The 57,671-nt window shown below is 70.1% G+C and carries 48 protein-coding genes and 5 pseudogenes (2 of these 53 running past the window's edge); 29 read left to right on the top strand and 24 right to left on the bottom strand.

The features are described from left to right. The 3 genes and pseudogenes from QFZ76_RS22565 to QFZ76_RS22555 form a co-directional block, all read left to right on the top strand. Positions 1-326, top strand: a pseudogene (locus QFZ76_RS22565) (IS701 family transposase); its annotated part reaches 256 nt to the left of the window's first position; the annotation flags it as partial. A 634-nt stretch (positions 327-960) separates the two neighbouring features. Further along, on the top strand, positions 961-2,514 hold the full coding sequence (gene ltrA, locus QFZ76_RS22560; protein WP_307671996.1) for a group II intron reverse transcriptase/maturase: 1,554 nt from the start codon (positions 961-963) through the stop codon (positions 2,512-2,514). A gap of 74 nt (positions 2,515-2,588) precedes the next feature. After that, positions 2,589-2,783 (top strand): annotated as a pseudogene (locus QFZ76_RS22555) (IS701 family transposase); the annotation flags it as partial. 162 nt (positions 2,784-2,945) lie between these two features. Here QFZ76_RS22555 and QFZ76_RS22550 read toward each other — a convergent pair. Then, positions 2,946-4,458: pseudogene (locus QFZ76_RS22550) on the bottom strand (glycoside hydrolase family 43 protein). Positions 4,459-4,497: 39 nt separating this feature from the next. Beyond that, entirely contained in the window at positions 4,498-7,347 is a 2,850-nt protein-coding gene (locus QFZ76_RS22545) for a glycoside hydrolase family 3 protein (RefSeq protein WP_307675446.1), read from the bottom strand. 336 nt (positions 7,348-7,683) lie between these two features. Here QFZ76_RS22545 and QFZ76_RS22540 point away from each other — a divergent pair, with 336 nt between their 5' ends. The 11 genes and pseudogenes from QFZ76_RS22540 to QFZ76_RS22490 all read left to right on the top strand — a co-directional run bounded on the left by QFZ76_RS22540 (position 7,684) and on the right by QFZ76_RS22490 (position 22,070). After that, complete coding sequence (locus tag QFZ76_RS22540; RefSeq protein ID WP_307675445.1) at positions 7,684-9,357, top strand: Tat pathway signal sequence domain protein; 1,674 nt, start codon at positions 7,684-7,686, stop codon at positions 9,355-9,357. Positions 9,358-9,393: 36 nt separating this feature from the next. After that, a complete protein-coding gene (locus QFZ76_RS22535; protein ID WP_307675444.1) occupies positions 9,394-10,410 on the top strand; it encodes a sugar ABC transporter permease in 1,017 nt (338 codons plus the stop codon). Next, positions 10,407-11,363 (top strand): carbohydrate ABC transporter permease, encoded by a 957-nt coding sequence (locus QFZ76_RS22530; protein WP_307675443.1) that lies wholly within the window; start codon positions 10,407-10,409, stop codon positions 11,361-11,363. The genes QFZ76_RS22535 and QFZ76_RS22530 overlap by 4 nt, the downstream gene beginning before the upstream one ends. 5 nt (positions 11,364-11,368) lie before the next feature. Then, a pseudogene (locus QFZ76_RS22525) lies at positions 11,369-12,412 on the top strand (LacI family DNA-binding transcriptional regulator). Continuing rightward, on the top strand, positions 12,409-14,394 hold the full coding sequence (locus tag QFZ76_RS22520) for a beta-galactosidase (RefSeq protein ID WP_307675442.1): 1,986 nt from the start codon (positions 12,409-12,411) through the stop codon (positions 14,392-14,394). The pseudogene QFZ76_RS22525 and the gene QFZ76_RS22520 overlap by 4 nt, the downstream one beginning before the upstream one ends. A 53-nt stretch (positions 14,395-14,447) precedes the next feature. Next, entirely contained in the window at positions 14,448-15,452 is a 1,005-nt protein-coding gene (locus QFZ76_RS22515) for an acetylxylan esterase (RefSeq protein WP_307675441.1), read from the top strand. 47 nt (positions 15,453-15,499) lie between these two features. Further along, positions 15,500-17,557: an alpha-galactosidase gene (locus tag QFZ76_RS22510; RefSeq protein WP_307680102.1), complete on the top strand. Its 2,058-nt coding sequence runs from the start codon at positions 15,500-15,502 to the stop codon at positions 17,555-17,557. Between the two features lie 46 nt (positions 17,558-17,603). Beyond that, positions 17,604-19,361 carry a cellulase family glycosylhydrolase gene (locus QFZ76_RS22505; RefSeq protein ID WP_307675440.1) on the top strand — a complete coding sequence of 586 codons (1,758 nt, stop codon included), beginning with the start codon at positions 17,604-17,606 and terminating at the stop codon, positions 19,359-19,361. A gap of 119 nt (positions 19,362-19,480) precedes the next feature. Then, entirely contained in the window at positions 19,481-21,013 is a 1,533-nt protein-coding gene (locus QFZ76_RS22500; RefSeq protein ID WP_307675439.1) for an alpha-N-arabinofuranosidase, read from the top strand. Between the two features lie 88 nt (positions 21,014-21,101). After that, positions 21,102-21,497, top strand: coding sequence for a LacI family DNA-binding transcriptional regulator (locus QFZ76_RS22495; protein WP_373464530.1), 396 nt, complete (start codon positions 21,102-21,104; stop codon positions 21,495-21,497). Positions 21,498-21,515: 18 nt separating this feature from the next. Next, a complete protein-coding gene (locus tag QFZ76_RS22490) occupies positions 21,516-22,070 on the top strand; it encodes a LacI family DNA-binding transcriptional regulator (RefSeq protein ID WP_307675437.1) in 555 nt (184 codons plus the stop codon). A 74-nt stretch (positions 22,071-22,144) separates the two neighbouring features. Here the strand turns inward: QFZ76_RS22490 and QFZ76_RS22485 are convergent, their stop codons facing one another. The 3 genes from QFZ76_RS22485 to QFZ76_RS22475 all read right to left on the bottom strand — a co-directional run bounded on the left by QFZ76_RS22485 (position 22,145) and on the right by QFZ76_RS22475 (position 24,691). Then, a complete protein-coding gene (locus tag QFZ76_RS22485) occupies positions 22,145-23,158 on the bottom strand; it encodes a LacI family DNA-binding transcriptional regulator (protein WP_307675436.1) in 1,014 nt (337 codons plus the stop codon). Next, on the bottom strand, positions 23,155-24,210 hold the full coding sequence (locus QFZ76_RS22480; protein ID WP_307675435.1) for a substrate-binding domain-containing protein: 1,056 nt from the start codon (positions 24,208-24,210) through the stop codon (positions 23,155-23,157). The genes QFZ76_RS22485 and QFZ76_RS22480 overlap by 4 nt, the downstream gene beginning before the upstream one ends. Positions 24,211-24,451: 241 nt before the next feature. Further along, entirely contained in the window at positions 24,452-24,691 is a 240-nt protein-coding gene (locus QFZ76_RS22475) for a hypothetical protein (RefSeq protein WP_307675434.1), read from the bottom strand. 75 nt (positions 24,692-24,766) lie between these two features. Between QFZ76_RS22475 and QFZ76_RS22470 the strand changes: the two genes are divergently transcribed. Beyond that, positions 24,767-25,129, top strand: coding sequence for a hypothetical protein (locus tag QFZ76_RS22470; protein WP_307675433.1), 363 nt, complete (start codon positions 24,767-24,769; stop codon positions 25,127-25,129). A gap of 91 nt (positions 25,130-25,220) precedes the next feature. On the opposite strand, the gene QFZ76_RS22465 is transcribed toward QFZ76_RS22470, so the two are convergent. Continuing rightward, positions 25,221-25,961 (bottom strand): LPXTG cell wall anchor domain-containing protein, encoded by a 741-nt coding sequence (locus QFZ76_RS22465; protein ID WP_307675432.1) that lies wholly within the window; start codon positions 25,959-25,961, stop codon positions 25,221-25,223. A 64-nt stretch (positions 25,962-26,025) separates the two neighbouring features. Here QFZ76_RS22465 and QFZ76_RS22460 point away from each other — a divergent pair, with 64 nt between their 5' ends. Further along, positions 26,026-27,174: a transposase gene (locus QFZ76_RS22460; RefSeq protein ID WP_307675431.1), complete on the top strand. Its 1,149-nt coding sequence runs from the start codon at positions 26,026-26,028 to the stop codon at positions 27,172-27,174. A 133-nt stretch (positions 27,175-27,307) separates the two neighbouring features. Here the strand turns inward: QFZ76_RS22460 and QFZ76_RS51790 are convergent. The 3 genes and pseudogenes from QFZ76_RS51790 to QFZ76_RS22450 form a co-directional block, all read right to left on the bottom strand. After that, a pseudogene (locus QFZ76_RS51790) lies at positions 27,308-27,481 on the bottom strand (SLOG family protein); the annotation flags it as partial. After that, complete coding sequence (locus tag QFZ76_RS22455; RefSeq protein ID WP_307675430.1) at positions 27,468-28,190, bottom strand: hypothetical protein; 723 nt, start codon at positions 28,188-28,190, stop codon at positions 27,468-27,470. The pseudogene QFZ76_RS51790 and the gene QFZ76_RS22455, both read right to left, overlap by 14 nt. Positions 28,191-28,202: 12 nt before the next feature. Beyond that, positions 28,203-28,661 (bottom strand): hypothetical protein, encoded by a 459-nt coding sequence (locus tag QFZ76_RS22450; protein WP_307675429.1) that lies wholly within the window; start codon positions 28,659-28,661, stop codon positions 28,203-28,205. 417 nt (positions 28,662-29,078) lie between these two features. Between QFZ76_RS22450 and QFZ76_RS22445 the strand changes: the two genes are divergently transcribed. Continuing rightward, on the top strand, positions 29,079-29,696 hold the full coding sequence (locus QFZ76_RS22445) for an NADPH-dependent FMN reductase (RefSeq protein ID WP_307675428.1): 618 nt from the start codon (positions 29,079-29,081) through the stop codon (positions 29,694-29,696). Positions 29,697-29,726: 30 nt separating this feature from the next. Here the strand turns inward: QFZ76_RS22445 and QFZ76_RS22440 are convergent, their stop codons facing one another. Further along, on the bottom strand, positions 29,727-31,346 hold the full coding sequence (locus QFZ76_RS22440) for an IclR family transcriptional regulator C-terminal domain-containing protein (RefSeq protein WP_307675427.1): 1,620 nt from the start codon (positions 31,344-31,346) through the stop codon (positions 29,727-29,729). 95 nt (positions 31,347-31,441) lie between these two features. Next, positions 31,442-32,719, bottom strand: a complete 1,278-nt coding sequence (locus tag QFZ76_RS22435; protein WP_307675426.1) for a M6 family metalloprotease domain-containing protein — start codon at positions 32,717-32,719, stop codon at positions 31,442-31,444. A 263-nt stretch (positions 32,720-32,982) separates the two neighbouring features. On the opposite strand from QFZ76_RS22435, the gene QFZ76_RS22430 reads away from it, so the two are divergent. Then, positions 32,983-33,627 carry a TetR/AcrR family transcriptional regulator gene (locus QFZ76_RS22430; RefSeq protein ID WP_307675425.1) on the top strand — a complete coding sequence of 215 codons (645 nt, stop codon included), beginning with the start codon at positions 32,983-32,985 and terminating at the stop codon, positions 33,625-33,627. Between the two features lie 217 nt (positions 33,628-33,844). Next, positions 33,845-35,356, top strand: coding sequence for an MFS transporter (locus tag QFZ76_RS22425; protein WP_307675424.1), 1,512 nt, complete (start codon positions 33,845-33,847; stop codon positions 35,354-35,356). A 94-nt stretch (positions 35,357-35,450) separates the two neighbouring features. Here QFZ76_RS22425 and QFZ76_RS22420 read toward each other — a convergent pair whose 3' ends face one another. After that, the gene (locus QFZ76_RS22420) at positions 35,451-35,960 is read right to left on the bottom strand and encodes a MarR family winged helix-turn-helix transcriptional regulator (protein ID WP_307675423.1); all 510 of its coding nucleotides are present in this window, start codon (positions 35,958-35,960) and stop codon (positions 35,451-35,453) included. 142 nt (positions 35,961-36,102) lie between these two features. Between QFZ76_RS22420 and QFZ76_RS22415 the strand changes: the two genes are divergently transcribed. Beyond that, positions 36,103-36,894 (top strand): dioxygenase, encoded by a 792-nt coding sequence (locus QFZ76_RS22415; protein ID WP_307675422.1) that lies wholly within the window; start codon positions 36,103-36,105, stop codon positions 36,892-36,894. Between the two features lie 26 nt (positions 36,895-36,920). On the opposite strand, the gene QFZ76_RS22410 is transcribed toward QFZ76_RS22415, so the two are convergent. Next, entirely contained in the window at positions 36,921-37,439 is a 519-nt protein-coding gene (locus QFZ76_RS22410) for a GNAT family N-acetyltransferase (protein WP_307675421.1), read from the bottom strand. A 171-nt stretch (positions 37,440-37,610) separates the two neighbouring features. Between QFZ76_RS22410 and QFZ76_RS22405 the strand changes: the two genes are divergently transcribed. Next, positions 37,611-38,606 (top strand): RNA polymerase sigma factor RpoD/SigA, encoded by a 996-nt coding sequence (locus QFZ76_RS22405; RefSeq protein WP_307675420.1) that lies wholly within the window; start codon positions 37,611-37,613, stop codon positions 38,604-38,606. Positions 38,607-39,134: 528 nt separating this feature from the next. Further along, positions 39,135-39,731 (top strand): TetR/AcrR family transcriptional regulator, encoded by a 597-nt coding sequence (locus QFZ76_RS22400; RefSeq protein ID WP_373464529.1) that lies wholly within the window; start codon positions 39,135-39,137, stop codon positions 39,729-39,731. A gap of 24 nt (positions 39,732-39,755) precedes the next feature. On the opposite strand, the gene QFZ76_RS22395 is transcribed toward QFZ76_RS22400, so the two are convergent. Further along, the gene (locus QFZ76_RS22395) at positions 39,756-40,760 is read right to left on the bottom strand and encodes a YafY family protein (RefSeq protein ID WP_307680101.1); all 1,005 of its coding nucleotides are present in this window, start codon (positions 40,758-40,760) and stop codon (positions 39,756-39,758) included. A gap of 63 nt (positions 40,761-40,823) precedes the next feature. Between QFZ76_RS22395 and QFZ76_RS22390 the strand changes: the two genes are divergently transcribed. From QFZ76_RS22390 to QFZ76_RS22365, 6 genes are all read left to right on the top strand, one after another. Further along, positions 40,824-42,344 (top strand): MFS transporter, encoded by a 1,521-nt coding sequence (locus QFZ76_RS22390; RefSeq protein ID WP_307675418.1) that lies wholly within the window; start codon positions 40,824-40,826, stop codon positions 42,342-42,344. A gap of 257 nt (positions 42,345-42,601) precedes the next feature. Next, positions 42,602-43,363: a DeoR/GlpR family DNA-binding transcription regulator gene (locus QFZ76_RS22385; protein ID WP_307675417.1), complete on the top strand. Its 762-nt coding sequence runs from the start codon at positions 42,602-42,604 to the stop codon at positions 43,361-43,363. Further along, positions 43,360-44,307, top strand: coding sequence for a 1-phosphofructokinase (gene pfkB, locus QFZ76_RS22380; protein ID WP_307675416.1), 948 nt, complete (start codon positions 43,360-43,362; stop codon positions 44,305-44,307). Before QFZ76_RS22385 ends, pfkB begins: the two co-directional genes overlap by 4 nt. Further along, on the top strand, positions 44,304-44,579 hold the full coding sequence (locus QFZ76_RS22375) for a hypothetical protein (RefSeq protein WP_307675415.1): 276 nt from the start codon (positions 44,304-44,306) through the stop codon (positions 44,577-44,579). Before pfkB ends, QFZ76_RS22375 begins: the two co-directional genes overlap by 4 nt. Beyond that, a complete protein-coding gene (locus QFZ76_RS22370) occupies positions 44,576-46,630 on the top strand; it encodes a fructose-specific PTS transporter subunit EIIC (RefSeq protein WP_307675414.1) in 2,055 nt (684 codons plus the stop codon). Before QFZ76_RS22375 ends, QFZ76_RS22370 begins: the two co-directional genes overlap by 4 nt. A gap of 99 nt (positions 46,631-46,729) precedes the next feature. Then, on the top strand, positions 46,730-46,981 hold the full coding sequence (locus tag QFZ76_RS22365; protein WP_307675413.1) for a hypothetical protein: 252 nt from the start codon (positions 46,730-46,732) through the stop codon (positions 46,979-46,981). 63 nt (positions 46,982-47,044) lie between these two features. On the opposite strand, the gene QFZ76_RS22360 is transcribed toward QFZ76_RS22365, so the two are convergent. The 4 genes from QFZ76_RS22360 to QFZ76_RS22345 form a co-directional block, all read right to left on the bottom strand. After that, positions 47,045-47,791, bottom strand: coding sequence for a DUF6227 family protein (locus QFZ76_RS22360; protein WP_307675412.1), 747 nt, complete (start codon positions 47,789-47,791; stop codon positions 47,045-47,047). Positions 47,792-47,978: 187 nt separating this feature from the next. Further along, positions 47,979-49,199 carry an Ig-like domain-containing protein gene (locus tag QFZ76_RS22355; protein WP_307675411.1) on the bottom strand — a complete coding sequence of 407 codons (1,221 nt, stop codon included), beginning with the start codon at positions 49,197-49,199 and terminating at the stop codon, positions 47,979-47,981. A gap of 131 nt (positions 49,200-49,330) precedes the next feature. Next, positions 49,331-50,359: a P1 family peptidase gene (locus QFZ76_RS22350; RefSeq protein ID WP_307675410.1), complete on the bottom strand. Its 1,029-nt coding sequence runs from the start codon at positions 50,357-50,359 to the stop codon at positions 49,331-49,333. Positions 50,360-50,431: 72 nt separating this feature from the next. Next, positions 50,432-51,664, bottom strand: coding sequence for a low temperature requirement protein A (locus QFZ76_RS22345; RefSeq protein WP_307675409.1), 1,233 nt, complete (start codon positions 51,662-51,664; stop codon positions 50,432-50,434). A 93-nt stretch (positions 51,665-51,757) separates the two neighbouring features. On the opposite strand from QFZ76_RS22345, the gene QFZ76_RS22340 reads away from it, so the two are divergent. After that, positions 51,758-51,934 carry a hypothetical protein gene (locus QFZ76_RS22340; protein ID WP_307675408.1) on the top strand — a complete coding sequence of 59 codons (177 nt, stop codon included), beginning with the start codon at positions 51,758-51,760 and terminating at the stop codon, positions 51,932-51,934. Between the two features lie 35 nt (positions 51,935-51,969). Here QFZ76_RS22340 and mscL read toward each other — a convergent pair whose 3' ends face one another. The 6 genes from mscL to QFZ76_RS22310 all read right to left on the bottom strand — a co-directional run. Next, the gene (gene mscL, locus QFZ76_RS22335; RefSeq protein ID WP_266438148.1) at positions 51,970-52,434 is read right to left on the bottom strand and encodes a large conductance mechanosensitive channel protein MscL; all 465 of its coding nucleotides are present in this window, start codon (positions 52,432-52,434) and stop codon (positions 51,970-51,972) included. Between the two features lie 138 nt (positions 52,435-52,572). Continuing rightward, positions 52,573-53,181 (bottom strand): hypothetical protein, encoded by a 609-nt coding sequence (locus tag QFZ76_RS22330; protein ID WP_307675407.1) that lies wholly within the window; start codon positions 53,179-53,181, stop codon positions 52,573-52,575. Between the two features lie 156 nt (positions 53,182-53,337). Next, on the bottom strand, positions 53,338-54,171 hold the full coding sequence (locus tag QFZ76_RS22325; RefSeq protein ID WP_307675406.1) for an S-methyl-5'-thioadenosine phosphorylase: 834 nt from the start codon (positions 54,169-54,171) through the stop codon (positions 53,338-53,340). A 126-nt stretch (positions 54,172-54,297) separates the two neighbouring features. Continuing rightward, the gene (locus QFZ76_RS22320) at positions 54,298-54,633 is read right to left on the bottom strand and encodes an FmdB family zinc ribbon protein (RefSeq protein ID WP_307675405.1); all 336 of its coding nucleotides are present in this window, start codon (positions 54,631-54,633) and stop codon (positions 54,298-54,300) included. A gap of 67 nt (positions 54,634-54,700) precedes the next feature. Beyond that, complete coding sequence (locus QFZ76_RS22315) at positions 54,701-55,963, bottom strand: MFS transporter (protein WP_307675404.1); 1,263 nt, start codon at positions 55,961-55,963, stop codon at positions 54,701-54,703. A 274-nt stretch (positions 55,964-56,237) separates the two neighbouring features. Beyond that, positions 56,238-57,671, bottom strand: partial view of a potassium/proton antiporter gene (locus tag QFZ76_RS22310; RefSeq protein ID WP_307675403.1) — the 3' portion only. The gene runs 105 nt beyond the window's last position; only the last 1,434 of its 1,539 coding nucleotides appear in the window; its start codon lies off the right edge, out of view — the gene reads right to left on this strand; its stop codon occupies positions 56,238-56,240.

The raw sequence follows: 57,671 nt of genomic DNA, 5'->3' as shown, positions 1-57,671 counted from the left end.
ACGTCATGGCCACCACACGGCACGACACGGTCGTCACCCGCTGGTCCATCGACCACCCCGTCCACGACCTGTTCCCCGGCCTGCCCCGGCAGAAGTGGAAACGCCGCTCCTGCGGTGAAGGAGCCCACGGCCGGCGGATCTACGACTGGGCCCGCGTCGAGGTGAGGCCCTGGCACCGCGAGGACCGCCGGCACTGGGTCCTCGCCCGCCGCAGCGTCAGCAGGCCCGAGGAGATCTCCTACTACATCGCCTACTGTCCCGCCGACACGACGCTGGACGAGCTGATCCGCATCGCCGGCAGCCGATGGGCAGTCGAGGAATGCTTCGTGCGACACGAGGCTGCTTGAGCTGAGTGAACTCACTGAGAGGAGGTTCCGTTGAGGAACGTGTAGTTCCGGGCCAGTGTTCAGGGCCTGTCCCCGCCCCGGCGTGCGTTCCTGGTAACGGGAGGGTGCGAAGCCCGGGGGAAAAGCCCAAGGACTCCCGTTCCATCCGGGAGTTACAGGCAAGGGGAATGAGTGGACGGGTGAATGCGAATGAACCCTTGGCTATGCCTCGTAACTTCGACCCCCGCCGATGGGATGTCTAAGCGGGGTACAGGACTGGTCGTTGAGAAGCGGCAGGCGCCGGCTGGAGAGAAGCAGTCAGCCGGGAGAACACCGCCGTCCCGGGGTAGAGAGGGCACCCACCCCACTCGCATCTCGCTCATGCAGAACGTGGAAACCCCGCAAGGGTCCCATTACACGAGTGATGGGTAGGCCGACCGCAAGGAAGGCTCAAATCCCCGTCGGGAACAGGATGACCCAAGAAGCGAATGCCGGTGGCCGAAAGGCAGCAGGAAACCGGGACAGCTCAACTGGCCACTCCGGCCGGTTGTCCCGCATAACTGGCCGGATAAGGTCCAGGTGACCCGGCCCGAAAGGGTGCCGACGTGGGTCAGGTGAGCCTGCGAAGAGGACGATGAAAAGGACGACGGAACTGAAGGACACGTTAGACGCCGTGCCGCCGAGCGGCCCGGTGAACGGACCGGAAGACGAACTACTCGACTGGCATGCGATCGACTGGGATGCCGCCGAGGAGAACGTACGTCGTCTGCGCCAGCGCATCTTCGCGGCGTCGCAGGCAGGGGACCTGAAGAGGGTCCGCAACTTGCAGAAACTGATGCTCCGCAGCCGCAGTAACACGCTGATCAGCGTGCGACGAGTGACGGAGATCAACGCTGGCCGCCGGACGGCGGGCATCGACGGCAGAGTCGTGCTCACAAACCCGGGAAAAGCCGAACTGGCCGCCTGGGTCCAGCACAGCTCAACTCCGTGGAAGCCCAAGCCCGCCCGGCGCGTCTACATTCCGAAGAGCAACGGGAAGCGGCGTCCCCTCGGCATTCCAGTCATCATTGACAGAGTCCTGCAAGCCAAGACAGTCAACGCGCTGGAACCCGAATGGGAAGCCCGGTTCGAGCCGAAGTCCTATGGGTTCAGACCGGGCAGGGGATGTCAGGATGCGATCCAGGCGATATTCACGGTCGCGCACGGGAAGACCCCGAAGCGGAAGTGGGTACTGGATGCAGACCTGGCAGCGGCATTCGACCGCATCGATCACGGTCACCTCATCGAGATGCTGGGCACTTTTCCTGCGACGGGAATGGTCACCCGATGGCTGAAAGCCGGAGTCATCGAGAAGGAGTGCTTCACCGCGACCGAGGAAGGAACACCTCAAGGCGGCGTGATCAGCCCCCTCCTGCTCAACATTGCTCTTCATGGAATGGAAGAGGCTGCCGGAGTCCGCTATTTCACCGGCGGATCACACGCCGGTGAAACAAGACCGGGCTCACCGGTGCTGATCAGATACGCCGACGACCTGCTTGCCTTCGCTCATTCCAGAGCCGAGGCCGAGCAGATCCAGGCGCGACTGGCCACCTGGCTGAAACCCAGAGGTTTGGTCTTCAACGAGGACAAGACGAGCATCGTCCACCTCAACGAGGGCTGCGATTTCCTGGGCTTCAACATCCGCCGCTACCGCGGCGGGACGGTGCTTCTGATCAAGCCCAGCACGGCAGCCGTGCGACGCATCCGGAAACGGCTGGCCGTCGAGGTCAAGGCCCTGCGAGGGGCCAATGCCGAAGCGGTGATCCATAAGCTCAACCCGATCATCCGGGGCTGGGCTGCCTATTACCGGAGCGCGGTGTCCAGCCGCATCTTCCATGCCCTGGACGCCTACGTGTGGAAGCTCATCTACAAGTGGGCAACCCACACACACCCGAACAAGCCGAAGCACTGGGTCACCGCCCGCTACTTCGGCATGTTCAACAAGGCCAGGCGAGACCGGTGGGTCTTCGGCGACCGCAACAGCGGCCGCTACCTTGCCAAGTTCTCCTGGACGAAGATCGTCCGGCATCAGATGGTCAAGGGCACGTCGTCAGTGGACGACCCAGCCCTTGCCGACTACTGGGCCGAACGACGTCACAAGCACAAGCCAGCACCTGCATACGCCTGCGAGCCATCAGGGCTTGCTTGAGCCGTGTGCTCGGACAACGGGCCCGCACGGTTCTGAGGGGGGACCGCCGCAGCAATGCGGCGGTCCTACCCGACCAGACGGCCAAGCAGGAATGCGGCCTGGACGACTACCAGGTCCGCCGCTACCCCGGCTGGCACCGCCACATGACCCTGGCCATGGCCGCCCACGCCTGTCTCACCGTCCTGCGAGCCCGACAGCTGGACACCGGCAAAGCAGAAACGGATCCTCCCAGCTCATCCACCTCAGCCTCGCCGAAATCCGACGCCTGATCCACCGCCTCACCGACCGCCGGCCAACGCCGGTCGACCACATCCTGCACTGGTCAACCTGGCGCCGACGACGCCAGCAGCAAGCCCGCATCAGCCACTACAAACGACGCGGACACAGCCCCTGAAAACTGCCCAGCACTCAGAACAAGCACCGTTGCAGTACTAGCGAACCAGGGGTGCGTAGTCGAACCAGTCGAAGTGGGCGGTCCCGGTGGCGGCGTAGAGGCTGATGACGCGTCCGGTGAAGCCGCCGGCGACCTCGGTGGAGAGGTAGCGGCCGTCCAGGGTGGCCAGCTCAGTCGCCGTTCCGTCGGCGGACTCGAAGCCGAAGACCAGGGAGTCCGGGCCGGTGCGCGCGCCGTGCGGCTCGGGGGCGGGTCCGGTGCGGACGAAGAGGGTCACCGGGCCTGCCGGGAGGGTGTGTTCGGCGGTGACGGTGCGCAGCGAGCCGATCCTGGCGATGACCGAGAGCCGGCCCCCGGGGGCCGACTCGATGCTGTAGTGGTGGAACTCGTCCAGGCGCACGGCGAGCCCCCCGCTGCCCTCGGCCGTATCGATCAGGGTGCGGGCACGGAAGGCGAGGTGCTGCTGGCGGCGGCCCAGCAGGACCACGTCGGGCTCGTCCAGGGAGGCGCCGCGGGCGCGCAGGGTCAGCCAGCTGTCGCGCTCCTTGGTGCTGACCAGCTCGGTGGGCCGGTCGCGCAGGGAGATCCAGTGGTGTGCCAGGTCGCCGGGCTCGAAGTCGTCCCGCTCCGGCTCGGGGGTGGGGGCCGCCACCGGCCAGGGCAGCTCGGCGCGCTCCACGCCGACCTCGCCGATCACGGGCCAGCCGTCCTCCCAGTTGACCGGGGCCAGGAAGGTCTCGCGGCCGAGTACGTGCCAGCCGGGGGTGCCGCCCTGGGGCCGGACGGCCAGCAGCAGCATCCACCAGCTGCCGTCGGGCGCCTGCACCAGGTCGGCGTGGCCTGTGTTCTGGACCGGCTTGTCGGTGCCGCGGTGAGTGAGGATCGGGTTGGCCGGGCACGGCTCGAAGGGGCCGCTGGGGGAGGGGCCGCGGGCGATGGAGACGCTGTGGCCGCGTTCGGTGCCGCCCTCGGCGAGCATCAGGTACCAGTGGTCGCCGATGCGGTAGAGGTGCGGCGCCTCGGGCGCGATGGAGCCGGGGGTGCCGGACCAGACGGGGTAGGGCTCGCCGAGGATTTCACCGGTAGAGGGCTCGAGGCGGACCTGGGCGACCCCGGCGTAGGTGCACCAGCAGGTGCCGTCCTCGTCCCAGGCGAGGTCGGGGTCGATGCCGGGGACGCCGGGGACGCGGACGGGATCGGACCAGGGTCCTGCCGGGTCGGTCGCGGTGTAGACCATGTTGCCGCCGCGCGGAGGCGACATTGGTGACGATCAGCCAGAAGCGACCGTCGTGGTGGCGCAGGGTAGGGGCGTAGAGGCCGCCGGAGGAGGGGGTGTCCGGAGGGAGGTCGAGCTGGCTGGGGCGGTCCAGGGCATTGCCGATCTGGGTCCAGTTGACCAGGTCGCGGCTGTGGAAGACGGGCAGGCCGGGGAAGTACTCGAAGCTGGAGCAGACGAGGTAGTAGTCCTCGCCGACCCGGCAGACGCTGGGGTCGGGATGGAAGCCCGGGATCACCGGGCTGGTGGCGGAGGGGACGGCGGAAGCGGTCATCGGTGTGAAGTCCTTGGCGGCGTGGTGGGTGGGTGCTGTTCAGGGCGCGAACGTCAGCGTGGCGAGGCGCTGTTCACCAGTCAGTACGACCGTCAGCTCGCCGACCGTGCCGTGCTGGTGGCTCAGGGCGGCGCTGACGGTGGTCCAGGTGTACCGGTCGCCGGTCGAGTCCACCGGCAGTGCAGCGAGCAGCAGTCCGTCCGCGTAGACGTCCAGGTCGGCCGGGCCGGGCGCGGTGCGGGAGACCTCGGCGGTCAGCGTGGCCGCGCCGGTGAGGTCCACGTTGCGGAATACCAGCCGCGCGGCCTGGTTCGCGGCAGGCGTCACCGCGTCCCCGTCGGTGCGGCCGGCGTCGACGATGACGACGTCGCGGTAGTCGTCGAAGTCCACGGCACGCAGTGGCCGGCCGACGACCCGGCGGGGAGCGGGAGCCGGTCCGTCCACGGTGAACCGGGCGGTGAGCACGGGGTCGGCGGCGCTGCGGGCGACGAGCAGTTCGTAGCGGCCGGGGTCCACCGTGAAGGCGCCGGTGGCGACGTCCCAGTGGGCCAGTGCCTGCTCGACGGGCAGCCGAAACTCCAGCTCCGTCCACTCGCCGGCCGCCAGCCGGACCTTGCGGAAGTCGGCGAGGCGCAGCAGTGGCGCCTCGTAGCGTGCGTCCAGCGCGCGGACGTAGAGCTGGACGGTCTCCATTCCGGCCCGCTCGCCCCGGTTGCCCAGGGAGACCCGGGCCGTGACCGTTCCGTCCTGGGGCAGGCGGTCAGCGTCGAGGGCGAGTCGGGAGTAGCTGAAGTCGGCGTAGGAGAGCCCGTGGCCGAAGGGGTAGAGGGCGGGGGTGCGGTGGTACTGGTAGGTCCAGCCAGCCTTGATGATGTCGTAGTCGAGGCGCTCGGGCAGTTCGTCCTCGCCCTGGTACCAGGTCTGCGGGAGGCGGCCTGACGCGTCGGCATCCCCGCGCAGCACGCGGGCGAGGGCGCGGCCGGTCTCCTGGCCGGCGTGCGAGGTCCACAGGATGGCAGGGACGTGCCCGGCTGCCCAGTCCAGCGCGTAGGGGTAGCTGGACATGACGACCAGGACGGTGTCCGGCTGGGCGGCGAGGACCGCGCGCAGCAGGCGGTCCTGGTTCGGCGGGAGGTTCAGTCCGGCCCGGTCCTGGGTCTCCCGGCCGTTGATGTGCGGGTCGTTGCCCAGGACGACGACCGCGGTGTCCGCCGCGGCTGCGGCGGTGACGGCCTCGGCGACGCCGTCACGGACGACGGTGCGGGTGAGGACTGCCGCCACCGCCGGCGACTCTCCGGACATGGTGACGGCGCCGGTGGCGGCGTGGACCTGCGCGTACCGGCCGGTGAGGACGCTCCGCAGCAACTCGCCCCCGTCGCCGTCGGGTTCGAGCCGGAAGGTCTCGTGGACGTCCCACTCGCCGGGCTGGTCCCGGTCGGCGGCTACCCGGCGGTCGGCGTCGCGCAGGGAGGCGTAGCGGCCGGTGGCGGCCGAGCGCAGGGTGAGCACCCCGAGATCCCAGTCGAAGAGGTCGAACTGTGCGGACGGGTCGCTGTCCTGGGCTTCCGCCACGGTCAGCAGTCCGTCGGGGCCTGCGGCGGTCAGCGCCCGGCCGTCCGCGGTGCGCAGCACGATCCGGTCCACGCCCTCCACGCCCTGGACGCCGAGGCCGTCGGCGACGGTGATCCGGTAGGGGTGGCTGCCGCTGTACCAGTCCTCGAACAGGGTGCAGGCCAGTGGGCCGACGACGGCGACCCGGCGGTCGGCGGGCAGTGGGAGCAGCCCCTCGTTCTTCAGCAGCACCACGGATTCGGTGGCCGCGCGCAGAGCGAGCTCCTGGTGGGCGGGGGAGTTGACGACCTCCCAGCCGATGCCGGCGTAGGGGTCGTGCTCTGGGTCGAACTCGCCCAGGCGGAAGCGGATCGACAGCTGGCGGCGCACGGCCAGGTCCACGTCGTCCATGGTGAGCAGGCCGCGTTCGAGGGCTTCGGTGATGCGGCCCACGGTGACGGAGGAGTCCTCGCCGTGGTCGGTGAAGGAGTCGATGCCGGCCCTGAGGGCGGCAGCGTGCGACTCCGCGTGGTCCTCGTAGTAGTGCTCGGGGTCGACCAGGTTGGACGGGGCCTCGGCGTCGCTGACCACGAACAGCTCGTGCCCGGTGGGCTCGGCCCAGCGCCGCAGCTGCTGCCCGATCAGCGGACTGACGTGGCAGGGACGGCCGTTGACCAGGTTGTAGGCAGCCATGACGCCGGTGGCGGCCCCGGTGGCGATGGCGAGCCTGAAGGCGGCCAGGTCGTACTCGTGCAGCACCCGGGGGCGCAGCCCGGAGGAGGTGGTGCAGCGGTCGTCCTCGTTGTTGTAGCCGAGGAAGTGCTTGAGGACGGGGGCGGTGCGCAGATGCTCCGGGTCGTCGCCGGACATGCCCCGGCAGAACGCTTCGCCGAGCCGGGCGGAGTGCGCGGGGTCCTCGGAGTAGCCCTCCTCGTTGCGTCCCCAGCGGGGGTCGCGCAGCAGGTTCACCACGGGGGCCCAGCCCTGCAGGCTGTTGCGGCCGGTGCCGACGGCCGGCGGGCGGTGGTGGTGGAAGGCGCGCTGTTCGACCGAGACGGCCTCCGCGACCTCGCGGACCAGGTCCTCGTCCCAGCTCGCGCCGAGGCCCACGGCCTGCGGGAAGGTGGTGGCCTCGCCCAGCCAGGCGACGCCGTGCAGGGTCTCGGTGCCGGTGCGGAACTCGCCGACTCCCAGCCGGGGGATCGCCGGGGAGTACTGGTGCAGCATGGCGATCCGCTCCTCGTCCGTGAGCTGGGAGAGCAGCTCGTCGACGCGCTGGGCCAGAGGCAGCCCGGGATCGCGGAAATGGGGCGTGGCGGACACGGCGGCAGTGCTCACAGGTGAGGGTCCCTCGCTGAACGGGGCAGTTGGGCCGACAGGCGCGGTCGCGCGACCTTGCCGGTGGTGAAGCCCTTCGACGCTGGCAGGTGATCACAACAGAGTCAAGAGAAAGTTTCGTTGATAGATGCCAGAAACTTTAAGTTGTCGTTTCTCTGCGCATGCCTTGTCCTCCGGAGAAAGTGGCGCTTAACATCTCGGCAACTTTGAAGCGCTTCGAAGGCTTCCGGCGGATCGGCCGTCAGTTCCCCAAGGGTCCGGCTGCACTACAGCACATCTGCACAACGCTCAACTCCCCACCTCACCCTCGAAGGGCAGCCCAGCATGAGCATCGCCATGAGTCGTAGAACTTTCGTGAACGGCGCGGTCGCTGTGGCGGGAGCAGCCGCCCTGTCCCCGGTGCTCTCCGCCTGCGGCGGGGGCAAGTCCTCCAGCAGCAAGGGCGGCGCCAACAGCAAGACCGGTCTGGCTTCGGTGCTTCCCGCCTACGTGGCGAGCACTGCGGTCAAGCCGGACATCCCCACGGTGACCGGGGCCGCAGGTTCCTTCACCGACCCGGGCTACCTGACCTACCCGGCCCACCCGGTCGCCACCGTCTCCGGTATACCGGGCAAGGGCGGCAGCTACACCGCGGTGACCCCCATGTGGGACGCCCTCCCGCCGGCGGGCAACTCGTTCTACCAGGCCATGAACAAGGCGCTGGGCATCAACCTCACCATGAAGCCGGCGAACGGCAACGACTACCAGACCATCATCCCGACGATGACCGCGGCGAAGAAGCTGCCGGACTGGATCAACCTGCCCAGCTGGTGGAACAACAACTTCAACATGGGTGGGCTGGTCGGGACCCAGCTGGCGGACCTCACGCCCTACCTGGCCGGGGAGAAGATCAAGAAGTACCCCAACCTGGCGGCGATCCCGACCCTCGCCTGGCAGGTCAGCGCCTGGGAGGACAAGATCTACGGCATTCCCACCTTCGCCAGCGGGATGCCGCTGTCCGGATCGGTGTTCTACCGCCGGGACATCCTGGAGGCCAAGGGGATCACCGCCGACCAGGTCAAGTCCGCCGAGGACTACATGAACCTGGGCAAGGAGCTGACCGACGCCAAGGGCGGAGTCTGGGCGTTCGGCGAGGTCTGGACCTCCCTGTACCAGGCATGGGGGCTCCCGGACAAATACAAGGTGGTGGACGGCAAGCTGGTCCACTTCTACGAGATGCCCGAAATGCTGGAGGCCCTCGACTGGCACTACCGGCTGGCCAAGGCGGGATACGTGCACCCTGACGCGCTGGCCAACAACACCAACAACGCCAGCACCCGCTTCTACGCGGGCAAGGCCCTGATCCAGGGTGGCGGCACCGGGGACTGGAGCCTCAGTGACTACCAGTCCGGAACCGCCGCGAACAAGAACTACCGCCGGGACGCCTTCAACATCATCGCGGCCGACGGCAAGTCCGACCCGCAGATCTTCCTCGGGGCCTCCACCAGCATGCTGAGCTACTTCAACGCCAAGCTCTCCGGTGACCAGATCCAGGAACTGCTCGCGGTCGCCGACTACCTGTCCGCCCCCTTCGGCTCGGCCGAGTACACGATGGCCAACTACGGCGTCGAGGGCGTCCACTACACCCTGCAGAACGGTCTGCCCACGTACACCGCCGAGGGCAAGAAGACCGCTCTGCCGAAGACCTTCCCGTTCCTGGGCGCGGGTCCCTCGGTGGTGTTCAATCCGGGCGCCGAACAGGTCACCCGCGACTCCCTCGCCTGGTGCACTGCTGCGAGCAAGCACGCCTACAAGCCGGTCTTCTACGGCATGAACATCACCCTGCCGGCGCGCTTCAGCACCATCGCCAACGCCCAGTCCGTCCAGGACACCATCAAGGACGTCACCCACGGCCTGAAGAAGGTCTCCGACTACCAGGCAGTACTGGCCAGTTGGAAGAGCAGCGGCGGCGACCGGCTCAAGGCGTGGTACCAGACCGAGATCCTCGACAAGCTCGGCACGGGTCAGTAGTCCGCACCAGCAGGCGGCGCCACGCAAGGAGGAACCGTGACCGTGACATCCACCATCAAACCCAAGAAGACCCAGGGGAGCCGCAGAGCCGAGCGAGCGGCCGGCGCGCGGAGCGGCCGGGCGGACAAGAGCCTCCCGGGGACCAGGATGACCTGGCGGATCCGGCTGCGCCGGGACAAGTCACTGATCATCATGACCCTCCCGGTCGTGGCGCTGCTGCTGGTCTTCAACTACGCGCCGCTGTTCGGCCTGATCACCGCCTTCGAGTACTACGACCCGCTGGTCGGGGTGATGCACAGCGACTGGGCCGGTCTCGACCAGTTCCAGCAGCTGTTCAACGACCCGGTGTTCTGGGAGGCGCTGCGCAACACCGTGTGGCTGAGCTTCGTCCAGCTGGTCCTCTTCTTCCCGGTTCCGGTCGCCCTCGCACTGATGCTCAACTCGGTGATGAGCCCCCGGATCCGCAACTTCATCCAGTCCGTGGTCTATCTGCCGCACTTCTTCTCCTGGGTGCTGGCCATCACCGTCTTCCAGCAGATGCTCGGCGGGGCCGGCGTGCTCAACCACCTGCTCGCCCAGCACAATCTGGGCAGCTGGGACATCATGACCAACCCGCACACCTTCGCGCTGCTGATCTCCGGCCAGGCGGTGTGGAAGGAAGCGGGCTGGGGGATCATCGTCTTCCTCGCCGCGCTCGCCGCGGTGGACCAGAACCTCTACGAGGCCGCCGCGGTGGACGGCGCGGGCCGGTGGCGGCGGATGTGGCACATCACCCTGCCCGGCATGCGCGGCGTCATCGTGCTGATGCTGGTCCTGCGGCTCGGCAACGCGCTCAGCGTCGGCTTCGAGCAGTTCCTGATCCAGCGCAACGCCGTCGGTCACGACACCGCCGACGTCCTGGACACCTTCTCCTTCTACTACGGCATCGCCACCAACAACTACAGCTACGGCGCGGCGGCCGGACTGTTCAAGAGCGTGATCTCGCTCCTGCTGATCTGGGGAGCCAACCGGCTCGCACACGCCTTCGGTGAGGACGGGTTGTACCGCAAATGAGCCAGACACTCAGTGACACCCCGACCCCGGCTCTGACGCTCCGTCCTGACCGGCACCCCAACCGCCCGGTGTGGGAGGAACCGCCCACGGCCGTCGGGCAGGGCCTCAAGGGCGGCGTGCTGCTGCTGGTGCTCGCAGCGGTCCTGGTGCCGCTGTGGATCGTCGTGGTCACCAGCTTCTCCACCCCCGGTGCCATCAACCGGGCCGGCGGCCTGGTCATCTGGCCCGACGGGCTGACGGTGGCCGCCTACCACCAGATGCTCGTCGATGGGCCGGTCACCCGGGCCATCCTGGTCAGCCTGGGCATCACCGTCGTCGGCACCCTGCTCTCCATGGTGGTCTCGGTGCTGTGCGCCTACGGGCTGTCCCGCTCCCGTTCCTTCGGTCACCGCGCCATCCTGCTGGTGCTTGTCATCACCATGTTCGTCGGCGGCGGCCTCATCCCCACCTACCTGGTCGTCACCGCCCTCGGCGGCTACGGACAGTACTGGGCGCTTATCCTGCCCAGTTCGGTCTCCGTCTTCAACATCCTGGTGCTGCGCTCCTTCTATTCCGGGACCGCCTCCGACCTCATCGACGCCGCCCGCATGGACGGCTGCACCGAGTGGCGCATCCTGTGGTCGATCGTGCTGCCGACCTCCCGCGCGGTCACCGCGGTGGTGGCGCTCTTCTACGCGGTGGGCTACTGGAACTCCTTCTTCAACGTGATGCTCTACATGCCGACCGACAGCACCAAGTGGCCACTGCAGTACGTGCTGCTCCAGTACGTCAGCAACGGGATGACCATGCCGGGCGCCACCAACGGCGGCTTCGGCTCCCTGCACACCCAGACCGCGCCGCTCTCTCTGCAGATGGCGGTGGTGGTGCTGACCCTGGTGCCGATCCTGATGGTCTACCCCTTCATGCAGAAGCACTTCAAGACCGGCATGCTCACCGGCGCGATCAAGGGCTGACCGGCATGGTGACACTGGCCCAAGTGGCCGAGGCGGCAGGCGTCTCCCCGAGCACCGTGAGCTACGTCCTCAGTGGCAAGCGGGCGATCTCCGCACCGACGAGGACCAGAGTGGAGGCGACGATCGCCCGGCCTCGGCTACCACCCCAACGCCGGGGCCAGGGTGCTGGCCGGAAGACGCTCGCACATCCTCGCGCTGGTGGTGCCACTGCGCACGGACATCTACGTCCCGGTGATGATGGAGATCGCCATCGCGGTCACCACGGCGGCACGAGGCTTCGGCTACGACGTCCTGCTGCTGACCAGTGACGAGGGCTCGGCGGGGGTGCGCAGGGTGGCTGGCAGCGGGCTGGCCGACGGAGTGATCCTGATGGACGTTCAGCTCGACGACCCCCGCATCGACGTCCTGCGCGAGACCGGGGCGCCGGCGGCCCTGATCGGGCTGCCCGGCGACCCCAGCGGACTCGCCTGCGCGGACTACGACTTCGCGTACGCGGGTGCGCTCTGCGTCGAGCACCTGGCCGAGCTGGGGCATCGGGACGTCGCCTTCATCGGCTACGCGCCGGCGGTCCACCAGCGCCACTCCGGCTGTGCGGAACGGACACTGGGCGGCTTCCAGGCGGCGGCGGACCGGCTCGGCCTGCGGGTGCTGCACCGTCCCTGCGAGGGCACCTTCGAATCTGTGGCCGGGGTGGTCAGCCGGATCCTGGCCGACCGTCCCGACACCACCGGATTCGTCGTCCAGAACGAGGGCGCGATCCAGCCGCTGCTGTCACTGCTGCGGGCCTCCGGGCGGGTCGTCCCCGAGGACGTCTCCGTGGTGGCGCTATGCCCGGAGCCCCTGGCCGAGCAGTGCTCACCGCGGTCACCGGTCCGGCCGGGGAGCTCGGCGAACTCGCCGTGGAACCGATCGCCGACCGGCTGGCCGGGCGGCCCACGGAGGAGTTCACCCTGCTCGCGCCGGTCCTGACGCGCCGTGAGAGCACCGGTCCGGCGCCGCGCACGTATCCCGCGGCTGGCCTCGCCCCTACCCGAAAGAGTGTGAAGTGAGCACCAGCAGACTCACCGCCCGGCTGGGCGGCCTCGCCTTCGGCGGCGACTACAACCCGGAGCAGTGGGACCAGGAGACCTGGAAGGAGGACGACGCCCTGATGAGCCGGGCGCGGGTCAACCTCGCCACCCTCGGCGTCTTCTCCTGGGCGCTACTGGAACCCGAGGAGGGCCGGTACGAGTTCGCCTGGCTGGACCAGCAGCTCGACCGGCTGCACAGCTACGGCGTCGCCGTGGACCTGGCCACCCCCACTGCCTCCCCGCCGCCCTGGTTCACCCTGGCGCACCCGGATGCGATGCCGATCACCGCCGAGGGAGCCGGGCTCGTCCACGGCAGCCGGGACACCTACTGCCTGGCCGCTCCCGCCTACCGGCGGGCCGCGCGCGGGATCGCCACCGCCCTGGCCGCCCGCTACGGCGAGCACCCGGCGGTCGCCTTGTGGCATGTCCACAACGAGTACGCCGCGATCTGCTACTGCGACCACGCCGCCGCCGGCTTCCGGCGCTGGCTCCGCGAGCGCCACGGCAGCCTGGATGCCGTCAACGCGGCCTGGGGGACCGCCTTCTGGAGCCAGCGCTACGGCAGCTGGGAGGAGATCCTGCCGCCCCGGGCCACCCAGTGGCACCACAATCCGGGCCAGGTGCTCGACTTCCGCCGCTACTGGTCCGACGAGGCCCTCGCCGCCTACAGCGAGCAATGTGACGCCATTCGCGTCCACAGTGAACTGCCGGTCACCACCAATCTGATGCTGCCCGGCTACCAGAACCTGGACCTGTGGGCCTTCGGCCGTGAGCTGGACTTCGTCAGCATCGACCACTACCCGATCGCGCCGGGCGTGGACGCCGCCGCCGACACCGCCTTCGGCGGCGACCGGGCGCGTTCCTTCGGCGGCGGAAAGCCCTGGCTGCTGATGGAGCAGGGCACCTCCACGGTGTACGGGGAGAACGCCACCCTGCCCAAGGAGCCGGGCGAGATCCTGCGGCACTCGGTGCAGCACCTGGCCCACGGCGCTGACGGCGCGCTGTTCTTCCAGTGGCGCCAGTCCAGCTCGGGGGCCGAGATCTGGCACTCGGCGATGGTCCCGCACGCCGGGGCGGACTCGCGGATCTTCCGCGAGGTCTGCGAAACCGGGGAGGTGGTCGCGCGACTGGCCGAGCTGGCCGGCTCCAAGGTCGTCGCCGAGGCCGCCGTGCTGCACGACACCGACTCCTGGTGGGGGCTCGAGAGCCAGGGGCTGCCGTCGAAGGATCTCGATTACCCCGGCACTCTGCGCCGCGCCCACCGTGCTCTGTGGGACGCCGGCGTCACCGCGGACTTCGCCCACCCGGAGGCCGAGCTGTCGGCGTACCGGCTGGTCATGGCGCCCGCGCTGCACCTGCTCTCCGACGCCGCGGCCGAGAACCTGCGCGGCTACGTCGAGCAGGGCGGCACTCTGCTGGTGCAGTACTTCAGCGGCGTCGTCGACGAGAACTACCGGGCCAGGACCGGCGGTTACCCGGCCGAGCCGCTGGGCGAGGCGCTGGGCATCCGGGTCGAGGAGCACCGCCCGCTGGCGGCGGGGGCGGTGCTGAGGCTGTCCGACGGCATGGCGGCAGGCGCCTGGAGCGAGTACCTCCGCACCGAGGGCGCGGACACCGTCGCCGCCTACGCCGACGGACGCCCCGCACTGACCCGTGCCGCCTACGGCGAGGGCGCCGGCTGGTACCTCTCCACCCGGCTGGACGATGCCGGCTACTCCGCACTGGTGCGCCGCCTGCTATCCGAAGCCGAGGTCCGACCCCTCGTGCCCGGCCTGCCGCCCGGCGTGGAGGCGGTCCGCCGCAGCGCCGACGACGGCCGCTCCTGGCTCTTCCTGCTCAACCACGGCCGTGAGCCCTGGCATGTCCCGGTCGTCGGCTGGGAGCTGTTGACGGATCGTCAGGCAGCGGATGGGGGCGTGACATTGTCCCCCGGAGGCGTTGCCGTGCTCCGGCTGCCGTGAAGCGCAGCGGCTCACACCGGCCCACCCCCGATCCAGGACGTGAGGAACACGACATGCCCCTGACTGACCTCGGCCCCGAAGACCTGGTCGGCTACCGTCCGAAGTCGCCCGCCCCCGACGACTTCGACCCCTTCTGGCAGCGCACCCTCGCCGAGGCCCGCGCCCAGGGCGGCGCGGTGAAGACCGAGCGGGTCACCGAGCAGTACGGACTGCGCACCGTCGAGGTCGACGACGTGCGCTTCCCCGGCTGGAACGGTGAGCCGGTCGCCGCCTGGCTGCTGCGCCCGTGCGGGGTAGAGGGCCCGCTGCCCGTCGTCGTCACCTACCAGGGCTACAGCGGCGGCCGCGGACTGCCCACCGAGCACCTGTTCTGGTCGGCTGCCGGGTACGCCCAGCTGGTCGTCGACACCCGAGGTCAGGGCCACGACACCCCGGACCGGGGGATGGGCGACGGCACCCAGTGGTCCGAGGGCTTCATGACCAGGGGCATCGACTCGCCCGAGAACTACTACTACCGGCGGCTGATGACCGACTGTGTGCGCGCGGTGGACGCGGTCGCCGAGCTTCCCGGGATCGACGGCGGCCGGATCATCGTGGCCGGCGGCAGCCAGGGCGGCGGACTCTCCCTCGCCGTGGCCGGCCTGATGACTGATCACATCGCTGCTGTACTCCCTGACGTGCCCTTCCTGTGCCACTTCCGCCAGGGGGCCCGGATCGCCTTCGAGGGGCCCTACCAGGAGCTCGTCAAGTACCTGCGCTGGCACAGCCGGCACAAGGTGCAGCCGACCTTTGCCACCCTCGACTACTTCGACGGCGTGTATTTCGCCCAGCGGGCCACCGCCCCCGCGCTGTTCAGCGTCGGCCTGATGGACCCCATCTGCCCGCCGTCCACCGTCTACGCCGCCTTCAACCACTACGCAGGCGTGGACCGCACCATCACCGTCTGGCCGTTCGCCGACCACGGCGGCGGCTACGGCTCCACCCCCGGGATCCAACTGGCCTGGCTGCGCGAGCGCGGCCTGGCGCCCGGCACCACCCGAGAGGACGTACCCCAGTGACGCACGGCACAGCGCAGACGATCCGCTGGGGCCACCCGGCCCTGGCCATGGAGATCGCCCTGGACGAGGACGGCGCCGCCCGACTCGTCCACCTCGGGACACCCGGGGAGGCGGACGGCGCGAGGCGCCCCGGCGCACCGCTGCCGCTGGTCGAGGTGACGGTGGAGGGCCAGGGCCGGCACCTCATCGACACCAGCCTCGCCTCGCGGCTGCGGCACCGCTCCCACCGCGCGGGCCGTGACGGCGACTGGCACACGCTGAGCGTCGAACTCCACGACCCCGGCACCGGGCTCACCGCCGAGGTGCGCTTCCGCTCCCCGGACGGCCTGCCGGTGCTGCGCAGCGAGGTGGTCCTGCGCAACGAAGGGCCGGATGCGCTGCAACTGGAGTCGGTCAGCTCGCTGGTGACCGGCTGCCTCACCCAGGACGGACCGGCGGGCCTGGACTCCGCCGACCTGATGTGGGCGGAGAACGAGTGGTTCACCGAGCTCCGCTGGAAGCAGGAGCCGCTGCGGGAGTCCTCGCCTGCCCTCAACGGCCGGGTCATGACCGGCCGGGGCGTCCGGTCCAGCAGCCGGTTCCTCCCCATGGGCGGCCTGACCGACCGTCACTCGGGTCGCACCTGGCTGTGGCAGATCGAGCACAACGGCGGAGGCTGGCGCTGGGAGTGCGGCGTCCGCGATGAGACGGCCTACGTGGCGCTGTTCGGTCCCACCGACGCCAATCACGGCTGGCGGCACCTGCTGGAGCCGGGGGCCGAGTTCCGCACGGTGCCGGTGGCGCTCGCTTTCGCTGCGGACGGCGGCCCCGACGAGGCGTTCGCCGTGCTCACCCGATACCGCCGGATCACCCGCCGCCCGCACCGGGACCACCTCCACCTGCCGGTGGTCTTCAACGACTACATGAACTGCCTGATGGGCGACCCCACCACGGCCAAGCTGCTGCCGCTGGTCGATGCTGCGGCCGAGGCGGGGTCGGAGTACTTCGTCATCGACGCCGGCTGGTACGACGACGACAACGGCCACTGGTGGAGCACCGTCGGCACCTGGGAACCCGCCGCCACCCGCTTCCCCGGGCCGCGCGGGATCCACGAGGTCCTGGACCGCATCCGGGAGCGGGGGATGGTGCCCGGCATCTGGCTGGAGCCGGAGGGGGTCGGCGTGTCCAGCCCGGTCGCCAAGTCCCTGCCGGAGGAGGCGTTCTTCTGCCGCGACGGGCAGCGTGTGGAGGAGGGCAGTAGCCGGTACCACCTCGACCTGCGCCATCCCGCCGCCCGGGCCCACCTGGACCAGGTCGTGGACCGCCTGGTCGGCGAGTGGGGCGTCGGCTACCTCAAGCTCGACCACAACACCGACTTCGGCCCCGGCACCAGCAGCCACCCCGGAGAGGCCCCGGCCGACGGGCTGCTGGGCCACAACCGGGCCCTGCTCGACTGGCTGGACGGCGTCCTGGACCGCTACCCGGACCTGGTGATCGAGAACTGCGCCTCGGGCGGCATGCGCACCGACCACGCCATGCTCTCGCGGCTGCAGCTCCACTCCACCAGCGACCAGGAGGACCTGCTGCTCTATGCGCCGATCGCCGCCTCCGCGCCCACCGCCGTCACCCCCGAACAGGGTGCGGTCTGGGCCTACCCGCAGGCCAAGCACTCCCCCGACGAGGTCGCCTTCACCATGGCCAACGCCCTCCTGGGCCGTATCCACCTCTCGGGGAAGATCACCGAGCTCGGGGCCGGGGAACGAGCGCTGGTCCATGAGGGGGTGGCGGTGTACAAGTCCATCCGCGCCGACCTTCCGCAGGCCGTCCCCGCCTGGCCGCTCGGCCTGCCGGCCTGGGAGGACCCATGGATCGCCCTGGCCCTGCACACCCCGGCCACCACCTACCTCACGGTCTGGCGCCGCCCCGGAGCGGACGACACCGCAGTCCTGCGGCTGCCCCGGCTGCGGGGAGCCGATGTCAGCACCGATCTGCTCTACCCCAGCAGCGGGCGACCGCACTGCGCCTGGGATCCGGATGCGGCCGAGCTCACCGTGACCCTGCCGGCGGCACCGTCCGCCGTGCTGTTGCGCCTCCGGCAGTCGGCCCGCCCCACACAGACTTCCTGACCAGCACTCCGCCAGAGATCCACTCATCTCGAGAAAGGCACATGGCATGAACGACATCCAGCCACCCGCGCACCGGCGCGCCAGAGGCCGCGGCCTCGGCCGCCTGGCCGCCCTGCTGACGGCCCTGGCCGTCATGCTGGGCCTGTCCGGCGCCGCCGCCTTCGGCGCCGCCGACGTCCACGGCACGGCGCTGCACCCGGCCGTCAGCGTTCCGGCCAAGGCCATCGACGCCGTGGCGCAGATGCAGCCCAGCTGGAACCTGGGCAACTCCCTGGACGCCCCCAGCGAAACCGCCTGGGGCAACCCCCTGACCACCAAGGCGACCTTCGACACCATCGCCGCGGCGGGCTTCCGCAGTGTCCGCATCCCGGTGACCTGGAGCAACCACCAGTCCGCCACCGCGCCGTACACCATTGACGCCACCTTCGTGGCCCGGGTCAAGCAGATCGTGGACTGGGCGCAGGCCGACGGTCTGTACGTCGTGCTCAACGTCCACCACGACTCGATAGAATGGGTCTCGAACATAACCAAGGACCATGACAACGTCATGGCCCGCTTCGACTCCACCTGGTCGCAGATCTCCGAGGCCTTCAAGGCCGAGCCGCGCACCCTGCTCTTCGAGAGCGTCAACGAACCGCGGTTCAACGACGTCACGGACGCGCAGAAGACCGCGTACCTGAATGAGCTGAACGTCTCCTTCCACACCGTGGTCCGCGCCTCGGGCGGGGAGAACGCGACCAGGATGCTCGTCCTGCCCACCCTGGGCGGCGATGGCGCCCAGCCCCTCCTGGACGACCTGTCCACCACCATCAACTCCCTGCACGACAGCCAGCTGGTGGCGACCGTGCACTTCTACAGCTACTACCCGTTCAGCGCGAACCTCGCCGGCGGCACCCTGTACGGCGACATCGCCCAGAAGTACCTGGACGACTCCTTCGCCGATATGCACGACACCTTCGTCGCCAAGGGCATCCCGGTCTACCTCGGTGAGTACGGCCTGTTGACCAGCCCCAACTACTTCCACCCCGAAACAGTCGAGCGGGGCGAGCAGCTGAAGTACTACGAGCAGCTGGGATACGCGGCGCGCAAGAACGGCGTCACCACCGCGCTGTGGGACGCCTTCAACTACCTGAACCGTGAAACGCTCCAGTGGCGTGACCCGGACCTCTTCGCGGCGATCAAGTCGAGCTGGACCACCCGCTCGGGCACGGCCTCCTTCGACAAGGTCTTCGTCTCCAAGTCCGCCCCGATCACTGCCGAGTCGCTCACCCTGAACCTCAACGGCACCCACTTCCTGGGCGTGTGGCAGGGCAGCACCAGGCTGCTCCCGGGGCGGGACTACACCGTCTCCGGAACCACGCTGACCTTCACCGCCAGTGCGCTGACCCGCCTGGTCGGCGACCGCGCCTACGGCACCGACGCCACGGTCCAGGCCCGGTTCTCCACCGGGGTGCCGTGGAACATCGACATCGTCACCAACGACAACCCGACGGTGGCGGCGGCCACCGGCACCACCGACGGCCTGACCATCCCCACCGAGTACCGGGGCAACAACCTGGCGACCATGCACGCCACCTACGCCGACGGCACCAACGCCGGCCCGCTCGACTGGACCCCGTACCAGACGTTCAACGAGACGTTCTCGCCCGACTACCCCAACAGCACGATCGTGCTGACCCCCCTGTTCCTCGCCTCGCTGCGTGACGGCGACACGGCCACGCTGGTCTTCCACTTCTACAGCGGCCAGACCGCCACCTACAAGGTCACCAAGAACGGCAGCACGGTGACCGGCACCGTCGGCTGATCATCCGTCAACCACGCCCCGGCCGTCGGAGACCTCCGACGGCCGGGGTTTCCCAGGTCCCGAGGACCCCTCGTGGCCGCCCTTTTATCGATACCAATCCCACGCCCTGGAGCCACTCCGTGCCCACTGCCACCGCCACCGCGGTCATCAACCTCGACATCGAGGGCCCGACGATCAGCCGCCACCTCTACGGCCACTTCGCCGAACACCTCGGCCGCTGCATCTACGGCGGCTTCTGGGTCGGGGAGGACTCGCCGATACCCAACGAGGGGGGTATCCGCCTGGATGTCGTACGGGCTCTGCGCGCGCTGAATATTCCGAACCTGCGCTGGCCCGGTGGCTGTTTCGCCGACGAGTACCACTGGAAGGACGGCATCGGCCCCCGGGACCAGCGCCCCCGCATGGTCAACACCCACTGGGGCAACGTGGAGGAGAACAACCACTTCGGCACCCACGAGTTCATGGCCCTGTGCGAGCTGCTCGGTGCGGAGCCGTACATCAGCGGCAACGTCGGCTCCGGCACGGTGCAGGAGATGAGCGATTGGGTGGAGTACCTGACCCGTGACGGCGACAGCCCGATGGTGCGGCTGCGCAAGGCCAACGGCCAGGAGGAGCCGTGGCGGGTGAAGTTCTGGGGTATCGGCAACGAGACCTGGGGCTGCGGCGGCAACATGCGCGCGGAGTATTCCGCCGATCTGGCCCGCCAGTACGCCACGTACTGCCGTGACCACAGCGGCAACTCGCTGTACCGCATCGCCTCCGGCGCGAACGGCGACGACTACAAGTGGACCGAGACGCTGATGCAGCAGATCAGCTGTTTCGGCTGCGAGGCAACGCCCCGCAACTTCTTCCAGGGCCTGTCCGTTCACCAGTACACGGTGAACGGCCCGTGGGACGCGAAGGGCAGCGCCACCGTCTTCGACACGGAGGACTACTACCGGACGATGCTGGAGGCCAAGCGGATCGACCGTATCCTCACCGGCCATTCCACGGTCATGGACTGCTATGACCCGGGCCGCAGGGTCGGGCTGGTCCTGGACGAGTGGGGCACCTGGTGGGACACGGAGCCCGGCACCAACCCGGGCTTCCTGTTCCAGCAGAACGCCCTGCGCGACGCCCTCGTGGCCAGCACCCACTTCGACATCTTCCACCGGCACGCGGCACGCCTGTACATGGCCAACATCGCCCAGACCGTCAACGTCCTCCAGGCCATGCTGCTCACCGACGGCGACGCGCTGGTCCTGACCCCGACGTACCACGTCTTCGAAATGAACAAGGGCCATCAGGACGCCTCTTCGCTCGCCGTGAACCTGCATGCCCAGGACGCGAGGCGCCGGGTGGGGGACAGCGAACTCGACACGCTCTCCGCCTCCGCCAGCATCAAGGACGGCACGGTGCTGATCTCACTGACCAACCTGGACGCCGAGGAGCACGCCGAGGTGACACTCGACCTGCGCGGCGGCTCCGTCGGCGAGCCGACCGGCCGCCTGCTGACCGCGGACCGGCTCCAGGTCCACAACACCGCGGAGACGCCCGAGGCGGTGGCCCCGCGCCCGTTCGACGCGGTGAAGTCAACCGGCCAGGGAATGGTGCTGACGATTCCCCCGCACTCGTTCCTCACCATCCAGGCACCCGTGGCCCACCTGCGCTGAGGCCTGCCGCGGCGTCTGCGCCCACCATCGACCGAGGGTAAACGTGGCAACCATCCAGGACGTGGCGAAGGCCGCCGGGGTCTCGGCGATGACCGTCTCCAATGTCGTCAATGATCACCCGAACGTGCGCAGGGCGACGCGGGAGAAGGTCCTCGAGGCGATGGCCCGGCTCGAGGACCTTCTCCCGCGTCAATCTGGCAGCCCGCAACCTGCGCAAGGGCCGGACCGGCATCATCGGTCTCGCCATTCCGGGGGTCAACAGTGCGTACTACGGCGAGTTGGCTGCCGCCATCGTCGCCGCGGCCGTGCGGTACGACCTGCGGGTGAGCATCGAGCAGACCGGTGCGCTGCGCGAGAACGAACTGGCTGCGCTGTCCCTCTCACGCAACCGGCTGTACGACGGACTCCTCCTCAGCCCCGTGGGCATGGGCTCGGCCGATGCCGAGTAGCTCAACGTCGACTACCCGGTGGTCATCCTTGGTGAGCTGATCATCGGGGCCCGGTGGACCACGTCGCCATGCCCAAGGTCGACGCGTCGACGGCGGCCACGCGCCATCTGATCGATCGGGGCTGCCGGCGCATCGCGATCCTGTGCGGGCCGGTGGGTGAAGAGGTGGACGTGTCCAGGCTGCGCCACACCGGATACCGGCAGGCGCTGGAGGATGCCGGTCTGCGGGTGGATCCCGCTCTGGCCCAGAGCATGGAAGCGTTCACGATGCGGGCGGGTGCACAGCGCGCCCGGGAGATGGTGGAGAGCGGGCTCGGCTTCGACGGTGCGTTCTGCGTGACGGACACCCTGGCGATGGGCGTGCTGCGCGGCCTCGCCGACGTCGAGGTGCAGGTCCCCGAGCAGGTCAAGGTGATCGGCTTCGACAACGTCGAGAGCAGCGAGTTCCTCGTCCCCTCACTGTCCACCATCGATCCGGATCACGGCGCCATGGCCGAGCGGGCGGACGCGCTCCTCGCCCGGAGGATCGGCCAGGCCGAGCTCCCGCAGGACCGGGAGGAGTTCGTCAGCCACTTCTCCCTGGTGGTACGGGAGTCGACCGGCGGCTGACCCGGCAGCCGCCCGCCCGACACAGAGCTGCTGACCGGCTATCAGGTTTGGCTGGGAGGACCACTACGACATGCTCAGCGCTTCGGCCGGGCCGTGCTGCCGCGGACGGTGAGGGTCGTGGCGATCTCGGTGCCGCCCTGCTGGACCTCCTCGCGACGGCCGAGGGCGAGCGCCAGTTCGGTCGCGGCGGCTGCCATCTCGTTGAGGGGCTGGTGCACCGTGGTCAGCGGCGGCTCGGCCCATGAGGCGATCGGCAGGTCGTCGAAGCCGACCACGCTAAGGTCGCGGGGGACGGACAGCCCGAGTTCTCCGGCGGCCTGGTAGACGCCGAGCGCCTGCGGGTCGGAGACGGTGACGAAGGCGGTGGGCCGCTCGGGGAGGGCGAGCAGCTCGAGCGCGGCGGCCCGGCCGCCCTCGCGGGTGAAGGGGGAAACGGCCAGCAGCTCGGGATCGTGCGCCAGTCCGTCCTGGGCGAGCGCCGCGAGGAAGCCCGACTGCCGGGGCACGATGACGGGCTGGCCGGTGCCGATGATCATGGCGATGCGGCGGTGCCCCAGGTCCAGCAGGTGCCGCATCGCGGCCTGCCCACCGCGGAAGCCGGTGGAACCCACGAACGGAACCTCGTCGGGGAGGTCGTCGAGCGGATCGATGATGACGAAGGGAATGCCCGCCGCGGTCAGCTGCTCGCGTTCCTCCGGCGAGAGCCGGTTCACCGCCAGGACGCAGTTCGGCCTGCGGCCGGCTGCCTCCTCGATCGAGCGCCCCGGTGGGCCGTCACCGCGGACCTCGGAGACCATCACCACGGCCCGGTGCTTGCGCGCTGCCCGCTCAACCCCGCGGATGACCTCAACCGCCCACAGGCTGTCGAGCTCACGGAAGACCAGCTCCACGACGTTGCTGCGGTTGCCGACCGGCTTGCGGTAGCCGTGGAGGGTGATGAGTTCCTCGACGCGCGCGCGGGTCTGGTCCGAGACGCCGCCGCGCCGGTTGAGTACCTTGGACACGGTCGGAATGGAGACGCCCGCCGATTCCGCGATGTACGCGATCGTGACGGCGCCCGCTTCCGCCCGGTCGTCCGTCGCCTTCATGCCGTCCCGTTCGTCGTGCCGCCGTGCTGCCGCGGAGGCGCGGTGCTCTGGCGGACCACCAGTGCGGTGGCGATCTCCACCCCGGTCTGGGGCAGTTCCCCGCCCCGGCCCAGCGCGAGCGCCAGGCCGGCGGCGGTGGCTGCCATCTCCCGCAGCGGCTGGTACACCGTGGTCAGCGGTGGATCGAGCAGCGCCGCGACCGGCAGATCGTCAAAGCCTACGACGCTCAGATCGCCGGGAATGGACAGCCCCAGCTCCCTGGCGGCCTGGTAGACGCCGAGCGCCTGCATGTCGGAAGCGGCGAAGATCGCGGTCGGCGGGTCGGGGAGCGAGAGCAGCTGCCGTGCGGTCGCATGGCCGTCCTCGAAGGTGATGGGCGTCCAGGGCGTCAGCCCGGGCTCCGGGGACAGGCCGGCCTCGGCCAGCGCGGCGAGGTGGCCGGCCTGGCGGGCCACAGAGTAGGGGTGGTCAGGACCGTTGATCATGGCGATGCGGCGGTGCCCGAGCCCCAGCAGGTGCCGCGTCGCCGCCTGGCCGCCGCGGAAGTTCGTGGAGCCGACATAGGGCGTGCCCTGCGACAGCTCGGTGATCGGATCGTAGACGACGAAGGGGATGCCCCGCGCCGTCAGCCGCTCGAGCGCCGAGGCCGGGAGGGGCCGCACCGACAGGCAGGGGGCTCCGGCGCGCAGGGGCAGCAGCTCACCGGAACGGGCCGCGAATCCGCTCACCACGAGCCCGACCCGCTGCTCCCGCGCGACGGCTTCGATACCCTGCAGGATCTCCTCGCTCCACATGTTCGTCAGCTCGTGGAAAACCAGCTCGACGAGCTCGCTGTTGTCACCCGGCCGGTCGGCGCCGTGGTGCCGCAGCAGTTCCTCCACGCAGGCGCGGGTGCGCTCCGGCAGGGCGTGGTGGTCGTCCGACGGCGTTTGCGGCTGCGGGGCAGGGGCCGGAGCCGGGAGGTCGGCGGGATCGGTCATGCAGGCGATCGTGATGGAGCTCAGGGTGTCGCCCGGAGCGGCCAGGTTCTCGCCCTCGCCTTTGTCCGTCACATTCGTCTCCTGGTTCACGCCGGTGCGTCCACGACCGCCGCCCTTGCCGGACAGGCCCGGCCGAGGAGCGGCCTGCCTGCCTGCCGGGGCCATTGTGGCACTTCACGGCACCGGGCAGGGATTGGTTCGCCTGGGCGGGACCTTTCGGCAGGCTTCGAGGGCCGGCGCGCCCTCCTGCTGCGCACACCCGCGCGCCGGCCCCGTGGACCGGGCCCGGCGCGCGGGTGTTCCTGCTCGGCTGCTAGGCGATGATCGCGTCGACCAGCGAGGCCCAATTGCCCTGTGATGACGGGTTCTTGGTGACGGTGACGGTGACCTTGAGGATGTGGGTCGCGGTCGGGTCGAGTCCGTCGGCGGTGAACACCGGTGCGTTCACCCCCTGGCTGGAGTTGCGGTACAGGCCCACGGAGGTGGCCGCGCCGCCGTCGACGGAGACGCTCATGATGCCCTGGCCGTTGTAGGCCGTGGAGTTCAGTGCCACGTAGCTGCCCTCGAAGCTCAGGGTGGCGGTGTCGCCTGTGGTGTTGGACCAGGTGTTGCCGCTGCCGCCGGCTCGGTGAAGGTCCGGAGCACGGCGTACTGGGAGCAGAACGACCTTGCGCTCAGGAACGCCGGGCCGCTCACCGCGCTCACGGTGGAGGTGCACGTTGCGCTGACCGGCTCGGTGCAGCAGACCGGCAGCTGGCGGACCCTGCCCAGCGACGACTTCAGCGTTACCATCCAGCAGACCGGACATTCGCTGGTCTACCGGTGGGTGCTGAAAGCCGGACGCACCGTGTCGCCCGGCCAGCACGTGTTCGCCGTCCAGTTCAACCACGCGACGGGTACGCGCAGCGCCGCAGGCGACAACTACCGCGTGGACGCGCAGGGGCAGGCGGGCGGCGCAGTCTCGGTCTGGGGCGGCTTCGCGGGCCGATGACCGCCGCCGCCGGAGCGGAGACCGGCGGCCGGGGCGCACTCCCCGGGTGGGCGGTGTCGCTGCCGGCCGTCGGTCACTCATTCACGTGGTCTCACTTCCCGTGCAAAGCCCTGCGGCGATGTCCGCGAAGCACCAGGACGCTTCCGGCGATGATGGCCAGCAGGCCACCGAGGGCGCTGTAAGTGACCGTGCTGCTCACCCCGGTGGAGGCCAGGCTGCCGGACGTGCTGCTCGGGGTCGGCTGGGCGACGGGTGCGCCGGTCCCCGCCTGCGCGCGGGTGCCGATGGTGCCGGAGGCGGAGACAACCGGCGCGGCGGCGGTCGGTGTGGCGGCGGCCGACGGCTTGTGCACGCCGGCAGTCCCCGATGCGGGCTTCAGCTGAAGGGTCGTGATCGAGTACGGCGGCAGCGTCTGTGCGACGGCCGTGCCCTGCTGCGCCGTCGTCAGGCCGGTGCCTCCCGTGCCATAAGAAACAGTCGTGACCGTCCCTGCGGCCGGGGTGAATCCGGCGTAGGAGAGCGAGACCTGCGCCGCGCTCTGCGGGCTCTTGTTGATCAGCATGACGTTCAGGCCGCCGTTACTGCTCCGCACCGCGTGCACGGCGACCGATGGGTTGCCCGAGGACGACTCGACCATGGTGTCGCCGGGCTGCGCCAGTGCGGTCAGCGAGCGGATGCCCCAGTAGGTGGGGAAGGGCGTATCGCGCTGCGGTTCGCACGTACCCCCGGCGCAGGTTCCAGCGGAGAGCATGCCCCCGTCCTGGTAGTCGGTCTGGCCGTTGACGGTGGTGGGTGCTTGGTCCGTGCCGTTGTGCAGGTTCCACCAGTCCACGTCGGTGGCGTGTCCGGACTGTGGTCGCGGTTCGGCGCGGACCCACAGCCGCTATTGCCGCACGTTGGCCGATGTCGCTGTGGGTGGCCGCCCGGTGGTGATCGGGTTGTCGGTGGGGCGGCTGTTCTGCGACGGCCCAGGTTGCGGTCGGCGGACGTTCGTTGAGCAGGTGGAGGGGCTGACGGTGCGTTACCAGCGCCGCAGCCCGCTGCTGCAGGACCTGGTGGAGATGGCCGGGGTGCTGCTCGCAGGCCGCGGCGGCGCTCGGCTCTTGCAGATTCTGAAGGTGCCGCTGTCGCGGACGAGCGTGCTGTTCCACTTGATGCGCTTGCCGCTTCCGGTGGCAGCGACTCCGCGGGTGCTGGGCGTGGACGACTTCGCGCTGTACGCAGACGTCTACGGCACCCTGCTGGTGGATGCCGACACCCGGCTGCCGATCGAGCTGTGGGCCGGGCGTGACGCCGAGCAGCTGGCCGCCTGGCTGCGGACACATCCCGGCGTTGAGATCGTTTGCCGGGACGGCTCGTTGGTCTACCGGCAGGGCATCACCGACGGCGCTCCGGACGCGGTGCAGGTCAGCGACCGCTTCCATCTGTGGCAGGGCTTGTCAAAGCGAGTCGGGGACATCGCTGCCGCACACCGCGGCTGCCTGACCGCAGCCGTTCCCGATCCCGAAGCGACACCGCCGCCACCCAACCCCACGGCACCGTCCGACCAGGCCGACACCCGTGCCCGCCGCCATGCGAAGAACCTCTTCGAGGCGGTGCACGCGGTGACCGACACCGGCATCTCGCTCCACGCCGCAGCCCACCAACTGGGCCTGAACCGGCGCACCGTGGCCAAATACGCGCGAGCCGCCACCTGGCAGGAATGCATTCGACGCACGCCCTCCCGCCGCCCCACCAGCCTCGATCCTTACCTGGAATACCTGCGGCACCGCTGGGAGGAGGGCGAACACACCGCGACAGTGCTGCACCAGGAGATCGCTGCCAAGGGCTATCGGGGCCACTACCAGCGGGTCAAGATCGGTCTACCGGCGATGTCGTTGTCCTGTGTCGGACCCGAGGCGCAGATTCCTCCAGCAGCAGCCACCTTCCGACACCGAGGTCCGGCCCGGTCACAAGCCAGGCGGGAACATCGATCAGCAGACCGCGCAGACACATGTCAGACGTGCCGCCGGACCGGGAGTCCAGGCGAGCATGGAAGGCGATGATCAGCTGTGGCTGCTCCCGCAAGAGCATCCGGGTGTTCCGCTCGAGACCGGCCGAGCGCCAGGTCATCGGGTTCGCACGTCGTTCGGCCTGCCAGTCCACCGGGTGACAGCGGTGGCGGTCATCGCCGAGTCCGTTCCGTTCGCACCAGATGTGCGCCGCCCAGTCCGCACCTGACGCGGCGCCCTCGATCACGACGAGCCCAGCTCTGTGATGCGCCTCCAGGCGGTCCAATACCGCGGCGACCGTGCCGGGCCAGGCCCACCGCCGGTCGCCGCACACCAGTACGCGGGGATCAGCCAGTTCCATGTGGGTCCCCGTCCTCCCCGGCCTCGATATCTGCCGGCGTCTCCTGAACCGCTTCGTCGTGCGGCGTGAAGGACGAGGAGTCGGTCTTCCGCTCCTCGCATTCCACAATCGCGAGAGCGTCTTCGAGTCCCCTCAGTTCCCGCTCGCTGATCAGTGAGGCAATGGGCCCGGTGACGTCGGTGAAGACGATGCGCGTTCCGGAATTGGAGATCCTTCGGACAAGGTCTCCGAGCGACGTCGGCAGTCGCGAAACGGGGACGTGGTCCGGGACACTCAGCGGTGAATCCAGCCAAGCGCAGGTATGGAGCATGAAATTCAACGCACATCCCTGACGGGCTGCTTCCGTGGAACGATCGCGAGCCAATGCTTCTTTGATCGCCTGGCTCAAGAACTCCTCCGTGCTCTTTCCTGATGCTTTGGCCCAGGAACGGATTCGTTTCTTCGCTCCAGGTGCGAAGGGGATGCTCATCCGAAGCATCCCGTCCGGGCCTGGGAAGACAGTGCACAGCACGTCAATGGGGAGGGAGTCCTGGAGTCGTCTCCATACCTTCTTGATGGCACGCTCCTCGTCTCGTGCAGATACGAGAACGGCGATGCTCTTTCCGTCGTGCGACGATGCCATCGGCATGCCACTGATCCGACGCGCGGCCTTCAGTTCGACCCCGCGTACGGTTCGAGTCAGGATGATCTCAATTGCGTGCAGAGACATGGGGACTCCAGGTCAGTAGAGCGAAATGGGGCCGTCGGGAAGCCAACCTTCCACGTATCCGGAAGCCAGAAGGGCCACGCCTTCAGGTGAGACATCGCGGTGGCGAGTTCTCAGCTCGCTGATTTTCCACCGGGTGTGTGACGGAGACATCCCCTGAAACGATTCCGACTCTTTCGCGCTGATCCGCACGATGAAAACGCGGGAAACGGTCCGCTGGTCGTGTTCCCAGCAGTTGTCCTCCCGCGTTTCGTGAACTCCATGGATGGATCCGAAGCGCGGGTTCGAGATATGAAATCGCTCGGCGAGATACTGAGCGGCCCCGTCCTTGAAATCGGCGTCGGCGGTGAGAAGTGTCTGCGGGACCGTCCAGCCGCCGCAGCATCCGCCGCACAGCATCAGGCGATCCTGGTCGTCCAGGAGGAGCAGGAGGACGCGGCGGTCGGCGGCCGACGGGGCGTGGGAGGTTGCCATGCCGTCAGACTGTCGTCTAGCTACTCAAGTAGCAATTTGAGGGCCGTCCCATGGGTGACGGGTTCACTCCGACTGTGCCAACTGTGTGCCGCGCGCCGTGGCCTGCCTGCCCCGCCGGCGTGCACAGGTTGCACCGAATTCGGGTACTGCACTGCACCCTGCACACACGTCATGAGCTGCGAAAACACGGCAAAGGCGTTTGAGATTCGGGGCTGCCGCGTTTTGGGGCGTCGCACACCACCAGGCTTGACCTGCGGCGACGGAATTTCCCACACATCCCACGAAGGCGACGGCGTAAGTGTAGCGGGTGGGGCTGGTCCTTCAGTGGTCGGTGGGTAGAAGGGGCGGGGGGTCGAGGTGGCGGGTCGGCGGGGTGGGCTTGACCTCATGTTTGGTTGAGGTTTTACGTTCTGCTGCATGCCTCAGACAGCGCCGGACATCACGGCTGACACCGACCCGTCCCCCCTCAGGATCGGCATCCTCATCGGCAGCGCCCGCGCCGGCCGCTTCGCCGACAAGGTCGCTCCCTGGTTCGTCGACGAGGTGCGGAAGCGGGACGACATGGAAGTGCACATGATCGATCTGGCCGAGCCGGCCCTCGTCGATGAGCTCAGGCTCTCCTTCGAGCGGGGCGGCGGGGACGGGGTCCCGGGGCTTGCGCGGCGGATCGGGGAGGTCGACGGGGTCGTCGTGATCACGCCTGAGTACAACCACGGGTACCCGGCCTCCCTCAAGCTGGCCATCGACTACGTGTACAGCGAGTGGCGGGCCAAGCCGGTCGGGTTCGTGTCGTACGGCGGGATGGCCGGCGGGCAGCGGGCGGTGGAGCAGTTGCGGCAGGTCTTCGCCGAGCTGCATGCCGTCACGATGCGGGACACGGTCAGTTTTCACATGGCCTGGGAGCGGTTCGACGAGCGCGGTCGGCCGTACGACGAGGAGGGCACCGCCAAGGCTGCCGCCGTGCTGTTGGACCAGCTCGCCTGGTGGGGGCTGACCCTGCGGGAGGGGCGGGCCGTCCGGCCGTACGACGGCTGAGGCAGCAACGCCTCCAAAGTCAGCAACCCGTCACGACAGCGCCACCCTCGTGAACCGCCCCGCCACCCACAGATCCCCCTCGATCCGGTCCGCCGTCGCCCTCAGTTCCGGCAGGATCTCCCGCACGATCTCCTCCACCGTCCGACGCGCGGCGTGCAGCGCCACGTTCGTCGCCGCGACCGCCCGGCCCGTGCGGTCGCGGATCGGGACGGCGATGGAGCGCAGGCCCTTCTCCAGCTCCTCGTCGACCAGGGCGTAACCCGATTCCCGCACGTCCTCCAGCAACACCCGGCCCAGTGCCGTCGCCGCCGCCGGCAGCCGCGTACCGATCGTGATGTCGGCGCTCAGTACGCGGCTCGCGTTGGCACGGGCCGTGTACTGGATCTCCTCGCCGGAGGCGGTCAGGACCGCCAGGGACGCGGACTCGTGGACCCGGGCCGACAGGTCCGCGAGGTGCGGGGTCGCGATGCGGGCGAGGGACGTACGGGACAGGGGCGGGAAGCCCAGGGACAGGACGCGGGGCGTCAGCGTGAACGTCCGCTGCGTGCTGCCCGGCGTCACCAGGCCCAGGTGTTCGTACGTGATCAGCGCCCGCCGGGCCGTCGCCCGGGCCAGCCCCGTCGCCTTCGCCACGTCCGTGAGCGTCAGCTCGGCCCGGCCCTCGCCGAAGGCGGTCAGGACGGTGAGGCCGCGGGCGAGGGACTCGACGAACTCCCTGCCGAGTTCGTGTTTCGACGCTCCTGTCCAGGCCGCCAGGCCGGACGGGATCACCGTCGTCTCCACCGTCGCCCGGCTCAGTTCCCTCTCCAACTCCCCTTCCATCTCCGCCACCGCCGCCCGCAGCCGCGGCAGCAGCGTCTCGTGCAGGTCTGTCGCCGAGTGCCGGCTCGTGTGGCTCACCACGCTCGCCACGCAGGCGATCGGACCGGTACGGGGATGCCGTACGGGGACGGACACCGCCACCAGCCCCGGCTCGATCAACTGGTCGTCCAGCGCCCAGCCGTTCTCGCGCGCCAGCGCCACCGCCCGTACGAACTCCTCGTCCGCACCCGCCCGTTCACGCGCCGGTACGGCCGGAAAGCCCCGGTCCTCCGGGTCCGCCGCCCGGCGCGCGCGCCAGCCCTGCCAGTCGGCCTCCGTCCATTCCGTCGCGAACAGCGGGCCGGGGGCGGTGCGTTCGGCCGGCAGCAGGTCGCCGATGCGGAAGCTGAGGGACATGGCGCGGCGGCGGGTGGCCTGGTGGATGAAGCGGATGCCGTCGCGGTCGCCGACGGCCAGGGACACCGACTCGTCCAGCTCGTCGGCGAGGGCGTCCGCACGGGTGTCGAGCAGTGCCGGCAGACGCAGGGCGGCCAGGTAGGCGTTGCCGAGTTCCATCAGGCGGGGGGTCAGGATCACGTCCCGGCCGTCGAGACGGACGTACCCCATGCGGTCGAGGGTGGAGGCGATCCGGTCGACCGTGGAACGGGCGAGGCCGGTGGCCCGTTCCAGCCCGCTCGCGCTCATCGTCCCGTCGGCCTCGGTGAGCCGCCGCAGCACGCCGACCCCCCGGATCAGCGGGGCGACCGCCTCGGCGGGCACGGCGGGGGAGTCGGCCGACGGTACGGCGTCCCAGGACGTCCAGGACGTCACGGTCGTCTCTGCGGGCATCGGGTCTCCGGTACGGCGGTCGGGTCGGGCCAACCGTAATCCGGTACGGCGGTCAGGGCAGCCCCACCGTAATCCGGAGTCCGCAAGGGCATCGCCTACCCCCGACTCACCCGCACCCGGTAATCCCCCGAAAGCTCCGCCCCCGCCACGGCGATCCGCACCCCCCGCCGCACATCCCGGAACTCCTCCCCGGGGACGAACGGCGCGTCCGACAGCTCCGCGTGGACGTTCGGGCTGCGTGTGCAGCCGCCGCTGTCGCGGTGGGAGTCGTGGACCGTGACCGGACCCCGGCCGGTGTCGACGTCCGCGTCGACCTTGTAGATCAGGATGCCGGGACGGCAGACCGTCTCGTCGTTGCCCTCGCGGGTGCGCAGTTCGACGGCGTAGCCGGTGCGGCGGTCGAGGGGGACGAAGACGAGTTTCGCGCCGCCGGAGCGGGCCAGCGGGGTCAGCGTGTACTCCGTCGTCCCGGGTGTCGAGGCGCAGTTCACCTGGGTCGCGTCGAGCCAGCCGAGTTTCCACTTGTGCCAGCCGAGGAGGTCGTTGTTGGCGCCCCAGTCCTCGCTCATGATGTCCCAGTGGCCGACCGCGCCCCCGCCCTCCTGGGTGTAGAGGTCGGGCAGGCCGAAGACGTGGCCGTTCTCGTGGGGGAGGACGCGGTAGCCGGTGCGGTCGTAGGAGCCGGAGCCGTCGTCCTGGCGGGAGTAGACGAAGGAGGCGTTGGCGACGGGGACGCCGTCCGCGACCGGGGCCTCCAGGTTGCCCGCGAAGGTCACCGACAGGACGGTGTCCAGGGCGGAGGGGCCGGCGTTCGGGGTCACCAGGACGTTGAGGAAGTCGTACGTCCGGAAGTCCACCTGGGGATCGGCCGCGGCCACGATGTCCTGGACCAGCTGCCGGTAGCCGGGGTCGAAGGGGGCGCCGCGCTCTATGTCGTACGCCCGGAAGGACTTGGGCATGCGCAGCCAGTCGGGGAGGGGGGTTTCCGGGCGGTAGTCGAGGCGGCCGTAGGAGCTGGTGCGGAACCATTCCCGGGTCTGCGGGAGGAACTCGTGGAAGCGGTCGAGGGCGCTGCCCGCACCGGGGGCGTCGGAGAAGTCGACCATCAGGGTGAGGGCGCGGACGGTGCCGGTGGAGCGGGAGTAGCCGCCGGGGGTGGGGACGCCCTCGGACATCTGGACCGTGGGGCCGCCGCTGATCATGCAGGGGCCGTGCGCGGAGGTGCGGGCCAGGGCGATCGGCCCGGCGCCGGCCGTCGTGGTGCCCGGCGCGAGGTGTCCCGTGCCGGCCGAGGTGCTGACCGCGAGGGTCAGCGCGGTCACGGACGCGAGGGCGGCCACGCGGCGCGGGCGTATCCGACGGCTCGGCTGCATGCATGGCCCCTTCGGTCCGCGGCAGCCGGTGATCTGGAGTCCGAAGCTGCGCCCTTTCGATCACCCTGTGGCGAGGGGTTCGAGGGCGCGCGCTGGAGGAGCCCGAACGTGGGTTTCCCGCCCGGGGGTTATGTGACTCAGGTCACACGGAATGTTCCGGTGAGTGGGAAATAACCGGGGACCACTTCCCCGTTTAGCCATGTGTCCGAGCGAAACGGGGAGCACTTCCCCGGATCGCACACCAACAGCCTCTGGAGTACGCCGTGGAGACCGCCACCCCCGTGCGCCGCAAGGCGCCCCGGCCGCGCGCCGACGCCCTGCGCAACAGGGAGCGGATCGTCACCGCCGCCCGGGAGATGTTCACCGAGTTCGGCCCCGACGTGCCGCTCGACGAGATCGCCCGCCGGGCCGGCGTAGGCAACGCCACGGTGTACCGCAACTTCCCGGACCGTGACGCCCTCGTCCGCGAGGTCGTCTGCTCGGTCATGGACCGTACGGCGGAGGCGGCCGAGCAGGCGCTCGCCACGACCGGCGACGCCTTCGGAGCGCTGGAGCGCTTCGTGCACGTCGCCGCCGACGAGCGGATCAGCGCGCTGTGCCCGATGATCGCCACCACCTTCGACCGGTACCACCCGGACCTGGAGGCGGCGCGTGAGCGGCTCGAGGGCATCATCGACGCGCTCATGGACCGCGCCAAGGTGGCCGGGCAGCTCCGCACCGACGTGGGTGTCGGCGACGTGATGGTCGTCGTGGCCCAGCTCAGCCGGCCTCCGGCCGGGACCGGATGCGAAAGCGCCGACCGCTTCGTACACCGACACCTGCAGCTGTTCCTGGACGGACTGCGGGCGCCTGCCCGCTCCACCCTGCCGGGATCGGCCGTGACGATGGAGGACCTGCGGCAGTCCTGACCGATTAGTTCAGCACGCCCCACGAGTCATCGCACAAGCAAGCAACTACAGGGACTCAGTCGCCCCACCGGCTCGGTCATCACACCGAACTTCGGCCCACCGTCGACGAGCCGCTCTCCTTGGACGCCTTTTCCCATCAATACGCCTTTTTCCACCAGTACGTCTTCCACCAGTACGTCCCGAATTTCCGTCACGAAGTCCCGGAGTGGGTACTCCCATGTCTGAAACAGCACACTCAAACCGCTGGAAAGCGCTGACGTTCATCGCGCTCGCCCAGCTGATGGTCGTCCTCGACGCGACCATCGTGAACATCGCCCTGCCGTCCGCACAGCAGGACCTGGGCATCTCCGACGGCAACCGGCAGTGGGTCATCACGGCCTACGCCCTGGCCTTCGGCGGTCTGCTGCTCTTCGGCGGGCGCATCGCGGACCTGTGGGGCCGCAAGCGCACCTTCGTCGCCGGTCTGGTCGGCTTCGCCGCCGCCTCCGCGCTCGGCGGGGCGGCCACCAACGAGGCGATGATGCTCGGCGCCCGTGCCCTGCAGGGTGCGTTCGGCGCGCTGCTCGCGCCCGCCGCGCTCTCGCTGCTCGCCGTGATGTTCACGGAGCCGAAGGAGCGCGCCAAGGCGTTCGGCATCTACGGTGCGATCGCCGGTGGCGGCGGCGCCGTGGGCTTCATCCTCGGCGGCCTGCTCACCGAGTACCTCGACTGGCGCTGGACGTTCTTCGTGAACATCCCGTTCGCGGTCGTCGCGGCCGCGGGCGCGTACTTCGTCATCCGTGAGCCGGCCGGCGGTCGCAACCGCTCGCCGCTCGACATCCCGGGCGTCGTCCTGTCCATCCTGGGTCTGGTCACGCTGGTCTACGCCTTCACCCGCGCCGAGTCCGACGGCTGGGGCGACTCCACGACGGTCGGCCTGTTCGTCGCGTCGGTCGTGCTGCTCGCCGCGTTCGTCCTCGTCGAGTCCAAGGTCAAGGCCCCGCTGCTGCCGCTGCGCGTCATCACCGAGCGCAACCGCGGAGGCGTCTACCTCTCCCTCGGTCTCGCGATCATCGCGATGTTCGGCCTGTTCCTCTTCCTGACCTACTACCTGCAGCTCGTGCTGGGCTACTCGCCGGTCAAGACCGGCCTCGCCTTCCTGCCGATGATCGGCGGCATGATGGTGGGCTCCACGCAGATCGGCACCCGCCTGATGACCCGGATTCCCCCGCGCCTGCTGATGGCTCCGGGCTTCCTGGTCGCCGCGGTCGGCATGCTGTTCCTCACCCAGCTGGAGCTCGGCACCTCGTACGCCAGTGTCATCCTGCCGGGGATGGTGCTGCTCGGCCTCGGCATGGGTACGGCGTTCATGCCCGCCATGTCCCTGTCCACGCACGGCGTCGAGCCGCGTGACGCCGGTGTCGCCTCCGCGATGGTCAACACCTCGCAGCAGGTGGGCGGCGCGATCGGTACGGCCCTGCTGAACACGATCGCCGCCTCGGCGACGACCGCGTACATCAAGGACCACATCGGCGGTGCCGGTTCCCAGGCCCAGCAGCAGCAGCTGGTCCAGCTGGAGGGCCAGGTGCACGGGTACACCAACGCGATCTGGTTCGCCGTCGGCATCCTGGTCCTCGCCGCGGTGGTCGCCGCGACCTTCATCAACACCGGCAAGCCGGGCTCCACCACGGTGACCGGCTCCGGCGAAGGCGCCGAGGACGAGCTGCCGATCCCGGTGATCGCGCACTGACGGCGGCTGTCCGTTCGTACCCCTCCGGGCCATCTGTACGTACGGGGAGGGGACGCCCCGTACGTACGTCCCACCGGACCTGCCCTGGCTTCCCTCAGCGGAGCCAGGGCAGGTCCGCACCCGCTTCGTTCGGCTGAAGTCCCTCGGCGACGATCTCCATGATCTCGCCGAGGGACTTCTGCTGTTCGGGGGTGAGCCGGTCGAAGACCGCGTTGCGTACGGCCGCCACGTGGCCCGGCGCGGCCTGCTCCAGCATCTCCCGGCCCTGGTCCGTCAGCACCGCGAACTGGCCGCGCTTGTCGGAGGGGCAGTCCTCGCGGCGGACCCAGCCGTTCTTCTCCAGGCGGGCCACGGCGTGCGAGAGGCGGGAGCGGGTGATCTTCGCGTGCATGGCCAGCTCGGTCATGCGCAGCCGCCGGTGCGGGGACTCGGCGAGTTTGACGAGGAGGCCGTAGTAGATGTGCGGCATCCCCGCGTCGCGCTGGAGCTGGCGGTCCATGTGGTCTTCGAGGAGCGTGGTGGCGTGGACGTAGGCGCGCCAGACGCGCTGCTCCTCTTCGGTGAGCCAGCGTGGCTCTTCAGCGGGTGCGGATGCCGTGTTCATGTACTCCACTGTACGAGGGATCTTCTTGAATCTTAAACAAGTAGGACGTAGAGTCGGGAAGCAGAAGCTTAAAAGTTGAAGCACATGGAGCTTCACACTTGAAACAGCGACCCAGGCACGACCCACGGAGGAGCCGCCCGCCATGTCCGCCGCCACCCAGGAGCGCATGCCCGCCCTCTACCTCAGCCACGGGGCCCCGCCCCTGGCCGACGACCCGATCTGGCCCGGCGAACTCGCCGCCTGGTCGGCGGGCCTGCCGCGCCCCAAGGCGATCCTCATGGTCTCCGCCCACTGGGAGGAGGCCCCGCTCGCCCTCGGCGCCGTCCGGCCCGTCCCCCTCGTCTACGACTTCTGGGGCTTCCCCGAGCACTACTACCAGGTGACGTACGGCGCTCCCGGCGCCCCCGAACTCGCCGAATCCATACGGAAGTTGCTGCGCGCGCCCGGCATCCCCGTCCAGGACATCCCGGACCGCGGCCTCGACCACGGCGCCTACGTCCCGCTGGTCGAGATGTTCCCCGAGGCGGACATCCCGGTGCTCCAGATCTCCATGCCGACCCTCGACCCGGTCCGCCTCATGGAGATCGGCCGCAAGCTCGCGCCGCTGCGCGACGAGGGCGTGCTGATCGTCGGCTCCGGCTTCTTCACCCACAACCTGGCCGCACTGCGGCACACCGGCCCGGGCGTGCCGACCTGGTCCTCCGAGTTCGACGACTGGGGCCGCCGCGCCCTGGAGACCCGCGACTGGGACGCCCTGCTCGACTTCCTGCACAAGGCCCCGGCCGGCCGGTACGCCCACCCGCGCACCGAACACTTCGCCCCGCTGTTCGTGACCATGGGCGCGGCGGACGTGGCCGGTGAGATGGACACGCAGAAGTCGGTGATCGACGGGTTCTGGATGGGGATGGCGAAGCGGTCGGTGCAGTTCGGCTGACCTGAAGGGCGTTTCGGCCGAGGCCGCTACAGCTCCTTCTCGTACCAGGCCACGTCCCAGTAGCGGCCGAACTTCCGGCCCACCTCCTGGTACGTGCCGACGTGCCGGAACCCGAAACGCTCGTGCAGCCGCCTCGACGCCTCGTTGGGCTGGGCGATACCCGCGTAGGCGCGGTGCACGTCCTCGCCGGACAGGGCCTCGAAGAGCGCCTTGTATAGGAGCGTGCCGATGCCGCGGCCGCCCGCGTGCGGGGCGAGGTAGACGGTGACCTCCACGGAGGTGGAGTAGGCGGGCTTCGCGCGGTAAGGACTGGATGTGGCGTAACCCAGAATCTCCTGTGTGTCTGCCCGGGTGGCAACCTTCAGGCGATACGGGCCGTCTTCAGGGTGGGAGAGCAGCCAAGGACGGCGCTCTTCCGGAGCGAAGACCGCGGTATCGAATGTGATGGGCGTCTCCAGGACGTAGTGATTGTAGATGTCGGTGAGGGCTGTGAGGTCGCTTTCGACGCCAGGCCTGACCTGCACCTCAATACGTTCCGACGACATCGCGCCTCCTCGTGTGGCCAGGCAGGGTACTGCATGATCAGAAAAATAGTGGGGTGCGTTGGGAATTCTGTCCGGATTCCAGTCGTTGTTTCCATCGGAAGCAGGGCACCCGAGGAGAGTGCCCAGCGTCCAAGGACCACCCGCTGACCTCACCATCGCAAGGGAGCACGCATGGCAACCCGTGCCGTCGCCCGTCGTCAGTCCGCCACCGGCGGGACCGACGCGGCAAGCAGTGTTCGCACCCATGGCGGCGAGATCGCCGACCGCGACCTGGTCGGCATGTATCTCGACGAGATCGCGCGTACACCGCTGCTCGACGCCGCCAAGGAAGTCGAGCTGTCCCAGATCATCGAGGCGGGTGTCTTCGCACAGCAGATTCTCGACGGGGACGAAGTGGCGAAGGCGGACGCCACCCGCGAGGAGCTCGAGGCCCTGGTCGCCGACAGCGAGCGGGCCAAGGACGTCTTCATCCGTTCCAACCTCCGCCTGGTCGTCGCCGTGGCCCGCCGCTACCCCCGCAGCGGCCTGCCCCTGCTCGACCTGATCCAGGAGGGCAACGCCGGCCTGGTGCGCGCGGTCGAGAAGTTCGACTACCGCAAGGGCTTCAAGTTCTCGACGTACGCGACCTGGTGGATCCGTCAGGCCATCACCCGCTCGATAGCGGACCAGTCGCGCACCATCCGTCTGCCCGTCCACCTGGTGGAGGAGCTGGGCCGGATCCGCCGTGTGCAGCGCGAGTTCAACCGCGAGCACGGCCGCGACCCGGAGCCCGCGGAGATCGCCGCCGAGCTCGACTCGAACCCTGCCCGTGTGACGGACGTCCTGGACTGGGCCCGCGACCCGGTCTCCCTGAACATGCCGGTGGACGACGCGGGCGAGACCCAGTTCGGCGACCTCCTGGAGGACACGTCGGCGGCGTCGCCGGAGCAGTCGGTGCTCACCCTGCTGCGCAGCGAGGAGCTCGACGACCTCATCGGGCGCCTCGACCAGCGCACGGCCTCCATCATCAAGATGCGGTACGGCATCGAGGACGGCCGGGAGCGCACGCTGACCGAGGTCGGCAAGGAGCACGGCCTCACGCGCGAGCGGATCCGCCAGATCGAGAAGCACGCGCTGCTCGAGCTGAAGAAGCTGGCGCGGGACACCGGGTTCGACGCGGCGGCGTAACCGTCCCGGCCGGCGCGGCGCCGGGAGGCGTACGACCGAGGGTGCCGCGCACGCCGGGTGGCGAAAGACAGCGCAAACATGGCGTTGTAACGCCGCTTCAACCGGCGAAGCCCCGGGAACAAGACTTCAGGGCCCAGGAGTTCGAGCGGGCCGGGACCCGTCCCGCCACCGGCCTCCGTGCCCTGCCGACCCACCGAGCCACAGTCCCGACGCATACATCCCCCCGGCGCCGGGACTCTCCTGAGCCGGGCTTCGGCGCCCCTCCCCCCGGGCGCCGGGGTCCGGCTCTTTCTCTCTCCGGCCGAGCCGCCGTTTCCCGGTTCACTTTCCGGCCGCCGCTGCCGCCGGTTCCGTACCCGGGCAAGGTGAAACGGCGGGCCACCCCGTACCTGAACCCCGGGGTGGCCCGCCGGATGGCAGATTCTGCCACATGGGCATAGCCTGCCGAACGTGAGCAGCCCCACCCCTCCCTCGCCCGCGGCGGCGACCCCCGTCTCCCTCACCGAACGGCGCAAGGCCGCGACCCGCATGGACATCGCCCGGGCGGCTGCCCAACTCTTCGTGAAACACGGCCTGCGGGCCACCCGGGCCGAGGACATCGCCCAGGCCGCCGGCATCGCTCCGCGCACCTTCTACCGCTACTTCGCGACCAAGGAGGAGTCCGTCGCCCCGCTCTACGCGGCGGGCGCCCAGCTCTGGGCCGAGGCGGTACGCCAGGCACCCGCCGGCCTGTCCGTGCCGCAGGCCCTGGAGCACGCGGTCCGGCACACGTTGATGCCGGGCGCCGGAGTGTCTGCGGCGTCCTGGGAGTGGGTGCGCACCCTGATTCGGCTGGCGGAGGCGAGCCCGAGTCTGCGCAAGGTGTGGGCGGAGGTCTGCCAGGCGGGGGAGCGGACGCTGGCCGAGGTACTGGCGGAGCGGCTCACGCCGGGTGACGACAACGTTGCCGGTCCTCTCCCCGCCCGGACCGACCTGCGCTTCGCCGCCGCCGTGGCAAGTGACGCCGTACGTACGGCCGTTGAGGCATGGGCCACCGGGGACGCCCCGGCCTCCGGACCGGCGGGACTGGCGCTGCGCAATCTCGGGGCACTGGGGGAGTTCCCGTGGGAGGGGCGCCGGGGGTGAAGGGCCGCGCCGTCCGGACGGCGGTCAGTCCGAGGCCTCCGAGGCCTCAGGGTTCTCCGGGTTCTCCGCGTCCGACCCCGCCCGGACCATCCGCGCGCCCAACTCCCGTACGCATCGCGCGAGTTCCGCGGGCTCCTGCACGGTGAAGTCGAACCCCAGCATCGCCAGCCGTACCGCCAGCCACTCCACGGACCCGGCCGAACCCCGCAACCGGCAACGCCCCTCGCCCAGCGGCTCGGGCGTCCCGAGCCAGGCCGGCAACCGGGCCGCGAGGGCCTCGGCCGGGGCGTCGAAGGTCACCGCGAAGTCGTACGTCTCCTGCTGCCCGTGGATCGAACGCCGCAGGTACTCCGCCGCGTCGCCCGTGGGCAGCTCCCGCGGGGCGAACCGTGCCCCGGTCGCGAAGGGGTCGCTCACCCGGTCGACGCGGAAGGTGCGCCAGTCGTCGCGGTCGAGGTCGTAGGCGACGAGGTACCAGCGCCGCCCGGTGGACACCAGCCGGTACGGCTCGACCACGCGCCGCGAGTCCGCCCCGTCCTTCGCGCGGTAGGCGAACCGCAGCCGCCCCCGCCCGGCGACCGTGGAGGCCATGACGGTGAGTGTCTCGGGCGCGATGCTCGCTCCGTCACCGCTGGTCAGCGGGGTGGTCGCGGCCTGGAGGGTGGAGACGCGGTGGCGCAGCCGGGACGGCAGCACCTGTTCCAGTTTGGCCAGCGCCCGTACGGACGCCTCCTCCACGCCCTCGACCGCGTGCCCGGCGCCGGCCCGCAGGCCGACCGCGATCGCCACCGCCTCCTCGTCGTCGAGCACCAGCGGCGGCATCGCCTTGCCCGCGACGAGCCGGTAGCCGCCGTCGGCACCCTTGGTCGCCTGCACGGGGTAGCCGAGCTCCCGCAGCCGGTCGATGTCCCGTCGGACCGTGCGGCGGGAAACCCCGAGCCGGTCGGAGAGCTCGCCGCCGGGCCACTCGCGGGGCGTCTGGAGAAGGGAGAGGAGCTGGAGGAGCCGGGCCGGAGTGTCCGTCGTCATGAGTTCGAGGATGCCGCAGAAGTAGGACATGATCTGACCTAATGCGGTCATAGCTTGTGGGACATGACCTCCACCGAGACCACGTCACCGGGTGCTCAGCCCGCCGCGGGTGACCGCCGCCGCTGGCTCGCCCTCGCCATCGTGATGACCGCGGCCTTCATGGACCTTGTCGACGTCACGATCGTCAACATCGCCATCCCGTCGATCCAGGAGAAGGCCGGCGCCTCCGAGAGCCAGATCCAGTGGATAACGGCGGGATACGCGCTCGCCTTCGCCGCCGGCCTGATCACCGGCGGGCGGCTCGGCGACATCCACGGCCGCAAGCGGGTGTTCCTGGTCGGCATCGGCGGCTTCACCCTCGCCTCCGCCCTGTGCGGCTTCGCCGTGAACCCGGAGATGCTGGTCGCCTCCCGGATCCTGCAGGGCGGCATGGCGGCTCTGATGGTGCCGCAGGTCCTGTCGATCGTGCACGCCACCTTCCCGGCGCACGAGCGGGGCAAGGTGTTCGGCCTCTTCGGGGCGATCGTGGGGCTGGGGGCCGTCTCCGGTCCACTGCTCGGCGCGCTGCTGACCGAGTGGAACCTGTTCGGTCTCGAGTGGCGGCCCATCTTCCTGATCAACCTGCCGGTCGGCATCGCGGGCCTGATCCTCGGCCGCCGTTTCATCACCGAGTCCAAGGCGCCCAAGGCGCTGAAGCTGGACCTCGTCGGTGTCGCCCTCGTCACCCTCGGCATGCTGATGCTGGTCTACCCGCTCACCCGCGGCCGCGAGCTGGACTGGCCGCTGTGGGGGCACCTCTCGATGGCCGGCTCGCTCGTCGTGTTCGGCGCGCTGGTGGGGTACGAGAGGCGCAAGACGGCGCGCGACGGCTCCCCGCTGATCGAGCTGTCCCTGTTCAAAGTGAAGAGCTTCGCCGCCGGCATCGCGGTGCAGACCGTCTTCGGGATCGGACTCGGCGTCTTCTTCCTGGTGTGGACGCTCTACATGCAGACCGGCCTGGGCTGGAGCCCCCTGCGGGCCGGGCTGACCGGCGTGCCGTTCTCGATCGCCGTGTCCACGGCGGCCGGGCTGTCGGTGCAGAAGCTGGTCCCGCGCTTCGGCCGCAAGGTGCTCCAGGCGGGCGCGCTGGCGATGGCGGCGGGCGTCGGGCTCTACATCTGGGAGTCCGAGCGCTACGGCCTGGGCATCGCCTCCTGGCAGATGGCACTCCCGCTGGTCGTGATGGGCGTGGGGATGGGCCTGATCGTCGCCCCGCTGACGGACGCGATCCTGTCGGAGGTCCCGCGCGAGCACTCGGGTTCGGCGTCGGGGCTCCTCAACACCGTGCAGCAGATGGGGTACGCGCTGGGGCTCGGCCTGGTGTCGGTGGTCTTCTACGGCGAGATCGGCGACGACCTGCTGCCTCCCCGGCTGGGCCCGGCCTTCGTGGACGCCTTCCAGAACGCGCTGGGCTGGGTGGCCGTCGTGATGGGTGCCATCTTCCTGCTGATGTTCGCCCTGCCGAAGCGGCCGGCCCAGCATGTGGAGGGCTCCGGGCCGGAATCCGGGACGGTGGCGGACAAGGAGCCCGCGCTCGTGTCCTGAGCCGGAGGCCGCCGTGCGGCGCGTTACGACCATGAGGGTCCGGCACCGGAGGTGCCGGACCCTCTCCGTGTGCGCTCGGCACCCACAGGTGCCGGGCCGTCTGTGTGCCCTCGGTCCGTACGGAAGTCCGTCATGGAAGTCCGTCATGGAAGTCCGTTCATGCCCGAATCGCGTCCGAACCTGTTTACTTTCCCGAAATCCGGGCGTAGCCTCCAGGCGAAACCACAAGTTCGGGCACAGGGCGGAGGCGAACGGGCATGTACGCACCGGAGCGGCAGCAGGAGATCCTCCGGCTCGCCCGTGACGGCGGACGCGTGGACGTGGTGTCGCTGGCCGAGGAGTTCCAGGTCACTGCGGAGACGATCCGCCGCGACCTGAAGGCCCTCGACCGCGCCGGCCTCCTGCGCCGGGTGCACGGCGGCGCCATCCCGGCCGGCCGCCTCGACTTCGAGCCGGACCTCGCCGAACGCGAGACGACGGCGGCCGACGAGAAGGACCACATCGCCAAGGCGGCCGTCGCGGAAGTGCCGACCGAGGGCACGATGATCCTCGACGCCGGTACGACGGTCGCGCGGCTGGCCGGCGCGATCCCCCTGGAGGCGGCGCTCACCGTCGTCACGCACTCCCTGCCGATCGCCGCCCGCCTCGCGGACCACCCCGGCATCCAGCTCCACCTCGTCGGGGGACGCGTACGGCACCGTACGCGCGCCGCCGTGGACGCCTGGGCGCTGCGGGCGTACGGCGAGATCCGCGCCGATGTCCTCTTCGTGGCGGCCAACGGCTTCTCCGCCGAGCACGGTCTGACCACCCCCGACCTCGCCGAGGCCGCGGTGAAGCGGGCGGCGATCGCCGCGGCCCGCCGTGTGGTGCTGCTCGCCGACTCCTCCAAGCACGGCCAGGAGCACTTCGCCCGCTTCGGCGACCTGAGCGACGTGGACCTGCTGATCACCGACAGCGGGCTGAGCCCCGAAGACGCCACCGCGATCGAGCGCGGCGGCACGGAAGTAGTGCGCGCATGATCCTCACCGTCACCCCGAACCCGTCTCTGGACCGCACCTACGAGGTCCCGTCGCTCGACCGTGGCGAGGTCATCCGCGCCACCGGCGAGCGCATGGACCCGGGCGGCAAGGGCGTGAACGTCTCGCGGGCCGTCTCGGCCGCCGGACAGCGCACGGTCGCGATACTGCCCTTGGGCGGTGCGCCGGGCGCGCTCGTCGCCGACCTGTTGGACGCGCAGGGCATCGAGGTCGCGCCGGTGCCGATCGCCGGAGCCACTCGCTCGAACATCGCGCTCGCGGAGTCGGACGGAGTGCTCACGAAGATCAACGCGCCGGGTCCCGAGCTGTCGGTGGAGGAGCAGGAGCTCCTCCTGGAGACGGTGCGCGCGCAGTCGCGGGACGCGGACTGGATCGCCTGCTGCGGAAGCCTGCCGCGAGGGCTCGCGCCCGAGTGGTACGCCGAGCTGGTCGCGCGGGCGCACGCCGCCGGCGCGCGGATCGCGCTGGACACCTCCGGGCCCGCGCTGCTCGCCGCGCTGCGCGAGCGGCCCGACGTGGTGAAGCCCAACGCCGAGGAGCTCGCGGAAGCCGTCGGGCGGCCCCTGTCTACGGTGGGCGACGCGGTGAAGGCGGCCGAGGAGTTGCGCGAGAGGGGCGCGCGCGCCGTCCTCGCGAGCCTGGGCGCCGACGGACAGCTGCTCGTGAACGACGCGGGCGCCTGGTTCGGCAGCGCACAGGTGGCCGCCGTACGCAGCAATGTGGGCGCCGGTGACTCCTCCCTCGCCGGATTCCTGATCGCCGGCGGCAGCGGGCCCACGGCGCTCGCCTCGGCGGTCGCGCACGGCGCGGCGGCCGTCCAGCTGCCCGGCAGCGTGATGCCGACGCCGTCCGACCTGGACCCGGCGGCCGTGACGGTCACGGCCGAGGTGCCGGTGGACCGCGTACTGAAGGAGCCGGTGTCATGACCTGCTCCGTGTCCTCCGGCGTCCTCACCGGCGCCCACACCGGCGCCCACACCGGCGCCCGCACCGGACCGGCCGTGAAGCGGCGAGGCTCCCCGTTACTCGCCGCGGCCGAAGGGAGGCAGGGCCACCTGGGAAGCCCCGCCGCCCGGAGGGGGCGGGGCTTCCCCGGTCCCGCCTCCTCCACCAACCCCACGAACCCCCACTGCACCCCCGTCCCCGCCCCCGCCCACCACATCCCCCGGGCGATACGCGTGCGAAGGAGCCCGCGATGAGCGAGATGATCACCGCGGACCTGGTCGACCTCGACCTGTCCGCCGACACCAAAGAAGCGGCGGCGCGTGCCCTCGCCGAGCGCATGGTCGCCCTGGGCCGGGTGACCGACCTGGAGGGCTTCCTCGCCGACGTGGCCGCCCGCGAGGCGCAGATGCCGACCGGCCTCGACGGCGGCATCGGCATCCCGCACTGCCGCAGCGAACACGTCACCGAGCCGACGCTCGCCTTCGGGCGCAGCGCCGCCGGCATCGACTTCGGCGCGGCCGACGGCCCCGCCGACCTGATCTTCCTGATCGCCGCCCCCGCGGGCGCCGACGACGCCCACCTGACGATCCTGTCCTCGCTGGCCCGGCAGCTCATGAACGCCGAGTTCACCGACGCGCTGCGCTCGGCCGGCGACGCGGCGGGCGCGGCGGCCCTGATCCGCGGGGACGAGCCCGAGGCGGCCGAGGCCGCCTCCGAAGACTCCGTGGCGGCGCCGGCGGCGGCCTCCGCCGGCGCCGCCACGGGCAGCGACGACACCGGGGACACCGGAGCAGGCGAAGAGCGCCCGTTCCGTATCGTCGCCGTCACCTCCTGCCCCACCGGCATCGCCCACACCTACATGGCCGCCGAGTCGCTGGAGAACGCGGGCCGCGAGGCGGGCGTCGAACTCGTCGTCGAGACGCAGGGCTCGGCCGGCTTCACCCGGCTCGACCCGGCGGTGATCGCGGCGGCGGACGGCGTGATCTTCGCCCACGACGTGCCCGTACGGGACAAGGACCGTTTCGCCGGCAAGCCGACCGTCGACGTCGGCGTCAAGGCCGGCATCAACAAGCCCGCCGAACTCATCGCCGACGTGCGCGGCAGGGCCGAGCGCGGCGAGGTCACCGCGGCCGGCAAGGGCGGTACGCCCGTCGAGCGGGCCGGTGAGGCCGGCGACAACTACGGCACCAAGCTCCGCAAGTGGCTGATGACCGGCGTCAGTTACATGGTCCCGTTCGTCGCCGCGGGCGGTCTGCTGATCGCTCTCGGATTCGCCATCGGCGGCTGGGAGATCAACAAGGCGCCCTCGGTCATGGAGCACTTCTCCTGGACCCAGGTCGACAGCTGGGCCGCCCTGATGTTCCAGATCGGCGGGGTCGCCTTCGGCTTCCTCATCCCGGTCCTCGCCGGATACATCGCCTACGGCATGGCGGACCGGCCCGGTCTCGTCCCCGGCTTCGTCGGCGGAATGATCTCCTCGCAGATCGCCGCCGGCTTCCTGGGCGGCCTGGTCGCCGGTCTGCTGGCGGGCGGTGTCGTCCTCGCGATCCAGCGGGTCAGGATCCCGAAGGCGCTGCGCGGCATCATGCCGGTGGTGGTGATCCCGCTGATCTCCTCGATCGTCGTCGGCTTCCTGATGTTCGTCGTGGTCGGCAAGCCCATCGCCGAGGCCCAGAAGGGCATGACGGACTGGCTCTCCGGCCTCTCCGGCTCCAACGCGATCCTGCTCGGCATCCTGCTCGGCCTGATGATGTGCTTCGACCTCGGCGGCCCCGTCAACAAGGTCGCGTACGCCTTCGCCACGGCCGGTATCGCCGTCGCGGATCCCAGCGACTCCGCGATGAAGGTCATGGCCGCCGTGATGGCCGCGGGCATGGTCCCGCCGCTGGGCATGGCGCTCGCGACCACCCTCCGCAAGAAGCTCTTCACCCCCGCCGAGCGCGAGAACGGCAAGGCCGCCTGGGTCCTGGGCGCCTCCTTCATCTCGGAGGGCGCGATCCCGTTCGCCGCGGCGGACCCGCTGCGCGTCATCCCGGCCTCGATGGCGGGCGGCGCGGTCACCGGCGCCCTGTCGATGGCCTTCGGCGCCACGCTCCGCGCCCCGCACGGCGGCATCTTCGTGGTCCCGCTGATCGGCCACGCCTTCCTCTACCTGATCGCCATCGCGGCGGGCGTGTGTGTGACGACGGCGCTGGTCGTCGTACTGAAGAGCATGCGCAAGGCGCCGGAAGCCGTGGCCGCCGAGGCGGCTCAGAGCGACTCGGCCGCCCCGTCGGCGGAGCGGAAGCAGCCGGTCGCGGCCTAGCGGCACAGCCCTTTGGGATGCTGTGAGTTGTTCACGGCACATGCGAGATACGTCACGGTCCGGGACTTCGGTCCCGGACCGTGGTGTCTACTGGAACGCATGCCTGAGCACGTCTCGGTCTACCAGCTGCTTGGTATGACCTTCCTCGTCCTGGTGGCCGTCGCATGGGTGGCCGGCCTGGTCTTCATGCTGCGCCGCGGCCGCGTCGAGGCGGCCCTGTGGCGGGCCCAGGGCCTGCCCGGACTGCCGCATCAGCGGCAGGTGGGCCCGCAGCGGGAGTCCGTCGAGCTGACCCCGGCGGAAGCGGACGAGTTCGCGGGACTGGTACGACGGCTCAGCACCGGCCGCTGACCCGCTCGGCGGAGCCCGGTCCGGAGTCCCGCTCCGGAGACCCCGCCCCTCAGGTGATTCCGCTCAGGAGACCTGCGTCGCCCGTCGCTCCATGGCATCCCTGGCCGCGTCCTCGCTGACGTACACCTCGCACATGTGCCGCCCGTCCGGCGTCGCCGTGTGCTCGACCTCCCAGAGGGAGACCTCCGCTCCGTCACGCAGCAGGAACGCGTGCTCGTAGAGCGAGAAGGACAAGCCGGCCCGGCCGAGGCGGCTGGGGCGCCCGAAGGCCTGCGTGATCTGGTGCGCGAACGCGGTGCTCAGCAGCGCGGCCGTCTCCGCGTCCGGCCGGTCCGTGTTCTCCGCCCGGCGCAGCACCCGGCGCGCGTGGTCCGCCGAGTCGTCGGGCAGATACGCGTGCCGCGGCGTGGGGATCGGCGACAGCTGCACCGTCACCGGCAGTTCGAAGTCCGGAGCGTCCGCCGGCAGGGGCAGGCGCGCGGTGGCGGCGCGCAGCTCCTCCTCGTCCACATACACCTCGTGCTGCGGGGCGCTGCCCGGGGCGGTGTTGTGGACGAGCTCCCACAGCGTGAGCGCCGAGCCGTCGGCGAGCAGCCAGGTGTGGCGGTACGTCTCGCGGTGCAGCCCCGCGCTGTGGTGCGCGGAGTGCAGCGAACTGTCGTGGGCCAGCGCGCAGTCCAGCCGCTGGATCGTCTCGTCGGGCAGCTCGAAGGAGTTCAGGGCACGGCCGAGGAGCCGCGCGAGATGCTCCTCCGGAGACTCGGGCGACTCGGGTGGTTCGTACGCTGCCGTCTCGTACGGAACGCTCAAGGTTTCTCCCGGCGTTGCTGCATGTCACCTTGTGGGTGCATACCGTAGCCCCTCGGTCGGACATCATGTCCGGGAACCGAGAAAACGTACGCCCGAAAAACGCGCGGGCCGCGGGGAAAGTTCCCACGCGGCCCGATCATTCGTCAAAAGGTGCCGGTCAGAGGCTACTTGCGGCGACGGTCCGCGCTCACTCGGCGCTCCCCGCCACCCACTCGTTCCACGCCATGTTCCAGCCGTTCAACCCGTTGTCGGGCGACACCGTCTTGTCCGGGGAGTTCTTGACGATCACGACGTCCCCGAGGATCGAGTTGTCGTAGAACCACTTGGCCGAAGTGTCACCCTGTGCGCCCTGCACGTCCTGGAGGCCGACGCAGCCGTGGCTGGTGCCCTCGCGGCCGAAGGGCGGGTTGCCCTTGTTGTACCAGTAGTTGCCGTGGATGAAGGTCCCCGACTGGGTCAGCCGCATCGCGTGCGGCACGTCCGGGATGTCGTACGCGTTGTCGAGGCCGACCGTCCTGCTGTCCATCCGCAGCTTCGTGAACTTCTCGGAGATCACCATCTGCCCGTTGTACGTGGTGAACTCCGGGCTGCCCGCCGAGATCGGCACCGACCTGAGCGTCCTGCCGTCCCGCACGACCGTCATGGTCTGCTTGCTCACGTCCACCGTGGAGACCTGCGAGCGCCCGATCGTGAAGCTGACCGTCTTCTTCTGCACCCCGTAGACGCCGTTCGCGCCCTCGACCCCGTCCAGGTCGATCTTCATCGTGACCTTGGAGCCGGCCTTCCAGTACTCCTCGGGCCGGAAGTCGAGGCGCTGCGCCCCGAACCAGTGCCCGACCACCTCCTGCCCGCTGTTCGACGACACCGTGATGTGGGACTGCACGGCCTTCTTGTCGCTGATCGCCTTGTCGAAGTTGAACGACACCGGCATCCCGACACCGACCGTCGTCCCCTCGTCCGGCGTGTACGTCCCGATGAAGCTGTTCGCCGGGCTGACGGTGGTGAAGGTCGATTCGGCGGCCTTGGCCCGCCCGTTCGCGTCCTTCGCCCTCGCCGTTATCTCGTACTTCGTCCCCCGCTCCAGCTGCTCCTTCGGCTTCCAGCTGACGCCGTCGGCGGATATCGCCCCCGGTACGGCCGTCCCCGCGTCCGCCACCGTCATCTTCACGTCCGTCAGCTTCCCGTCACTGACCTTCACTCCGGTCGTGTTGATCGACGCACCGGTCGAGCCGTTTTTGGCCGAGATGGATATCTTCGCCGCCGAGGCCGTGGCGGAGTCCCCGCCGCCCTTGTTGTCGTCCTTCCCGGCATCGGTGCTGCCACCGCACGCGGTGAGGGTGAGGGCGCCGACCATCAGGGCGGCACAGGCCCCGAGTACGCGCCGCGCTGTTTTGTCCGGCGTTGTCACGAGCTGCTCCAGGTTCAGGTGGTGTGTTCGATCCGCTCCGGTCCGTGGAGAAAGAGGGGATCGGTCGGTGGTCGGGTTCCCACACACCGCCGTGAACGCCATCACGTGACAGAACCAGGACACATTTCGCGTCAGCGGCTCCCGTACAACTCCTCGTACGACGGCCACACCCCGCCCGGCCCGTCCACCGACCCGGCGGCGCGTACGGCCCGCACGACCGCGCGGGTCACCACGTCCGCCGCAGCCTCGAGGATCTCGTTCAGCGGGAGGGGACGCTCGGTGTCGAGCGGGCGGGCTCCGGTCGCCAGCGCGAACACCGTGTCGCCGTCGTGCAGCAGATGCACCGGCCGTACGGCCCGCGCGATGCCGTCGTGGGCCGTGCCGGCCACCTTCTGCGCCTGCGCCTTCGACAGGTCCGCGTCGGTGGCGACCACCGCGAGCGTGGTGTTGAGCGGGGGAGGCGCGCTCTTCGCCGCGAGGTCGGCGAGGCGCAGGCGGGCGGCGTCGTGCACGCGCGCCTCCGGGTAGGTCACCCGCCCCTGGAACAACTCCCCGTACAGCACCCCCGTTTCCGGATCCGTCACCGATCCCGCCGCGTTGGCCACCACCAGCGCGGCCACCGTGATCCCCGACTCGAGGACGATGCTCGCGGTACCCACGCCGCCCTTCATCGGCCCGACCGCGGCGCCCGTACCCGCGCCCACGCATCCCTCCCGCACCCGTGCACCGGGCTCGCTCGCCGCGGCCGCCTCGACGGCCGCCCGGCCGGTGGCCGCGTCCGGCCTGACCCGGAAGTCGCCGCCGCGCCCCAGGTCGAAGACACAGGCGGCCGGCACCACCGGCACGACGTGCGCCGGGTCCGGTCCCACCCGCACCCCGCGCCGCTGCTCCTCCAGCCAGGCCATCACCCCGGACGCCGCGTCGAGCCCGTACGCGCTGCCCCCGGTCAGCACGATCGCGTCGACCTTCTGCACCACGTTGCGCGGGTCGAGGGCGTCGGTCTCCTTGGTGCCGGGTCCGCCGCCCCGCACGTCCACGGCGGCCACGGCGCCGCCGTCCGGGGCGAGCACGACCGTGGTGCCGGTGAGCCAACCGTCGCCGGTGCGCGTGGCGTGCCCCACGCGCACACCGGCGACGTCCGTCAGTGCGTCAACTGTCATGGGGCCAGTGTCGTCCAGGCAGCGGGCCCGGCTCCGGTTCCGGCTCCAGTTCCGGCTCCGGCTCCGGCTACGTCAGACCACCGGGGCCGCCTGTCTGCTGCCCCCACTCTCCCCGCTGTCCCCACTGTCCTCGTTCTCCCGGGCGGTCATCCGCGCCGTCAGCGTCGTGCCGACCACCACCGCGCCCGCCATGACGACGCCTGCCGCGAGCACTGCCCAGTCGCCCAGGAAGCTGCAGCAGATCACCAGCAGTGCCGTGGTCGGCAGTACCAGTTGCTGGGCGGTGCCCACCTTGAAGTGGCGCGCGTGCAGCGCCCAGACGGTGAGCAGGAAGAGGGCCGTCGGCAGCGTCACGGCCGCCGACGCCGCCGGCGTGGAGATGTGCGCCTTGCCGATCGCCTGCTCGACCGCGACCTCGAGGCCGGCGCCGATCGCCGCGGCCGAGGCGAAGACCAGGTAGTGGCCGTAACCCCACACGAACGCCTGCTTGCTGGAGCGCAGATGGCCGTGGATGGGCACCACGAAGTAGATCCACCAGGCGGCGAAGATGATCAGCAGACCGCCGGCGGCGATCGGGACCAGTTCGTCCAGCACGTCGCTCTCGTCGAAGCCGGACTTCACGGCGACCGTGGCCGCGGCGATGGTCTCACCGAGCACGATGATCGTGAACAGCCCGTACCGCTCCGCGATGTGGTGCGGATGCCAGGGCGTCGGGTGGTCCTTCTCGGCGTAGAGCGGTACACACATCTCGAGAACCGCCATGACCAGGAACACCCAGGGCCGACCCCCCTCGGGCAGGACCAGCAGCCCCAGCCAGCCGACCTGGCAGAACAGCACGCCACCGGCGTACCGCAGGGCCATCGTTCGCTCCGCGCCCTCGCTCGACCGGGCCACCCGCAGCCACTGTGCCGTCAGGGCGAGCCGCATGATCACGTAGCCGAGCAGGATGGCCAGGAACTCGTGGTCCTCGAAGGCCCGGGAGACCCCGGCCGCGAGCACCAGGACACCGGCGATCTGGACCAGGGTCACGACCCGGTACAGGGCGTCGTCGTTGTCGTACGCCGAGGCGAACCAGGTGAAGTTCATCCACGCCCACCAGATGGCGAAGAAGACCATCGCGTAATTGAGGATGCCCTCGGCGGCGTGCGCCTCCGCCACGGAGTGCACCAGTTGGATGCCCGCCTGGGCGATCGCGACGACGAAACACAGGTCGAAGAAGAGCTCGAGCGACGAGGCGGCCCGGTGCGCCTCGTCGCGGCCGCGGGCGGTGAGCTTGCGCAAGGGGCCCTGGAAACTGGAAGTCATGAGACCCAGCACAGCAGATAGCGCGCCGCTTTTCTTGTGAACGGATTCACAACCCGGCGAGGGCCCGAAGTCCCGGGGCCGTACCCTGGACGCATGACCACCGCCCCCGAGCCCGAACCGCGCGAGCCGAAGCCCGCGCTGATCTTCGACGACCCGCTGGACCAGCAGTCCTCGGACGACACGGACCGGGAGTGGGGTGAGCGACCCGGCACCGACAGCGCGGCCGACCTGAGGCGCTTCCTCGACGAGAAGCCGCCGCACCACCTGTGAGCCGGGCGGGCCACAGCCCGCCCGCCGCACCGCCGTTACTGCTCGTCGTGGCCCGAGCCGCGTTGCCGCTGCTGCGCGAGCAGCGCGTCGCGGATCTCCTTGAGCACCTCCAGCTCGGTCAGTTCCACGACCTCCTGCGCGCCCTCCTTCGCCTTCCTGCGGGCTTCCTGCCGTGCCAGGTACTTCGACATGGGCAGGACCATCAGGAAGTAGACGACGGCCGCGGTGATCACAAACGTGAGCGTCGCACCGAGAACCGAGCCCCACAGGATCTGGATGCCCTCCTCGCCCTGGCAGTTGTCGCTCAGGCAGGAGCTGTAACTGTCGAGGTTCTTGGTGCCGATCGCTCCGACCAGCGGATTGATGAGCCCCTTCACCACCGAGTTGACGATGTTGGTGAAGGCGGCGCCGATGACGACCGCCACTGCCAGATCGACAACGTTCCCGCGCATCAGGAAGGTCTTGAAGCCTTCCAGGACGCTCGGCTTCTTCTCGCTCACGTAGGGGACTCTCCTCGCACGCACAGGTTGTGGAACAAACAGCTCCGCAACCTACGTCAGGACAAGGCAGCCCTGTCCAATGGGGCAGCTCCAACGAAGGACTTGACGGGAAGGCATGCAGGGCGGGAAGCGCGCGGCTCAGCACAGAGTCACCGCCAATCGGGCCGTCGTGCTCGCGCCGGCGAGGCTCGCCGCGGTGGAGCGCGGCACCGAGAGCACGACCAGCGCCCCGCTCTCGGTCGCGCCGTCCAGCGGCTCCGGCACCTTCGTCACCCGCGCCCCGCGTGCGACCACGCGCGCGTCGCCGCCGGTCGCCGTCTCCTCGGCGGCGATGACGTCCACCCGGTCGCCGGGCCGGAGCAGCCGCACCGTGGCCCCGTCGGCGATCCGTACCGGCGCCGTCACGGTCTGCACGGCACGGCGTTCCCGTACGGGATCGGCCTGCGGATGCCCGCGGGTCGGTTCCGTGTCGCGCGGGCCCGCCGCCACGAGCGCGGCCGCGGTGACGGCGAGGCCGACCGCCACGGCCCGCCTCCGCCGCCGTACGAGCCGCTGCAGCTGATAGCGCCCGCCGCGAACCCGCACGGGGGCGAAGTGCGGCACCTCGCACGTGGGGGGAGCGTCCGTGCCGAGCGGGCGTGGGGAGACGAGAGAGGAGAAAGGAGAGGAAGAGGGGGAGACGGTAGAGGGGGAGACGGTAGAGGGGGAGACGGTAGAGGGGGAGAAGGGAGAAGGGGCGTAGGGCATGGGAACCACCACCTGCGACGAGGGATCGGCTTGCGATGCCACGATGAGGCTTTGCGCGGATTCCCGCTGAGGCCGGTGCGCTACTGGCGGGTTGTGGACAACTCCCTCACCCGAACGAGAAGTTCCGCCGCTGCGACGCGGCCGCCGCCCCCTCCGCTACGGCAGCGCGAACCCCGGATCCATCCCGCCCAGCGCGTTCGTGCACAGGCAGTCCCGCTCCTCGGCCGAGGGCAGCGCTGCCACCGCGTCGAACAGCACGCCCCGCAAGCGGTCCACGTTGGCCGCGAACACCCGCAGCACCTCGTCGTGGGAGACACCCTCACCGGTCTCGGCGCCGGCGTCGAGGTCCGTGACCAGGGTCATCGACGTGTAGCAGAGCTCGAGTTCACGGGCGAGAGAGGCTTCCGGATGGCCGGTCATGCCCACCACCGACCAGCCCTGTGCCTGGTGCCACAACGATTCGGCGCGGGTCGAGAAGCGCGGCCCCTCGATCACCACCAGCGTGCCGCCGTCCACCGGCTCCCAGTCCTGTCCGCGGGCCGCCTTCAGCGCGGCCGCCCGCCCGGTCGGGCAGTAGGGGTCGGCCAGGGACACGTGCACCACGTTCGGCACCGCGCCGTCCGGCAGCGGCAGCCCGTCGAAGTACGTGCCCGCCCGGGATTTCGTGCGGTCGACCAGCTGGTCCGGCACCAGCAGCGTGCCCGGCCCGTACTCCGGGCGCAGACCGCCCGCCGCACACGGGCCGAGGACCTGGCGCGCGCCGACCGACCTGAGCGCCCACAGATTGGCGCGGTAGTTGATCCGGTGCGGCGGCAGATGGTGGCCGCGGCCGTGCCGGGGCAGGAAGGCGACGCGCCGGCCGGCCACCTCGCCGAGGAAGAGGGAGTCGCTGGGCGGCCCGTAGGGGGTGTCCACCTGGATCTCGGTCACATCGTCGAGGAACGAATAGAAGCCGGAGCCGCCGATTACGCCGATCTCTGCGTTCGCCATGACCAGCACACTAACCGGCGTCGTCCGGGACCGGAGCACGGGTTCGGGAACCCGGAGCACGGGTTCGGGAACAACGAGAACCCCGCCGTCGTACGAGGGCGGGGTTTCGTGAGAGAGCTGTACGCCTTACGCGGCCGAGCTGCTGCTGGACGAGGTGCCGGTGCTCGACGGCTTCGAGTCCGAGGACGACGAAGAAGACGAGGACGAGGTCGAGGCGGACGAGTCGGACTTCGAGTCCGAGGACGTCGACGACTTCGCGGACGCCGGCGCGCTGCTCGACGACGAGCCGCGGCTGTCGTTGCGGTAGAAGCCGGAGCCCTTGAAGACAATGCCCACCGCGGAGAACACCTTCTTCAGGCGTCCACTGCAGCTGGGGCACTGGGTAAGGGCGTCGTCGGTGAACTTCTGCACCGCCTCGAGGCCCTCGCCGCACTCGGTGCACTGGTACTGGTAGGTGGGCACTGTCTTCCTCCTGGCACTCTCACTCAATGAGTGCTAACGATGGTCCATAGTGACGTATTCCCGAGGATCAGTCCACTGCCACCGGCACGCGGTGACCGACGCCACGTGCGACGGTGCGGCTGTGCGGCCGCACCGCGAGGTGTGAGCGCAGCGCCAGCACGGTCGCCAGGGCGAGCAGCGTGCCGCCCATCGGCACCAGGAACCCGGCGCCCTCCCGGAAACCGTCCTCCAGCTGTCCGGCGACCGTGACGCCCGCCGCCTGGCCGAGCGCGACCGCGCCGGTCAGCCAGGTGAAGGCCTCGGTGCGGGCGCCGGCCGGAACCAGGCCCTCGACCAGGGTGTAGCCGGTGATCAGGGCGGGCGCGATGCACATCCCGACGAGCAGACCGAGGCCGGCCAGGACGAGCACCGAGTCGGCGGCCCACAGGCCGGACGCGGTCAGCGCGAGGGCGACGTACCCGACGACCAGGCGCCGCTGCGGGGCGACCTTCCAGGCGACGGCGCCGCAGACCAGGCCGGAGAGCATGTTGCCCGCGGCGAAGGTGCCGTACAGGACGCCGTTCATGCCCGGTTCGCCGATCGACTCGGAGAACGCGGCCAGCGAGACCTGCATACCGCCGAAGACGGAACCGATGCCGAGAAAGGCCACGATCAGGACCCGCACCCCGGGGATGCGCAGTGCGGAACCGTGCTCCACGCGTGCGTGCCCGTCGACGGCGACCGGCGGCTGTGTGCTCTTCTGCGCGGCGAACAGCAGACCGCCGATCAGTGTGAGCGATGCCTCGGTCACCAGGCCCGCGGCCGGGTGGACGGCCGTGCACAGAGCGGTGGCCAGCAGCGGGCCGACGACGAAGGTCAGCTCGTCGGTGACGGACTCGAACGCGGCCGCGGTGGGCATCAGGGGCGAGTCCTTGAGCTTCACGCCCCAGCGGGCCCGCACCATGGGGCCGATCTGCGGCTGCGAGGCGCCCGTGGGTACGGCGGCGACGAGCAGCGCCCACAGAGGCGCGTGGGACAGCGCGAGCACGGTCAGGACCAGGCCCGACAGCGAGTGCACGAGCACGCCCGGGATGAGTACGGCGCGCTGTCCGTAGCGGTCGGCGAGCCGGCCGGTGCAGGGCGCGAACAGTGCCATGGAGACACCGGTGACGGCCGCGGCGGCGCCGGCCGCGCCGTACGAGCCGGTGGTGTGCTGCACGAGCAGCACGATGGAGACGGTGAGCATCCCGAACGGCTGGCGTGCCGCGAAGCCGGGGAGCAGTAACGTCCAGGCGCCGCGCGTGCGCAGCAGTTGCCCGTAGCCGGGACGGGAGGTGACCGTGGATGCCACGGCCCGTGCCTTTCTGCCGCCTGGTAGCGCGGCCCCCATTGTCCGGGGCGGCACCGAGAGCTGTCCTCTTGCGCCGACTGCGGTAGATGCCGTCGCCCACTGCGGGGGCGCCCCAGCCGCCATACGGTCGCGCCAGCACTGCGTCAGGCAGAGGTGGTTCGATCGGAATGCGCCTTCATCATACAGGGATCAAGTCTGATGAGCCTGTGAAAACGAGCACCATGGATGCGTTCACCTGCGATGGGTGGGGGAGTGAACCGTGTGAAACGCGCCCTTAACGCCCGGTGCCGCCGCCGTCCGTGCCCAGCCACCCGGCCAGCTTGCCGCCGTGTCCCACGGCGCGCAGCCGCCGTTCGGCCGCGTCCCGGACCGGATCGGTGGCGACCACGAGGAGCTCGTCGCCCCGTCGCAGCACGGTCGTTGGCAACGGTACGAACGACTTTCCCTCGCGTACGACCAGGGTGACCGCGGCCCCGGCCGGCAGGCGCAGTTCGGCGACCTCGACGCCGTGCATCCTCGATCCCTTGGGGATCGCGACGGACAGCAGGTGTCCGCTCAGCCGCTCCAGGGGGGCCGATTCGATGCCGAGGTCGGCGGCCTCGGCCTCCCCGCCCAGGCTCAGCTTGCGGGCGAGCCACGGCAGGGTCGGCCCCTGGACGAGGGTGTAGACGACGACCAGGACGAAGACGAGGTTGAAGATCCGGCGGCTGGCCTCGACACCCTCCACCATGGGGATCGTCGCGAGCACGATGGGTACGGCGCCGCGCAGTCCGGCCCAGGACATGAGGGTCTGCTCCTGCCAGGGCACCCGGAACGGCGTGAGGCAGAGCACCACGCTCAGCGGGCGGGCCACCATCGTCAGGACCAGTCCAATGGCCAGCGCGGGCAGGATGTCGTCGCCCAGCTCGTGCGGGGTGACCAGCAGGCCGAGCAGGACGAACATGCCGATCTGGGCGATCCAGCCGAGCCCGTCGGCGAAGCCGCGGGTGGCGGGCCAGTGCGGCAGCTTCGCGTTGCCCATCGCCATCGAGGCGAGGTAGACGGCGAGGAAGCCGCTGCCGTGTGCCATCGCGCCCGCCGCGTACGCCGTGACGGCGATCGCCATGACGGCGATCGGGTAGAGGCCGGAGGCGGGCAGCGCCACGTGCCTGAGGCCCCAGGAGCCCAGCCAGCCCACCGCGATGCCGATGGCGGCGCCGATGGCCAGTTCGAGAATTATCTTGCCGATCAGCAGGTACCAGTGCTCGACCGGGCCCGCGGTGGAGAAGGAGACCACCAGGATGACCACGGGAGCGTCGTTGAAGCCGGACTCGGCCTCCAGGGTGCCCGTCACGCGCGCGGGGAGGGGAATCTTCCGCAGCACCGAGAAGACCGCCGCGGCGTCCGTCGAGGACACCACCGCGCCGATGATGAGCGCCTGGCGCCATTCCAGGTCGATCAGATAGTGCGCGGCCGTCGCCGTGACCCCCACGCTCACCGCGACCCCCACCAGCGCCAGCGCGGAGGCGGCCGGCAGGGCCGGCTTGATCTCCTTCCACTTCGTGCCGAGGCCGCCCTCGGCCAGGATCACGACGAGGGCCGCGTATCCGATGACCTGGGTGAGTTCGGCGTTGTTGAAGTGGATGTCGCCGATGCCGTCCTGGCCCATGGCGATGCCGATCCCCAGGTACACGAGCAGGCTGGGGAGCCCGCTGCGCGAGGAGATCCG

This window comes from Streptomyces sp. V4I2 (genome assembly GCF_030817655.1).
GTDB classification, from domain to species: Bacteria; Actinomycetota; Actinomycetes; order Streptomycetales; family Streptomycetaceae; genus Streptomyces; species Streptomyces plumbiresistens.
The sequence above is the reverse complement of the archived record's forward strand: the minus strand, read 5'-3'. Positions and strand labels throughout refer to the sequence as shown.

Coding starts and splice junctions, on each gene's coding strand:
- QFZ76_RS22450 (WP_307675429.1), bottom strand. CDS start 28,661: ATGGCAACCTCCCACGCCCCGTCGGCCGCCGACCGCCGCGTCCTCCTG.
- QFZ76_RS22510 (WP_307680102.1), top strand. CDS start 15,500: ATGGAGATCGCCCTGGACGAGGACGGCGCCGCCCGACTCGTCCACCTC.
- QFZ76_RS22445 (WP_307675428.1), top strand. CDS start 29,079: ATGCCTCAGACAGCGCCGGACATCACGGCTGACACCGACCCGTCCCCC.
- QFZ76_RS22485 (WP_307675436.1), bottom strand. CDS start 23,158: ATGAAGGCGACGGACGACCGGGCGGAAGCGGGCGCCGTCACGATCGCG.
- QFZ76_RS22420 (WP_307675423.1), bottom strand. CDS start 35,960: ATGAACACGGCATCCGCACCCGCTGAAGAGCCACGCTGGCTCACCGAA.
- QFZ76_RS22370 (WP_307675414.1), top strand. CDS start 44,576: ATGAGCGAGATGATCACCGCGGACCTGGTCGACCTCGACCTGTCCGCC.
- QFZ76_RS22540 (WP_307675445.1), top strand. CDS start 7,684: ATGAGTCGTAGAACTTTCGTGAACGGCGCGGTCGCTGTGGCGGGAGCA.
- QFZ76_RS22340 (WP_307675408.1), top strand. CDS start 51,758: ATGACCACCGCCCCCGAGCCCGAACCGCGCGAGCCGAAGCCCGCGCTG.
- QFZ76_RS22365 (WP_307675413.1), top strand. CDS start 46,730: ATGCCTGAGCACGTCTCGGTCTACCAGCTGCTTGGTATGACCTTCCTC.
- QFZ76_RS22425 (WP_307675424.1), top strand. CDS start 33,845: ATGTCTGAAACAGCACACTCAAACCGCTGGAAAGCGCTGACGTTCATC.
- QFZ76_RS22410 (WP_307675421.1), bottom strand. CDS start 37,439: ATGTCGTCGGAACGTATTGAGGTGCAGGTCAGGCCTGGCGTCGAAAGC.
- QFZ76_RS22390 (WP_307675418.1), top strand. CDS start 40,824: ATGACCTCCACCGAGACCACGTCACCGGGTGCTCAGCCCGCCGCGGGT.
- QFZ76_RS22330 (WP_307675407.1), bottom strand. CDS start 53,181: ATGCCCTACGCCCCTTCTCCCTTCTCCCCCTCTACCGTCTCCCCCTCT.
- QFZ76_RS22415 (WP_307675422.1), top strand. CDS start 36,103: ATGTCCGCCGCCACCCAGGAGCGCATGCCCGCCCTCTACCTCAGCCAC.
- ltrA (WP_307671996.1), top strand. CDS start 961: ATGAAAAGGACGACGGAACTGAAGGACACGTTAGACGCCGTGCCGCCG.
- QFZ76_RS22515 (WP_307675441.1), top strand. CDS start 14,448: ATGCCCCTGACTGACCTCGGCCCCGAAGACCTGGTCGGCTACCGTCCG.
- QFZ76_RS22440 (WP_307675427.1), bottom strand. CDS start 31,346: ATGCCCGCAGAGACGACCGTGACGTCCTGGACGTCCTGGGACGCCGTA.
- QFZ76_RS22495 (WP_373464530.1), top strand. CDS start 21,102: ATGACCGTCTCCAATGTCGTCAATGATCACCCGAACGTGCGCAGGGCG.
- QFZ76_RS22405 (WP_307675420.1), top strand. CDS start 37,611: ATGGCAACCCGTGCCGTCGCCCGTCGTCAGTCCGCCACCGGCGGGACC.
- QFZ76_RS22530 (WP_307675443.1), top strand. CDS start 10,407: ATGAGCCAGACACTCAGTGACACCCCGACCCCGGCTCTGACGCTCCGT.
- QFZ76_RS22350 (WP_307675410.1), bottom strand. CDS start 50,359: ATGACAGTTGACGCACTGACGGACGTCGCCGGTGTGCGCGTGGGGCAC.
- QFZ76_RS22345 (WP_307675409.1), bottom strand. CDS start 51,664: ATGACTTCCAGTTTCCAGGGCCCCTTGCGCAAGCTCACCGCCCGCGGC.
- QFZ76_RS22505 (WP_307675440.1), top strand. CDS start 17,604: ATGAACGACATCCAGCCACCCGCGCACCGGCGCGCCAGAGGCCGCGGC.
- QFZ76_RS22435 (WP_307675426.1), bottom strand. CDS start 32,719: ATGCAGCCGAGCCGTCGGATACGCCCGCGCCGCGTGGCCGCCCTCGCG.
- QFZ76_RS22385 (WP_307675417.1), top strand. CDS start 42,602: ATGTACGCACCGGAGCGGCAGCAGGAGATCCTCCGGCTCGCCCGTGAC.
- QFZ76_RS22325 (WP_307675406.1), bottom strand. CDS start 54,171: ATGGCGAACGCAGAGATCGGCGTAATCGGCGGCTCCGGCTTCTATTCG.
- QFZ76_RS22455 (WP_307675430.1), bottom strand. CDS start 28,190: ATGTCTCTGCACGCAATTGAGATCATCCTGACTCGAACCGTACGCGGG.
- QFZ76_RS22375 (WP_307675415.1), top strand. CDS start 44,304: ATGACCTGCTCCGTGTCCTCCGGCGTCCTCACCGGCGCCCACACCGGC.
- pfkB (WP_307675416.1), top strand. CDS start 43,360: ATGATCCTCACCGTCACCCCGAACCCGTCTCTGGACCGCACCTACGAG.
- QFZ76_RS22400 (WP_373464529.1), top strand. CDS start 39,135: ATGGACATCGCCCGGGCGGCTGCCCAACTCTTCGTGAAACACGGCCTG.
- QFZ76_RS22395 (WP_307680101.1), bottom strand. CDS start 40,760: ATGACGACGGACACTCCGGCCCGGCTCCTCCAGCTCCTCTCCCTTCTC.